Here is a 43,147-nt window from a genome sequence, read left to right on the forward strand (position 1 = left end):
CTTGTGTCCCGCTTGCGGGCCTCCACGCAGTCGGTAAAGGCAGCGCTGTACATGTATGCGTCGTCGGGCGTGTCTGTCCAGTTGTCGTACATCGTGTACCGTGTGACTTCCGCGCCGGCAAACTCAACCCGGTGACGCTCCACCGGCCATTCCTTGCGCACCATGCAGCCTTCACGGCATACGGCATAGAAATAGTCCATGTATGTTCCCGGCCGTGCGTCGGCCGTAATCTCGCACGTCCAGTGCATGCCGTCTGTGGTGCTCATGCCGTGTGCGGCCACTGTCCCGGCGTCTCCGTCGGTGATGTTCAGGGTTAGTTCCTCGCCGAACACCGTGCGGTATTCCAAGTGAAAGAGTAGTTTCATTATATCGGTTATAAGTTTATCTGTTTCTGTATCGTGGCTTGCCGCCACATTATTTATAACGTTGTTTTACGTTAAAACAATACATGGCGTTGTGATTTATTTATGTGATCGGCATGTACTCTTCACCGTGTGCGGGTGTGACAGCCTTGAATGCTCATATTTGTGACAGACTGTGTAACGGGTATGATGGTCTTGAAACCACGGTCTGACGTCTGTCGTCCCGTGGCTGCGAATAATATTTACAAAACACCTTTCAAAACTCGCCCGTTTCAAAATTAAAGTCCCGTGGCCGAAAATATCGCTGTATTTTGCCGTTTGGTGCAACCGGTTGACACTCAGTGTGATATGTTGGTATCGCATGTCTGCGGCATCAAACGGTCCGCCACCGTTTTGCAACGGGCATCCCGTTACCTTGCGTTTAGCGTCCCGTTGCGGCGCAACGAGCGTCTAAACGTCTTGCGGTTAACCGCCAAACGCATTCCAAAGAGCGCCCCGTCGCGAAAAAACGGGTGTTTTTCATTCCGCGCCGGCCGTTCTATCGTGATGTGTATAGCTCCGTATCGGATTGTTTTTCTATTTCAACGGAAAACAAAGTGTTAAATCCGTGACATTTTATTTACTTTCTTACGTCATGCTGAGAGCCGGTTTCGTGCCGTCGGGTGATGCCGCAATCCAATTATAAAGGCGTCATGGCACAATATAGCGGCCGAAAATGCGTTTTAAGTCATGAAAATATGATAGTGAGTGAAAGCATATACATACTGAAAGAAGCGCTCGTGTGGCTCAGCCGCATAGGCCGGTGCAGGGGATTTGGCGTGCAGTCGCCCACAGACTACTCGTTCATACGCTATGTGGTGAACGAGCATTATCCGTATTATGCCTATGCCGACCTTGCCGCACGTCATCCCGCCGACGGCAGGCTGCAAAGGAAGCTGGGACGCCTCTGCATGAGGATAGCCAACTTTCTGCAACCCTCCGTGATTGTGAACGGATGTGTGTCCGACAGCCTGCCCGATTATCTGCGTGCCGGTTGCCGCCGTGCCGCCGTGCGTAGTGATGCCGCTGATGCGGATACGGCAGATCTTATTGTCGTTCCGGCCACGGCCGGCGGGGAGCGGCTTTTTGCCGATGCGGTAGGGAAGACGACCGGGCGGTCTGTCCTCGTGGTCACGGGGATAAAAGACAGCCGTGCCGCGCGCCGTTTCTGGCGTGCCGTGGCGGCCGACAGGCGTGTAGGTGTCACTTTCGACCTGTATTATGCCGGAGTCGCTTTTTTCGATACGAAGAGATATAAGCATAACTATATAGTGAACTTCTGACAGTCCCCGCTGTCAGGTTTTTGGTGGCGGGGCGAGGAATTTTGGATATCAAGACGATGAAAATAACAAAGGTATATACGAAAACCGGCGACGAGGGAGCGACAAGTCTTGTCGGCGGAATAAGGATAAGCAAGGCCGACATACGCCTTGCCGCATACGGCACGGTAGACGAGCTTAACTCGCAGTTGGGGCTGCTCGCCGCCCATATTTCGCACGAGGCGGAAGCCCGCCCGGATACACGGCCCGGAGCACACGGGCCGGAGTGCGGCCCGGCCCACGATATTGAAGTGATAGAGCGCATACAGTGTTGTCTGTTTAACGTTGGCACGCATCTTGCCACAGACCGGAGCCGCACGCCTCTATATGACTCGGCGAAGCTGCCTGCGGGCGAGGTGGAGCGCATGGAGAGGGAGATAGACACCCTGATTGCCTGTGTGCCCGAGGTGTCAGGCTTCATACTGCCCGGCGGTACTGTCGCCGCGGCCACGGCACATGTATGCCGCACGGTGTGCCGGCGTGCCGAACGCGAGATTGTGGCGCTGGCCGCGCTGGCCGAAGTGGCTCCCGAGATATGCCGGTATGTCAACCGCCTGTCAGACTATTTGTTTGTTTTAGCTAAAAAAATAAACTTTATGGCAGGTAAAAGTGAAAAAATGTGGACAACTCCTTGTGATTAAGAAGAAAATTACTACTTTTGCGACGAATTCAAAACTGATAAAATTTAACCGCTATGTATTGGACACTTGAATTAGCATCAAAGCTCGAAGACGCGCCATGGCCCGCCACGAAAGATGAGCTTATCGACTACGCTACCCGTTCGGGAGCACCGCTCGAAGTATTGGAAAATCTGCAAGAAATAGAAGACGAAGGTGATGTATATGAAAGTATAGAGGACATCTGGCCCGACTATCCCACGAAAGAGGATTTTCTATTCAACGAGGACGAGTATTGAAATGTAAAGATATGTGAGCACGGCAACAGTGTTTTCACGTATAGAAGAGGCAGCCCCGTATATCCGAAAGGAGTCCGGGGCTGCTTCTTTATGCGTCTCCGGCTCTGTGGCCGGATATAGTCATGGCACGTGGGTGTTTTGGTGTTGATGCCGGTTATTAGGCCGTTATGGTTGGACAAATGTTAAATTATATATATTTTATTGGTTATTAACAATTCGGCAACTCGTTGATAATCAGTGTTTTAAAAATCGGGGGGGGTGGTTTTTAACGTTAAATAACTTTTTATCCCTTTGTTTTTCTGTTTCTGATAATTAATTTTGCACAACTTTTTAAATAGCTCCGCCTTGTGGGGCATCGGAAATCCTGTCTTGGGATGTGGATTTGTTAGACATATAAGACCGTTTCCCGGCTCGGTGTTTTCATCGTGAGGGAGGGATAACAGCGAGTTGAGGATATTTTTATATCACGATTTGGGTACTTTGTATACTTAGAAGGCAAAACAAAATTAAACGACATATATTAAAATAATTCTTTTGATATGAATGCCAGACTTAAAATAATGTTATTATCGTTGGGCATGATGTTTGTCGTATCGAAGTCGGCTGGACAAGACGTTGCTTTGAAGACAAATTTACTTTATGACATTGCGGCATATACCGCCAATGCCGGTGTGGAAGTGGGGCTTGCTCCACGCTGGACAGTGGATGTCTCCGGTAATTACAACGCATGGACACTTTCGCATGATCGTAAATGGAAGCACTGGTTGGTGCAGCCTGAGGCACGGTATTGGCTGTGCGACCGCTTCGCCGGGCATTTCTTCGGTGTCCATGCTCTTGGCGGCGAATACAATGCGGGACATATTAAAAACAGCATATCCTTTCTCGGTACGGACTTCTCGCGGCTTTCAGACAAGCGGTTTCAAGGCTGGTTTGCAGGTGCCGGCATAGCATACGGCTACGCATGGATACTCAGCCGGCACTGGAACCTTGAGGCAGAGGTCGGTATCGGCTACATATATACCAAGTACGACAGTTATCCCTGTGCCACGTGCGGCAAGAAGATAGACGAGGGTAAGTCGCATAATTATGTCGGGCCGACCAAGGCTGCGGTTAATTTGGTATACGCATTCTAATCGAAACAAACGTTTTTTATCTGATATGAAAAGTATTATAGCCAGGATATATTGCGTGTGCCTGCTGCTTGCGGCCTGTCTGGCGGATGCCGGCGCGCAGGCCATACTCGACGAGCGGGTGCGGATCTCGGATCTCTCGGTGTCTCGTTCGGACGGGAAATTGTTTGTGGCGATGAGCATCGACGTGACGGCGCTTGACGTGAAGAGCAACAACGAGATTATAATCACGCCGGTGGTGCGGGGCAAATCGGACGAAGTGAGGCTCAAGCCGGTGATGATTGCCGGCCGAAACCGTTATTACCACCATCTTCGCAATACCGGTGCGGATGCCGACAGCATGGATGTTTATCGTCATGGCAGTGTGTCGGTGGTCGAATACCGCACTGTGGCACCCTACCGGTCATGGATGGGAGGAGCCGATATGAACGCCGTATGCGAGACCCGCGGCTGCTGCTCCGAGTCGGAAAGCATGGGCGTGGACCGGCTTGCGCGGCTCGACGTCGAACCGAAAGTGTATGAGCCGAGGCTCATCTATGTCTCTCCGAAAGCGGAACCGAAGATACGTGACATGCAAGGCTCGGCATACATAGACTTCCCCGTGAACCGCACGGAGATATATCCGGGCTATCGCAATAATCCGGCCGAGTTGCAGAAGATATGGCATACGATAGACACAGTGAAGAGCGACCCCGACGTGGAGATCATTGCCCTTACCTTCAAGGGATATGCCTCGCCGGAAGGATCGTACTCTAACAATACCCGCCTGGCCAAAGGTCGCACGGCGGCGCTTAAAGAATATGTGCGCAAGCTGTATGACTTCCCCGCAGGCCTGATAGCCACGGACTATGAGCCGGAAGACTGGGAAGGACTGGAGAAATACGTGGCGGAGTCTTATATGGACAACAAGGAAGACATACTTGCCATCATCCGCGGCGGTCTCGAACCTGATGCCAAAGACCGTAAAATCAAGACGGCATATCCGAGGGAGTATGCTTTCCTGCTTAAGAACGTATATCCGGGACTACGCCACTCGGACTATGTGGTGAGATACAAGATCAGGCAATATACCGACATAGCGGAAATAAGGCGCATGTTGAAGACACAGCCGCAGAAACTGAGCCTGCAAGAGATGTATATGGCAGCCGGGGAGATGGAGCAGGGCAGCGACGAATATGCCGAGACGTTCGAGATTGCGGTGAGAATGTATCCCGATGACGCTACGGCCAACCTGAATGCCGCTTGTACCGCCCTGGCGCGCAGGGACATGAAAGCGGCCGAACGCTATCTGGCGAAAGCCGGCGATACGGCCAATGCCGTATATACGCGTGGTGTGTATGCCGCGATGAACGGCGACTACGACGCTGCCGGACGGTTGTTCGCTGAGGCTGAGCGCGGTGGATTGAAAGAAGCCGGAGCAGAAATCAGACGGCTCGAAGAGTTCAGATGAGCATGATTATAATTCGAATAACAATCAAACAGACCAAGACAATAAAAGGTAGAAACTAAAAAACAGAACAAAAAAAATGAGAGTCAAGAGCAGATTTTTATCGGGTATCCTTGCCATCGGCATGTTGACGGGATGCAGTAACGACGAGATTTTGGTAAACGACGGTAGCGACAATCCTGTTGTAAACAACGGAGAGAAGGTTTACATGGCGGTGAACGTGAAGCTGCCGACTGCGGGAGGAACACGCAGTGAGACCGAAGGCGGCGGACAGTCGACAGGCGGAAACGAGGTGGGAAAGGACTACGAGAACAATGTCTCGACGATGCTTATCGTCCTTGCTGACAAGGACAACAAGATTGTCACCTACTCAACGGTGGACAACCTCAATACCGATGACGCCGGTGTGGTGGATAAAGGAGATGGCTCGCTTGAAATAAAGAATGCCACGGTGACAGCCACGGCATCGTTCAAAAAGACGGCAATAGCCACATATTACACGGGAGACCACATGGATGCAGGTACCGGACAGTTGAAGTCGGAATATGCCGATGTCCATGTGTTCACGTTCTGTAATTATACGGAAGATTTGAGAAAAGCGGTGGAAAAGTCAAGCGGTGCCACCACAGACGCGGAGGCCACGGCATGGACAGACGCTGTTTGTACTGTCAACGAGACTAAGTCAGGTGTGGCAGGTGTCAACCCCTGGGCAAAGAATGCAGTATTGATGTCCAACAAATCTTTGGAGACAAAGGCCATACCTTCCAAACTCGACGATTGGAATGCTTATGCTTTCGTGACATCGCCTTTCAACCTGTCGGGCAGCAATGCCAATATTAACAACGGCGGGGCAATTAGCGTGGAGCGCTCGGTGGCGCGTTTCGATTTCAAGGACGGCAGTCCGGCGGCGACACCCGCCAATACTTACTATGTAGGTAAGGAAACGGATGCTACACTGATGATGGAGCTGACGAAGATGGCTCTTGTGAACATGAGCAAGAAGTTCTATTATCTCCGTAGGGTATCTGACGATGGACTGCCCGGTGGCGCCGGCTTCGGTATTTGCGGCAACGAGCATTCTGAAAACTATGTTGTCGACGTGTTCGCTCAGGACAAGTATGACCACAAGGTCGGTGATAATACTGCCGGCAATAAGTTCTCAAACTATTTTAATTTCTGCCTTGGATATGGTGAAAGCCATGCCGACTGGACTATAAATGAGTATGCCCGCAATCAGTGGTTCACATCGGAGATAAGCGAAGTGCTTGGAAATGAAGATGATAATGACGACACTTGGAACAAGCCGGACAGCAAGGGTGATTACAAGATATGGCGCTATGTGACGGAGAATACTGTCCCTGTGGCTCCCAACGGCCAGATACGTCAGAACAACGGCATAACAACGGGTGTGGTTTTCAAGGGTAAGTTTATGGCGATAGACGGTAAAACGCCTGCCCTTCTGAAGGGTGCCATAGAAAAGGCGGCCGGATATAATAGCGAGACGGAACTTAAAAACGGTGATACCCCGGTGCTATACGTGTTTGATAACACCATATATGTAGGTTGGAAAGGTGCTGCGGATGAGAAAGACCCGCAGGATGTCATAGCCAGTGCGTCTGCCGCCGCGGAAGGAACGGCTCTGTTCCGTGCCGTATTCGGAGAGGGTGCCAAGAAAGACGAGACAACCGGTGAGGTGACTCCCGTAGCGGGATCGCTTGCCGACATATATGATAAAAACGGAGGATTTAACGATGACTTCTGTGCCGCGGCGACCAAGGTTGGCTTCACTATGTATGAGGCAAGCTATGATGAGGAAGATGGCGGCGGATACTACTGCTACTATTACTACTGGAACCGCCACAACAACAATGACGACCCGACAGTGATGGGCCCGATGGAATTTGCCGTTGTACGTAACAACGTCTATAAGCTGGCGGTGACGGAGATCGGCAAGTTGGGTCATCCGCGTGTGTCGAAAAACGATCCCGATCCGGTAGACCCCGATACTCCGGATGAGAAAGGCGACCTGTATATCCGTGTTTCGGTTGAGGTCTTGCCGTGGGTTGTCCGTGTGAACGATATTGTCTTTAACTAATCGGACGATGAGAGAAAACAGACGGAATATGATTTCAAGGCTCATCGGCGCGGTTCTCGCCGCGCTGATGACAGCCTCTTTTTCTTCGTGCGAACGCATTTATGAAGACTTGGAGGCCTGTCCGCATGGCGTGTCACTGCGTTTTGTATATGACTACAACATGGAGTTTGCCAATGCTTTTCCGTCAAAGGTGGATTGCCTTACGCTTCTTGTGTATGACAGTGAGGGCAACTATGTGACGACGATAACGGAAAAAAGCGATGCTTTGGCCGACGAATCATACCGTATGAGACTCGATCTTGCCGCCGGTACCTATCGTTTTGTGGCATACGGCGGCATCGCCTGCGAGCGGAGCTCGTTCTCGATGATACCCGAGCCGGTTGCCGGCTTGCGCCATTCGGACCTACGTGTTGTCATGGATGCCGATTGCCTTACGGTGCAGGAACGTAAGAACCTGCACGGGATGTATTGGGGAGAGCTTACTCTCTCTACCGCAGACCTGTATAGAGAGGGTGTTGTCAAGATGATGAAGAACACCAATAATCTAAGGATAATGCTTCAACAGGTGGACGGTATCAAGGTTGACAATAATGATTACGACTTCTTCATCGAAGACGATAACACTCTTTTCGGACCGGACAACGATTTGATTGCCGCAGGAACGGTTACATACACGCCGTGGACGAAAGGGCAGGCGGTGGTCGGCAGACTGCCGGACGGCAGCGACGTGGAGGCTGCCTATGCCGAGTTGTCCGTTTCCAGACTGATGACGAAAAACAGTCCCAGGCTGATTGTGCGCCGTCATGCCGACGGTTCGGAAGTGATCAACATTCCGTTGAACAATTATCTGCTCGCTTTCAAGAGCGATTTGTATCCTAATATGGGCAAACAGGAATTTCTCGACCGCAAGAGTGAGTGGCCGATGGTATTCTTTCTCGGCCACGACATGGAGTGGATGAGCGCCTATATAAAGATTGAAGACTGGGTTGTGAGGATAAACGATATATCTGGAATATAGATACGAAATGTTTAAGTCCATACATATACATACTATTGTATTATGGCTTTCCACTTTCCTGTTTGCCGGATGCGGCGAGAGCACGGATGACTATGCTTTCGTCGACAAGCCTGTTTGGGTCAATCTGGCTATAAGCGTTTCGATGACCGATGTGTCTTTGCCTGTGGTAAAGACCGTTGCCGATGCCTCTTCGACCGTTGCGGGGAACGTTGCCGATAGCCCGATGCCCGGCACGAGGGCTGCCGAAGACGCTCTTCCGGCCGGCAACAACGAGAAGATCAATACGCTGCGCATCGTCATCGTGCGCCCTGACGGCATTGTGGAATACAACCGTTTTATCAGTCTTTCGTCAGCTGTCGACAGTTATGGTGATGAGAAGTTCGAGGTATTGGGTAACGAGAAGAAGAGAATTTACCTTTTTGCAAACGAGGGCACGGAGATAAAGACGGCCGAAGGCACGATGCGCAAGGTGGTCGATTACGACCTCGCTGCCATAAAGGAGGGTGAGCGGTTTCCGGCCGCCGACATATCAGGCCTGCGCATCAGGCTCGAAGACAATACCGAACAGCTTGCAGGGCCGTTGCCCATGAGCGAGTGTCATGACATCACGGTGGGCGGGACAGACAGCCGTCATGAACTGTTTGTCACCCGTGCCGCGGTCAAGTTCTCTTTCAATATCACCAATAACAGCGGCCGGAACATCGTTCTCAAAGGTCTGACGATAGCCCGGATGGCTAAGGAAGAGTATTATCTTCCGAAGAACACCATCTATAATGATGTCGTGATAGACGGTGTAGACTGCAAGGAAATCACTTCTTACGATGTACCGTCCGATGTCGGTTATTATGAGTATGGCAGCGACAAGGGGCTGAGCGAGACCCTGTCGGCGGGTAGCAAGGTGTCATTGTCACCAATATATCTTCTCGAAGGTAAGTATACGGCGGTCGATGACGAGCGCAACTATTCCATGAAGATATTTTTCGACGGCATGGAACTTGGCGACTGGTTCCCGAAACTGTCGCGCCTTCCCCGCAATACACACGTGATTGTCAACATAACGATAGGCAAGACGGCCGTCGATTGGGATGTAGACGTATTGCCTTATATACCGGTAGACCTTGATCCGGAGTTCGGTTTGTAAAATATCAAGTTCATGTTATTCAGCAAGATGAAACGAAATCTCCTTTATCTTATTATCTCAGCGTTGTTTTTCGTATCGTGTACCGATGATTTGTTTGAAGGCGGCAGCACTATTCCCGAGGGACAAAGCCTTGTCACGGCGACAGTGGAGTTCAGTCCGTTGGTGCCTGCCCTGAGCGGCAAGACCCGCTCGGAAGGAGATGCCGTAAAGAGCATAAACAGCCTGTGTGTGCTGTTCTACGATGCCGACGGCAATCTGGCATATCACCGTCCGCTGACAGCGGGCGGCACATCGGGTGTTCCGGATACGTATGTAGTGACCGACTCAGCCCGTGTCTCCGATACGGAGAGCGTCACTCCGCACGCCGATCTGACAATGTCTGTGCCTTACGGGCGCTATTATATATATGTGGTGGCCAATATGGGCGACCTCTCCGGCTATGCCGACAGGATAAAGACAGTATCCGGCCTGAAGAGCCTTCCGCTGCGGTGGAATTCCGACGACATATCCGCCAATGGACAGATGCTCGGTCATTTCTGTGATGATAAGACGATAGAAGATACCGCTCCGCTGCTCACTATCGACAAGAAAAACACCACTTTCCATTCATGGATACGCCGCGCGGCCTCCAAGGTGACTGTGGCTTACGACGGCTCGAAACTCGAAGAGGGTGTGTTCATCTATCTGAAGTCGGTACAGATAAAGGATATTCCGCTCAACTGTCCGCTCGGTGACAGTAATGAGCCGGGCGAGAACGATCGGCTCATTACCAATGGTGAGACCATCACGTATGGAACAGGCACTAACTACGATGAGTTCTGGCCGGCAAGAATAACCAAGGGACGTGCATACTATCCTTATGATAAGGATACATACGGGCTTAGTGCCGACGCACATACGGAGAAAGCCGAGGCACTGTATTTCTATGAGAACATGCAGGGCGAGGGCGAGAGCAAGAAACAAGACTGGAAAGATCCGGGACACATCACCTATCCTGAGGGCAACGATCCCTCAAAGCCGGGATTTAAGGATAACAAGAAGTACGGCACGTATATAGAAGTGAAGGCGTTTTACCGCTCAATTAATTCCGACCGTGTGGGCAGCGGCGACATCGTCTATCGCTTCATGCTCGGAAAAGACACCGAAAAAGATTATAATGCCGAGCGCAACCACCACTATCGCCTTACGCTTAAGTTCAACAGATACGCTAACGACGTAGACTGGCATATCGACTACGAAGAGGAAATGCCGGGAGTGGAGATACCCGATCCGTATTTCATCTCGTATCTCTATAACCACTCGATGATGTTGCCCTTTAAGATAAACACCGGCTCATATAAGGTTGATAAAATCGTGGCGCATATCGACTCGAATGCCTGGGCTCCGTATAATCCTGATAAAGATTTCGAATATTGTAAAGAAGCAGATCCCGATGTATATCCGAATTTTCCGGCCGATAGATGGAAAGGCTTTCTTTCCTTGAAGAAGACTGTGGGGCTAAATATAGACGATAACGGTGTATTTGAAAATAAAAAATTGGGCGACAGGGAATATCCTTATGTGGATAACGGTAATCTGGTCGGAAGCCTGGATTCGGGACAATACCGGGTCGTGACTGATCCGGAGGCGAAAACCGTTACATACCATATACCGTTGTTCACGCGTGAGAAACTGTTGGTGACAACTACGTCATTGACCGGTAATAATCCGTATGAGGCATACAGGCGCAAGGCTGTGCTAAATTTAGATGTCAAACTTAAAGATGCGGAGAATAATTTGCGTATCGTCAAGGCAAAGACGCATATAATGCAGGTGCGTCGTATTACAAATCCCAAAGGGGTGTGGCGCAGGCATGACAATATAAAACCGTTTCGTGTGGTTCTTAAGCACAGACTTAGTGAAACAGCAAAAGACTATTCTACATTTACTTCCGAGGGGCCGTGGAAAGCTTATGTTGTCACAGGTGACCGCCAAACCATTCATTTGGATGGAGATACCGTGAAAGGCTCTACGGGAACACCTGTAGACTTTAAAATTCGTTTTAAAGGCTGTGGAGAAAAGGAAACACGCTGTGCCATTATTCGTGTTGAGTACAATAATTATAGTTGCTACCATCTCATATTCGTATGTCAGGGCAGTGCGCCGATAGAGTTGATTAAAGGTGGGGCAAAGTGGCATCTTTGCAATATGCGTACCGGAACGGAAGAAGCAGGGCAACCTACCGAAGAAGGCTCCATGTTTAAGTTCGGAAACTGGGATACCCCTATTGACGCCAAAAGTAACGTTAATGATCTTGGTAATTGGAATACGAGAAATGTGCAACCGAAAGATTTCGCTAACCATGCAAATACAGATTTTATAATAGCGGGAAAGTCTGGGACAATGAAATGGAGTGAGATAAGAGCCGCGAACCATAGTGGAGAATTTGTCAATCCGGTTGTAAACGGAAAGGAGATACAGGTTGCTACATATGAAGATTATGCCGCACTGTTGGGTGATTCCAGTATAGCTCAAGGTTACGGAGTGCTTTACGGTGACGATGCAGACTCAACCCTGTCTGATGTGGACGAGGTATATGGATATTGTTATGACAATGAAGGCAAAGGGTATGGAATGCGCGGTTGCTTTGTCTACAACAAGTCTTTGACAGATTCTCATGGTGGCAGGAATGTATTTTTCCCTATGGGCAGGTCCGGGTACGGACATCGTAAGCATTCGGAAATAGAACTTTGGAAAAACAAAGAAAAGTTCACAGCTGTGCTTAGATATTCTGCAGGTCAGACACAAGTAATAGGAAATCCGACGGGTCGTCCTCTTTTTTATGATTTTTACAAGCGACCCGGTGCTACCTATTGGTTAGGCAAGAGGTTCGGATCAGAAACGAGAGGTACCATTGGTTGGGATATTAATTATTATACGTTGGATTTTAATATTTTGGGTATCAATAATCTGTTTGATAATCCCTTTAAACCAGGTAGTAGTACTGATAAAGAGAATTTAGAAGACGTGAGCCATGCTTGTTTTGTTCGCTGCATTGAAAAAAAACAGTCTTCTCGTTGAAAATGATTGTCAATGAAGCCAAATAATTCCGTGACGGTAAAGGCCGTGATGCTCATCCCTGTGACGCTTGCTTATGGTTTAACATGCGTTGCCGGCATGCACGGTCCGTGCGGTACAGGCTTTTTGAGTGCTGAAGTCTCCGATTCTGTTGCCGCCGTAGCCGACCTTCCGTTGCCTGCCGTTCCCGACACACTCCGTGTTCCGACGGAACGTGCCGCATACGTGGCGGCACATTTCTGGGATGCTCTCGACTTTTCCGACACGTTGCGTTGCCGCGACGAGCGGTTCATGGAGCGTAATCTCGTAAACTTCTTTTCTCTATTCCCACATGCCGATACTGCCGCCGTGGAGCGTTCGGTGGATTTGCTCATGCGCCGTGCCGGTGCCGACACCGCGGCGTATACGTCGCTTTGCCGGCTTGCCGCCAAGTATCTGTATGAAAAAGCTTCGCCCATGCGTGACGAGCGGTATTATTCCATGTTTCTGAAGAATGCCGCAAAATCGCCCGTTATCGGTGCCGCCGGCCGTGACCGTGCCTCATTTCTTCTCGATGCGATAAGCAAGAACCGTCCGGGAACCGTGGCGGCTGATTTCGCTTTTATTACCCGCGACGGCCTGCCGGCCACTCTCATGCAGATGCCCGCCCGCATCACAATCCTCATTTTATACGACCCCGACTGCGACCATTGCGCCACTGTCGTATCACGTCTTTCGGCCGAAGCCTCGCTGCGCCGTCTTGCCAAGGAGGGACAGCTCGCCGTGCTTGCCGTATATGCCGATGGCGACACCGCTACGTGGCAACGCACGAAGCATGCCATGCCCAATTGGTGGACCGTGGGGCTTGACACCGGCGACATATCACGACGTGACCTTTATTTCATGCCCGAGATGCCGTCGCTCTATCTGCTCGGGGCCGACAAGACCGTGCTTCTGAAAGACGCCTCGGCCGACGAGATAGTCAAAGCGGTAGACGATATGTTTTCAGGTGTGCGTTGATTGTGAAAATAATGTTACGGATTTTACACTGTGTTTTCTCTTGAAATAGAAAATCCTGCGCGATACCGGTGATTGTTCCGAGTCTTTTTTCGTGTCTCCGGTCTGAGGTGTGACGATTTTCATACTTATACAATAAATAAATGTATTTCACGTTATATATACGTGTTTAAACGATATATCGTAATATTATGTGTCTTTGCCCTTGCCTCGCAGTGGGCAAGAGGGCAGTATGACCCTTCCTTTTCCCACTATTGGGCGATGGAACCGTCGTTCAATCCGGCAGCTGTGGGTAAGGAGTCGAAGATTAACGTTACTGCCGCATACGCCATGGCTCTCACTGGATTTGAGAATAATCCCCGCACAATGTATGCCGGAGGCGATCTGCCTTTCTTTTTTCTCAAATCGTATCATGGAGTGGGAGTGCAGTTCATGAGCGACGATATCGGTCTTTTCTCTCACAAGAAATTTGCCTTGCAGTATGCTTTCCGGCATAAGCTGTTCGGCGGAATGCTCGGTGCCGGTATCCATTTGGGGCTGCTGAGCGAGAATTTCGATGGGTCGAAGGTGGACACGGACATGCCTGACGATCCGGCATTCCCCTCATCAGAGGTCACCGGGACGGGGCTTGACCTCGGTGCCGGCCTCTACTATACTCATCGGAACTGGTATGCCGGCCTGTCTGTCATGCACATCAACGGCCCTGAGATAGAACTCGGCGAGCGGCAAAACTTCAAGATAGACGCTGCATATTATTTGACAGGCGGATACAATATTAAGCTGAGAAATCCGTTTCTAACAATACATCCGTCACTCTTGGCGCGTACAGACGGCAATGCCTATCGGGTGGATGTGTCCGGTAGGGTGAAGTATACCAACGACAAGAAGGTGATGTATGCCGGCCTGTCTTACAGCCCAGCCAACTCTGTGACGGTGATGATAGGCGGCGACTTCCACGGAGTGAGTCTCGGTTACAGTTACGAGATATACACCTCGGCCATCAGCATAGGCAACGGCGGGCATGAGCTGTTCATGAGCTACCGTACCGACGTGAATCTGGGCAAGAAAGGACGCAACAAGCATAAAAGCGTAAGAATACTATAAACAAAAGTGTGAGAACAGCTAAATTATGAATATGAGAAAGAGCATCATACTCCTTTGTGCCATTGGCACGCTCGCGCTCGCGAGCTGTTTTGGCGGCAAGACGGCCACGGCTTCGGGCGGAGAGGTGACCGGCACCGGAGGCAGAGCCTTCACGGAGCCTACGCCATACGGCATGACCCTCGTCAAGCGCGGTCACCTCAGGATGGGAATAGAGAAGCAAGACAGCCTCTGGGGCAAGCAGACACCGGTGAAAGACATCTCGGTCGAAGGCTTCTGGATGGACGAGACGGAGATCACCAACTCACAATACCGCCAGTTTGTATACTACGTGCGCGATTCCATCATCCGCGAGCGGCTCGCCGATCCGGCCTACGGAGGCGATGAGACATACAAGATAGAGGAAGACAAGAACGGAGATCCCGTCAAGCCGTATCTCAACTGGAAGAAAGCGTTGCCACGCAAGCCCAACGAGGACGAGCAGCGGGCGATAGAGAGCGTATATGTCACAAACCCGGTGACGGGCGAGAAGATGCTCGACGCAAGCCAGATGAACTATCGCTATGAGGTATACGACTATACCGAGGCGGCCAAGCGCAAGTATCGTCTTGACCCGAGAGAGCGTAATCTCAACACCGATATAAGCGTAGATCCTGCCCGGCAGGTGTGGATATCGAAAGACACGGCATATATCGACGATGAGGGACGCATCATAAGCCAGACTATCAACAGGCCGCTCAGCGGGCCGTGGGATTTTCTCAATACATATATAGTGAACATATATCCCGACACGACGTGCTGGGTGAACGACTTCCCCAATGCCGACAACGAGACATACATGCGTCTCTATTTCAGCAATCCGGCATACAACGGCTATCCGGTGGTGGGAGTCACATGGGAGCAGGCCAACGCCTTCTGCGCATGGCGCACCGAATATCTGCTCAGAGGACTCGGCGCCGCGGCCCGCTATGTGCAGCGTTACCGCCTGCCCACAGAGGCCGAGTGGGAGTTTGCCGCGCGTGGCAAAGACCAGAACGAGTTTCCGTGGGAAGACGAGCAGGTGGTGAGCGGCAAGGGATGCTTCTTCGCCAACTTCAAGCCCGACAACGGAAACTATACGAAAGACGGCAATCTGATAACCAGCAAGGTGGGTATATACACGGCCAACAGTAACGGACTGTTTGACATGGCGGGTAATGTGGCCGAGTGGACAAGCACCGTGTATACCGAGGCGGGAGTGGAAGCGATGAACGACATCAATCCTCAGCTGAAATACAACGCCGCCAAGGAAGATCCGTACAGACTGAAAAAGAAGAGCGTGCGCGGCGGCTCGTGGAAAGATCCCGAGTCATATATCCGTTCGGCATGGCGCTCGTCTGAATATCAGAACCAGCCACGCTCGTACATCGGCTTCCGCTGTGTGCGCAGTCTGGCCAATACAACAAGTGAGAAATCTAAAAAATCGAAGAAGAGATGACAGAATACAGCAAATATAATGTAGTCTACCGGTTGCAGAAATGGCTCGACAGCGTGCCGGGACAGACATTCATGAACTATGCTTACAGTTGGGGCGCGTCTATCGTTATCCTCGGTACGATGTTCAAGCTGACCCACCTTCCGGGTGCCAACATTATGTTGTATCTCGGCATGGGCACCGAGGTGGTGGTGTTCTTCATATCGGCTTTCGACCGTCCGTTCGACAAAACGGCCGACGGCAAGGATCTGCCCACGCATGTGACGGATGAGGAAGATGACAGCATTGCCGGTGAGAACGGTACGGATACAAGCATTGCTGCGGGAACCCGGGCGGGCGGCACTATAATAATAGGTGGTGTCAGCGGTATGGCGGCCGGAGGAACAGATGCGGGAATGGCGGCAGATGGAATGCCGGTGGCCGGCGGCGACAGACAGACAGACGTTTCCGGCGGTGCGGAGGCATGGATACGGCAGCAACAGCAGGTATCGCCAGAGATGGAGGAGGCCACGAGCAACTATGTGGACGAGTTGAACAAGCTCACCGAGATGCTTGCCAAGGTGTCGGAGCAGAGCCAGCGGCTCACCCGCGACTCCGAGGAAATGGAAAACCTCAACCGCACGCTCACCGGTATATGCAAGGTATACGAAATGCAGCTTAAGGGAGCGAGCGCACAGATAGGCACTATCGACCAGATTAACGAGCAGTCGCGCCGTATGGCCGAACAGATAGCCGAATTGAACAAGATATACGCCCGCATGATAGAGGCGATGACCGTAAACATGAAGAGCGTCAACGTTTAAGACCAAAAGCTTATGGCAATAAAGAAAAGACCGGTGTCTCCGCGCCAGAAGATGATAAACCTTATGTATGTCGTCTTGATGGCAATGCTTGCGCTGAACGTGTCGACGGAAGTGCTCAACGGCTTCTCCATAGTGGAAGACAGCCTCAACCGCACCACCGCCAACTCGTCGAAGGAGAATCAGGTCGTATATGATGACTTCGAGGCGCAGATGAAGGCGAACCCCGCCAAGGTGAAGGCGTGGTTTGACAAGGCGCGTGAGGTGAAGCGCATGAGCGACTCGTTGTATAACTTTGCCGACGAACTGAAAGCCGCCATCGTGGCCGAGGCCGACGGAAAGAACTTTGACGTGAGGAACATCAGGAACAAAGAGAATCTCGAGGCGGCCAATCAGGTGATGCTGTCGCCTGGGCGTGGACGTGGAGCCGAACTTTACAAAGCTGTCAATTCGTTCAGGAACAGAATCGTGAAGATGATTACCGACCCTGCCAGACGTGCGGCAATAAACGACAATCTGGCTACGGTAATACCGAAAAACGCCACTGCAATGGGGAAGAACTGGCAGGAATACATGTTCGAGGATATGCCCGTGGCAGCGGCGGTGACGCTGCTTTCCAAGTTGCAGAGCGACATACGGTATGCCGAGGGTGAGGTACTTCACACGCTCGTGGCTAATATCGACGTGAAGGATATACGCGTTAACTCTCTTAATGCCTTTGTCATACCCAATTCGCAGACTATCGTGCGGGGAGACAAGTTCTCGGCGCAGATTGTAATGGCGGCGGTGGATACCACGCAGGTACCTGATATATACATAGGAAACAGGAAAGTAGACCTGAGCGGCGGATTGTATGAGACGGTATGCAGCCGCACCGGTGACTTCACGCTTGCCGGATATATGGAGGTTGTCAACGGCGGCGGTGAGCGGATAAGGCGTGATTTCAGCCAGAAATATACCGTAGTGGATCCGAGCGCCACGGTGTCGGCCGACCTTATGAACGTGCTCTATGCCGGATACAGCAACCCGATAAGCATCAGCGTTCCAGGCGTACCGCTCAGCAAGGTCACGGCCTCGATAAGCGGAGGGACACTCACACCGGTAGGACCGGGCAGGTACATAGCACGCCCTTCGGCGGTGGGCAAGGATGTGACGATAACGGTAATGTCTACCAATACGGGACGCGCCCAGCAGATGGGACAGTATACTTTCCGTGTGCGTAAGTTGCCCGACCCGACAGCATATATAGCCATGGCCGATGAACACGGCAACCCGACACGGTATAAGGGCGGCGCGCTAAGTAAGGCGTCGTTGCTCGGTGCTGCGGGAATAGGAGCCGCAATAGACGACGGAATACTTGACATCGGTTTCAAGGTTCTCGGTTTTGAGACGGTATTCTTCGACAATATGGGTAATGCTGTGCCGATGGTGAGCGAAGGAGACCGGTTCTCCGCACGGCAAAAGGATACATTCCGCAAACTGACCCGCAACCGGCGCTTTTACATATCGCGCGTAACAGCAGTGGGACCGGATGGAATACAGCGTAAGTTGCAGGCTTCGATGGAAGTGATAGTGAAGTGATATTGAAAACAAAAAGAATTTATATATATATGAAAAGACTATTGTTCATATTTGCCATAACGCTTGCGGTTGTGTCAGCTGCGGCACAGCCCAAGGCTCGCCGTAATGCCGAGAAGCAGGCTGCCGCAGCCCGTCAGGGTGCACCGCAGTTGTCGCAGCGTGCGCAACTGATGTTTCCAACGGCGATAGACATGCCTGAGGATGTGGTGTGGCGCCGTGACATATATCGGGAGATAGATCTCAACAAGGATGCCAATGCGGGTCTTTACTATCCCGTGGAGCCGATAGACAAGCAGTTGAACCTGTTCACATTCGTGTTCAAACTTGCCCTTAACGGATATATTCCTGTATACGAGTACAGGCTCGACGGCAGCGAGGTGTTCAGTGATGCGGCCAAGGTGAAGATAAAGACAGTGCTCGACAACTATCATATATTCTATGAGGAGAAAGACGGTAAGTTGCGGGTGGATAACAGTGATATACCTTCGGCCGAAGTAAAACTGTATTACCTGAAAGAAAGCGCATATTATGATCAGGCCAACTCGACTTTCCATCGCAAGGTGTTGGCTTTCTGTCCGGTGATGATGCGTGAAGACGATTTCGGCGGAGAGGCATCCAAATATCCGTTGTTCTGGGTTAAGTACAGTGACGTGGAACCTTTTCTCACAAGGCAGACCGTGATGACGAGCAATCTGAACAACGCCGCCACCATGACGATGGCCGACTTCTTCACGCTTACCAAGTATGAGGGCAAGATATACAAGACCAACAACATGCTCGGCCGCACGCTCGCGCAGTATTGCACCACAGACTCGGCGATGGCGAAAGAGCAGCGTAAGATAGAGGGGGAACTGACCTCGTTTGAGAAAAATATCTTCGGGGATCAGGCAAAGAAAGATTCTCTCGACAGCATAGCCAACCTCGACCCCAAAGCGGCCGCCAAAGCACGGAAGGTATCGCGCCGCAGCGGTTCGAAATCGGAAACGGAGAAAACGACGAAAGTACGCCGTCGCAGCTCATCGCCACGGTCGTCGGGCGGCTCTTCGGCAGCCCGTGTTACCGTCCGCCGCCAGAGACATTGAAAAGTCTGTATGGTGCGGTAATGAACATCAGACCGTCAATAAGTGCGTAAAAATATATCATCCAATACATATAAACTATTGTAGCATAACATTTAAACCGTTATTATATGAAAAAGATTTTTACTATTATGGCTCTTGCCGCAGCCTTGGTTTCAGCGGCTCCCGCTAAGGCACAGATTAAGTTGGGACTCAAAGGTGGTCTTAATGTGACAAGCATGAGTTTTGACAAAGAAGTTTTTAATGGCTCAAATCAAACGGGATTTTTCGTAGGTCCTACCGTGAAAGTTACTCTTCCGCTCGTAGGTCTCGGTCTTGACGCCGCCGCACTCTATGATCAGCGTGATATTGAATCGAAAGATGAAGACGGAGCAGAGACAATATCCCAGAAGAACATCAACATTCCTATCAACCTGCGTTACGGCATAGGCCTGGGAAGTATGGCAAGTATTTATTTCGCTGCCGGTCCTCAGTTCGGTTTCAATGTGGGCCAGAAGAACTTCTTTGATGGCGATTTTGAGATGAAGAAGTCAAACCTGAGCGTCAATCTTGGCGCAGGCGTTTCACTCGTCAACCATGTTGAGATTGGATTTACATATAACATCGCATGCGGTAAAACGGGTGAGTTCAATATTGGGGAATCTGTCGGTAATCAGGTCTTTCATCGTACTAAGAGCGCTCGCATGAACGCATGGCAGATTTCAGCTGCTTACTATTTCTGAAATCAATAGCTTTTAAATACCATAATGAAAGGCGCAACCCGTGAGGGCTGCGCCTTTTGCTTGATGTCGTGGTACGTAGTATCGTTTATTATTTTAATATGGTGACGGCTTTTCGGGCATTCTCGTCATTAGGATCTATGTCCAGGACTTTTTGGAAATAGGCTTTCGACATCTTTATATCCGACTTTTTCTTTCTTAGATAGTAGTTTGCCATATAGTTGTACGCAGTAACCAGACGTGCGTTGTCTGTTGTGTTCCGCTCTGCTTTAGCCAGCATCACGCTTATTAACTGTTCCGCAATCGGCCCGGCCAGTCCGGCATCAAAATCTCCTTGTTCAATCTTTGAGTTTATTACCAGTCTGTTAATCAAGGCAAAATCAATGTTGTTTGGGAACTTATCGGCCATCTCTTTATATATGGCATCGGCTTCTTTATATGCTTGCAGTTTCTCTTCACCGTTAAGCTCTTTCGATTGCTCTAAATACATTCCGGCATATTCGCTGAGATCATAGGCGGTTATAGTTCCGAGTTCGCCTTTCTTTTGCATATATGACTCGTATTCTCTCTTCGCGCTTGCCCAGTCTCCCATATCCTTCCGGCATTGTGCGATAAGCAGATATACCGGCAGTTTCTTTTCGTCGCTTATCGAATCGTTGCCGGTCAGTTGCCTTGAAACGGATATGGCCTTATCGTACTTTTGGGTATTCCGGTAGGCTCTCGCCAAATTCCAATAATCATCGAGTGATATTTTCGTGCTGTCCGATTTTAATAATGCTTCTCCGAATAATACTACGTCACTCCATCTTTGCAAGTTGAAATTTGCCATCATTGCCAGTCTGTTGAAACTTCCGTTCACTGGATGATATTTCTTAATACCGAACTTGGCAACCTCGATGGCTTTGACATAGTCTTTGCTGTTGGCATATAGCATGATACCGAATGATTCCAATTTCGCCTTTGGAATATAATCAAGATTGCACTTGCCGTAAAACTCAATACTCTTTCCGTATGCTTCCTTTTGTTCTTCGCTGTCGGCTTCCATATTGTCGCCGATTCTTTCATACATCTTTGCCAGTTCGAGGTTTACCGGATAATCAGGGTTATGCGTCAGCAACTCTTCTATTTTCCTTTGCGATTTGGCTGGATCTTTCATGCTTATGAGTTTGGCGTATGCCAGATAGCATTCGGGAGCGGCAGGATCAGTATGGATTCCCCGCTCATACCATCCGATGGCTTTGGCGGTGTCTTTTGCCGATTCCTCTATTTCACCGCCAAGCAGATATGCCGGTGAATATTTGCTGTTTATGGATAATGCGATATTCAGATACCTGTGTGCCATTGCCGTGTCGCGCTGGTTGTATAGATATGCGTCTGCAATTCCCACCGCAACCTCGGGGTTTTTCTTGAATTTATCACATAGCTCATCCATGATGGGTGCCGTATATTTGGGTGCATACTTCTTGATAACGGCTCTTGCGGCGCCGACTGTCGCCTTGGCGCTTGACTGCGCCAAGGCTGTTGAACAGCATGTTATCGCCATTGCGGTGCAGATTAATACATTATTTCTCATCTGTACATTTGTTTTGTTACGTGTGTGTTGAAGCTGTATCTTACGCCAATGTTGATGCTTTCAATGATCCTGCCTTTTTGAAAATCGATCGTTTTCATGTCGGTAGTGCCGAGCATGTAGATTACAGGCTTTGCCACAAGGGCTATTTTGTTGTTTAGCTGATAGTGAAGCTGCAGGCCGGCATGTGCGCCTATGCCGAGTTTCGTTTTCGGATTTTCGGCTATTTCAATGACGTGTCCTTTTCTTACCGGTTGTGTGCCGTCGAGTGACGATGAGTGACTGAGTGTGAATATTGCGGTAGGGCCTGCGATGATGTTGACTCCGAATTTATTGCTGCTGCTGAATCCGACGAACAGGCTTCCGAGGTCGATACCGTATCCGACGGACAGCAGTCCGAGCGAATACTCATGTCCCAACAGCCCGTTTGCCGATATGCGTGTCTTTTCCGGTTCTTCGGCCATCATGTTCAGGTCGTAATACTTGCCGAGTGTTCTACCTGATATGGTGAGATATTCGAATGATGCGTTCAACGATGAAATGGTGTTGAAGTTGTATTCTCCGAAAATCATGGCGTTCCATGGTATGGAAGAGGCACCGTCGAGGTTCGTTTTGGTATGTGTGATGTTGAAACCTCCCGCCACACCGACACTCAGACGGTTTTTCATGGTGACGGCTTTTTGCTCGTCACGACCGGTCTGCCTTCTGAATGCCTTGCCGCATGTAAGTACTGTGAGGCCGACATTGACGTTGAGACCGTCGTCGCTGAAGCTCTTGTTCCACTTCACATTGCTGTAAGGGATGTTGTAAACGTAATGTGTATATCGTGGCTCGACAAACAATTGCAGGCCGTTGCCGAGTTTTTTCCACAGATGTATGCCTGCGGTATATGCCTCGCTGTTGCAATTCAGTCTCTCTGCCTGGTATTTGACCATACGGCCGTACATGCCACCGGCTACGAGATATGCGCCCATGTCGCTGTCCCAATCGAAGTCTTTGAGGAAACCGAGCGGGTTGAACATAGCCTCGGCACGTACACCGGCATAGACATTGCTCAGGTTTTGGGTATATATATTGTCATCGGTGCCAAGTTTGACAGGCTCTTGGTTCCAACGTGTGGAAGAAAGTTCTCCGGTCAGCCGCAGGCCTACGACCGGTGAAAACCATTTGCCCACGCCCACGGCAATGTTGCTGCCCAAGGTCTGCCCGATGCCGAGAGTTGGGGAGCTTATCATGGATATGCCCGTGGAGAACTCGGCAATCCAAGGCACACGCCACGATGCGGGTTCCAAGTTTTCGGACAATATGATGTCATCGGGAACTTTACTCATGTATCTCAGGCGGGCTTGTGCCGACAGGTTGTTGTGCAGGTAGTAAACGTAGCTTATATTGGCTCCGTAGAACATGTCGGTCTTGCGCCAGTTCCTGTTTGTGTTCAAGTCCATCTTGTCTGTCGAAAAGCCGAAGTAAGGTTCGAAGTTGATATATCCCTGCGGGCCGGTGAAAAATTTAACCTGCATGCCGAGATGAACCTCGGCCGACATGCCGCTGCGTATATCCTTGCCGAGTCGTGAATGATGCACGCCCACCCCCACGAGTGTGGAGAAGTCGGCAAGGCGTGTAGGGTCATATCCTGTGAAATAAGAAGAAAGCGAGAATAGGTGGTCGACCGTCGCTCCTAACCGATTGAAGGATATATCGCGGTCTTGCTGGTATCCGAATGAGTTTTGAAGGATGACTCGCACCGAGTGATACTCGGTGAACTCTTTGCCGGCACCGAGCTGGATGGTTGTCAGTGTGTTGAAGCGATAACCTTTTTCGGGAGCGACCATCTGCGTGGTTCCAAGTCCGAAAAGGATATAAAGATGATCGTTGAGTCTTTTCGTGAATTGGTCTCCATGGCCGTGATACCGCTTGTCGAGCACGTATCTCAGTGCGTTGAAGTTGTTGGCGGTGTTCAGGCGGCTTTTGCCGACGGTATCGTTGTCGCTCTCTTCAATGTCATCGAGTGCGATGGTGTCGTTGCCAAGTTCCGTCATAGCCGGTTGCATAGTGCTTGCTTGCGCTCCGATGGCTATGCCGATGAGTGACAGCAGTAATGTTGCGGCCTTACTTTTCATTGGTGTTTGTTTCTTTTTCTTCATTTGTTTCCGGTTCGGTCTCCGTGCCGTTGTCATTTTCGTCTTTTGTGGTTTCGGGCTTTTCGCCTTTGCCGGTCGTCTGCCGTCCTGACTGTTCGTCGGTTTCACGTTGTTCCATGAGCAGCTTGAACAGTTTGCGATATGCCGGTATGTTCTTTTTCTTGTATTTGTAAATTTTTCGTGTTTCGTCGGGTACGTTACCTTCATTGAAATAGTAACGCTTGTATTTCGGCTCGATATCGAACGAGTGTTGGAAGTAAGCGAGATAGTGGGGTATGCTGTCCAATTTGATGCCGTCGTCCTCAACTTGTTGTTTCGGATTTCTGAGCGCTTCCGCTTCCTCTGGGTGTTCCTTGACATACAGATTATACTCGGCATATTTTTTCGGGTCGGTAATCATCAGGATTGACAGCTCGTCTTCCGACATTAGCCTGAAACCGTTACCAAGGTCATCACCTGTCGTATCATCATGTCTTATTTTCGGCTCTTTGCCTGCTTCCTTGCTCCAGATGATTCCTTTAAGATACCATTTCTTCGGATTGTTGTCGTCCATTTTGTCTATTATAGGCTCTACATCCTTGCGGGTCTTGCCGAGGCTCTCATGCAGTTCGGAGAAAAGTATGGCGCGGTTGTCTTTGTTTGTATTCAGCACCATATTGAATGCCTGTTCGAATTTTGCCGCATCATTTCCGTCGAGTTGGCCGCCGATGCCGAGAAATATGTTACGCACGAAAAAGAGTACTTGTGACAACTGTGCGCTTTTCACTGTCTTTGAACCTACAAAATCGATAAGCGTCTCGGCTGTGTCGAGTTTCAGTTCCTGAAAATACTGTATGGCCTGGTTTATGAGTATTTCGTGACGGTTGATGACAGAAGAAGTATAGGCGTCGATATGTCTTTCTTTGTCGACGGCCTGCACTTTCCAATCGATAAACGGGCGTAGCACTTCAAGGTCGGGCATTCCGCGGCGTATGTTGAGCAATGCCATCTTGTTGGCTATATATGGCGACATCTTCAAAACCTCGTATCCGTCTTGTCTCACCATGTGGCGATAAGCGATCATCGTGAGCGTGTCGACCTCTGCGCTGTCGGTTATTTCGTTGAAAAGATTATAGAAATCACCGTCTGACAAGTCGTCTTTCGCTCCGCTGATGAAATCTTTTTTATGAGTGTAATATGTCTCGACGGCTTCTTCGGGAGTAAGAACACGTTTGTCTATATACTGGTAGCTGCATTTCATGTTACGCATTGAGGCCAGTATCGGTTCTATATCGCTTTCATAGAAAGGTAGGTTTTTGATTTGCGGATAAGCCATGTTGGGGTCGGGCTGTCCTGATATGAGATTGTTGAGCATTGATGCTTTAGTGGTGTCTCGGGCCGCAAGCTGCGTAACAACGTTTTCCCAAGTGAAAATTTTTGTCTCAGTGCTTACGGATGCATCTTGTCCGCGTACTGCTCTTCTCAATATTCCGGCAGCGAAATTGGTACGTTCGCGGGCTAAGGCGGCGTTTCGTTCTCTGCTGCCTTCGGGTGACGATGAACCTGTTACCTTAACGCTGAATAACAGATTGCCGTATGATTTCAACTCGCGTCCCATCTTTCCGAACTCTTCCATATTGGCCGAATCAGGTGTCAGTTCACTCTTTCCCGTGACAAATTTTATATTAAGTGTTCTCGTCACGTCGTGGGCGCGTTGCTCGGCATTCTCTTTAAAATCTTCGGTGAGCGGAATATCTTCGGCTGCCATGGTGAAATCGAGAAATTTCAATGGCCTGAACGAAAGGCATGAGCCTGTTCCCTCGCCGCCGTTGTTATAGAAGACATGGTGGTAGTCTTCGAGGATAGCGTAATATACGCCTTTGTATGTCTTGTCTTTGTCGGGCTTGCGGAATACAACCTGTGTGTCTATCCGGAGGTATTGCCCGTTGAGCACGGGACTTGGATTATAGTACTGTGCGAGCGAGTCGTTTTCATCGTAATCGAAAGCCATGCGTTTGTCTTGCAGTTCGTGGTATTTGGCTCCCTCATATACAAGCGGCGTGAGATAGCTCACGGTATCTTCCGTCTGGCAGTCGATCGCCATGGGCTGTATGATAAGGCGCGAATTATCGCCCGCCCAGCCTTCGGGCAATTCGAGATTGACGTTGAGTGACACCTCAAAACCATTGTCTTGTCCGGGGACTTTCTTTATTCTCGGGCCTGTAAACTTGTTCTTGCCTCTTACCTCAACGTCGCGTAGAGATTTTTCGTCTTTCATCTCTATTTGATATTCGGTTTTTCCTTTCTCCACGTTGACGATATCCAGTAGGTGTATGACATTGTCTGTATAGTGGACGAGAATGGCCTGGCCTTCAAATGCCTCGAACTTAAACTGTCCGTTGGGCCTTGATTTGCTCCATGTGATGCCCAATTTGGTTATGGCGTTGTTCCATTCGTTTCCAGTGGCATCGGGTTGTTCCTCAGCCGTGGCGGCTGTCTTCAATATGTTACGCGCGTTTTCGGCCTGTCTTTTGTTTTTGTAGATATGGAAAGAAACAGTCTCGTGTTTCTTGTCGTTGGATTTTATTATTGTTGTCCGGCATGTGCCTATTACCACGTTTTGTGCATTGGCCGTGATGCCGAATGGCATCAACAGGCCTATTAGCACAAATCTGATATTATATATTGCTTGTGTTAGTTGCATGGAGATATTATTTGAGTATATATGTAACGGACACGCCTATTCTTGTCGGCAGTATGTAATAGCCTTTTGCATTGGTGCGTTGTTCGCCGTTGACGGAATAGTCCGTATCGTACTTATCGCCTACATAATATTCTTTGTGATTGTATGTTATCAGGCCGAAGCCTGCATGGCAATCGATATTCACCCTCTTGGTGAGCGAGAAAACATATCCGAAGGTCATGCCTACACCCAATCCGATACCTTCGTAAACCTTTCCGGACCATGTTATGTCGTATGAGGCGGCCAGTCCGCCGATACCGATAAACTCGCGGTGCATGGGCCGGCCGGAGAAATAATAGCGATATTCGGGTTGTACTCCCAATATGTGCATCGTCTTCCCCCAGGGATTACGGTTGAACAGCGCGTTCAGTCCCACCGTGGAGCGCTCGCCAACAACAAGTTCGGCACCAAGCGAAGGCGTTTGTGCCAGATCCATGAGCAGGTCTGTGTTCACAGCCACAATCTGTGCTTTGATTTGCGAACACATCGTTGCCAATGCAATGATGAGGAGTAATCGTTTCATGATTTTTATTCTTGGATAATGTTTTGTCTTTATTGTTTTTAATCTGCTTGTGTGCCCGAGAGAGGCACACAAGCAGATTGATAGTGAGATATGGTTCTGTTTGTATTAATATTGAACATCATATTCCTTGTCGTCTGTAATCCACGGCGCGAGGGTGGCATTGAGACGGATATCCTCTGGAGAATATATTGTGAGTACGACATTGTATAGTGTTCCGGCCTTTGTGAATTTACCTTCCTCGGAGGTCAATACCGCATCGGGAAACACGTCAAGCATTTTCTCTTCACCACCGGTTGCTTGAGCCAGTGTTATCCTCACTCTGTACTGCTGTTTCAGGCCGTTTGCGCCATCCGTGTTCAGTGGAGGCAGCATAATGCCTTGACCCAGTTCCTGTTTGGTTTCCGAAACCCGAACCGGTACGAATTCGCCGTCATTATCGCCACGCACGGTGTACTTGGTATCGGTAGCTTCCGTGATGCTGAGAGTGCCGTTGGCCTCTTTGTCGGTGGACGCGACGACGAGGCGTACTTTCTCCGGAACGTCACAGACCTCGACATTCTTGATGATCAGGTCTTTGGCTTTTTCATCGACAACCCCGCCTTTCATTCCTGCGATGCAATGAAACTGCACCTGGATGAGTTTATGTTCAAAAGCCATTTTGGCGGATGTGTTGATGTTTGCCGTTTCGCGGAAATACTTGGCACTGTATGCGTTTGGTGCGGTGTTGTCCGTATAACCGTGAATGACGTCTTCCTTGCCGGTGATGGGAATATCGGCATACACATTGTTGGCATCGCCTGTTATCTCTGTTGTTCTCGGATAATAGCCGTAGAACTGATATGTGAGCCAGTTTGATAGGGGATAATACTTTATTTCCTTTTCTGTCCCGTTATCGGCGTAAAACTCAATGTCCGTATATGCCGTGCCGTCTTCTGTCTTTGTCTTCTTTACGGCGTCGGCTTTTACATTGTCCAACAGTCTGTAATATTTGGCATGTTGATGCAAAGGGTCCCAGGTGATGGTTTTATCGAATTTGGTATTCTCGACAAAGCCGTTAGCCAAACAGAATATTCCCAAGTCGTTGGCTTCGAATGTATTTGTGCCGTCATCGGAGTCCAGAGCGGCACGAGTGCCGCCTGAACCTGATGAGAGTTGTATTCTAACGTCGCTGTTGCTTGGTATTACAGGTATTACCATGTCGTTCTCATTGTCGGAAGTATCGTCACTGCCGCAGCCTGTGAATGATACCAAAGCAACGCAAACTATTAAAAATATTCTATTTATCATATATATATAAACTTGGAGTTAAGGATTAATCCTGACCGATATTTATTTCACCGCCGTCTTCCCATGGAGCGAGTGTTGTTGTGACAACGATACGCTCGAAGCCGTATATCGTGATGATTACGTTATAAGACTTGCCAGCCTCAAAAGCAGCAATGCCTGTCGTCTCACCTTTCTTGACCAGGTCGGGAGTAATGTCGAGGGTATAAACTTTTGTCTTGAATCTGTAATCGTCTTCAGTGGCTTCCGAACCGTCTGCTATCGGGTTTTTCAATATTTTTTGTTTTACGGTGATTTCCAATGTATATTTATCTAGACCGGGACTTACGAGAAGGGCTTCTCCGATATTTTTAGCTGCTGATGCTCCGTCTATCCACATATTTGGAAAACCTGTTGCGGCTTCTGTCGGTAGAGACACATTGGCGTCTTCCACTTTTTTGTAATATTTTCCGTTCTCTTCTTCGTAACCGTCTTTAAGCACGCCACTTTCCTTTGCTTCCGATTCTTCCACCTCTACTTTTTTAGTGGCTGTGCGGTTTCTCAATGTTAGATAAGGAAGAAACTCTCCTTCCTCTGTCGTTATGCCTTTGACCGTTTCTGACTCTGTCTCGTTTTTAGACCATGTGATGTATTCGTCGTTCTCAGGAGCGTTTGCGGGCAGATGGGCAATGGTCAGTACGCCGTTTGTTCTTGATGAAAGTTTTATGCTCTCGACTTTTACAGCCGTTTCATCGGTATTGTTTTCATCTTTTGGACAAGAGTTCTCATTGCCGCCTTTGATCTGGAAAGTGAAGCGAGAGAGCAAGTGATTGAACAGAAGGTTGGGCTGGATGCCGTGACGGGCTGCCTTTGCAGAGTAGACATCCTCAGCTTTCACGGTGTTACTCTCACTTTCGATTATATTCCGGTCGGCGTCTGAAAGAAGTGTGGTCGCTCTCATGACGTCTTGCGTTCCGTCGATGGTGAAGTCTACCGTATAGGCCGTTTCTTCTGTGTTAAGAGCGGCCGGGCTGTTTTGTACGGCGTCATCCAGACGGTAGCCATAGAAATCGAAAGAACCTGATGGAGGATAATACTTGTATTCACTTTGCGGAAGAGTGGCTTCGCCTGTTGACTCTCCGTCGGGAGTTGTCATGATTGCATCTTTGTACAATGCTTCTGTAGGATTGTCTGTGCCGTCGGAAGTGGCTAATTTCAGAGTCCCTTTTCTGAACATAAATACATTTACGGATTGTCCGGACCATGCGTTAGGAGAAATGACGGTCTCTCCGTCCATAACGCCTCCCACGGTTCCTGTACCACGGGTCTGAACTTCCGATGCGACAGAAGCCACTCCGATTTTGATTGCCTCACGACTTTCATTGCCTGTAGCATCACCACTTGCGAAATCATCGCTTGACGAACATGCAGATAACATGCCTACGGCTGCGGCTGCATAGAAAAATAACTTTTTCATAAGGGTTAATTTAATTAATATTAAAGAATAACATTTCGTATTCCGTTATTTGTCTGAAAATCATATATAAGTTCGTATCTTCACTTTCATGCAGGGATTACTCTCCGCCTATTGAGATGTCTCCGCCGAATAGCCAACTGTCTATATTAGAGTTGACTTCTATCTTTTGCGGTCCGTATATCGCAATATTTATATTGTAAAGGTTGTTTGGCTTGAAATCTATTTTTTGGTCATCTGTCGGCAGGCTGTATTAGTAAACACGTTCTTCTTTATCGTCAAATCCGGGAAGGGAGCATGTGAAGTATATGCGTAGTGTGCATTTTCCCACTGCCGGTATGAGCAGGCCTGTTCCGGCTTCTTCCCGCTTTCGCTCTTTCCACGGCATGTTTGTGTATGAATCTTCCCACGGCAGTTTTAATCCCAAGAAATAAGGATCATTATAGTTGCCGGTGTCTTCGGTGTGGACATCTTCTTTATCTTCTGTTTTTGTGTCATTGGTAATGTCACCCGCACTGTCTGTCTTTTTCGTATCTTTTCTTATCCATAATTCTTTTCGGTCGCTTTCCTTTTTATCGTTCCAGGTCAAGGCCATGTCTTCCGCATATCTGCCGGCAACTATAAACTCGCCTTTATAAGGCAATTCAACCGATATGCGGGTGACGTTCACGTATTTGCAGTCGGCACTGCCCGGATAGAGGAAAAACTTTAATCGTGCCAGTTTGTGTTCAAGCGGTACTATCGGATAAATACCATGTCTGGCAGAGTATGTACTGAAACCGCGTGTATTCAGGATTCTACTGTATTCTGCGTCATCGAGATCGTTTTTTATATCAATGAAGTGCTTGTTGAGATATTCATCGTTCAATACGGGTGATGTACCGCACATTATGTCTTGGCTTCCGTCTATCTCAATATGATGCACAATCTTGTCGGCGGTGCGCTCGGTCATGGTCTCACTGTCGTCAATGTGGTATACAAAGAAATTGTATGCTCGATCGATATATTCCTTTTTGTTGCTGTAATTAAGTATCTTAGGATGCTCGGTGTAGTATCTGTCATATTGGAATACAAGCTCTTTGTTTCTGTTTGTATTCAATTTTGCCGGCATGCCTAATCGGTCATATCCGTCTACGAGACAGTGCCTGTGTTCTATATCCCGTTGACCGCCTGACGTTTTGAAGAATGATTGTGTCAGGTCGGTAGTCTCATCCACTCCGTTATGGAATGCGAATACATGAAAGGTGAATTTCTGCTCATCCTCTATCGGCCTTGTCTCGTTTCCATTCTCGTTTTTTTCATTTTCAAATACTCCTATTCCGCGTGTGTTGTCGTTTTTGACAGGGTTGGTCTCGAAGAATTTTTGTTCTTCAAGAAATACTTATACTTCTGTGGCATTATTGTTTTCATTATTGCTGATGTTTATCTCTTGATCGTAGTCGAGTCCCGGGTAAGACTCCGAGCCGCATGATATTAATATCGGAAGTATCATTGCCATGGTCGTAAGCAGGACCTGTATGTTTGTCTTTGCTGTCATTTATCTTTTATATTACACATTCATTAAATATATATGTATTTTGTTTGTTGGGGGTATGTCGGTGCGGATGTCATGCTTTGTGCGTGAGCGGCGTGACTTTAATCACAGTTCTATGTCAATGTCGTTGCCTTTTTTGTAAATCCACCCTTTTATACCTTCCGCCGACGGGCTTTCCAGCATTTTTTCGCCGTCTATGACTATTTCCGATTCAATGTCAATGGTGTGCTTTTTGCCTATGCGCCGTGCGTGATTTCCGTCTTCGGTGATTTCGATAAGATTTGCTTTTGTCAGTTCTTTATGTATATTCAGAATGCCTTGAATGCTTTTCTTGTGTTCCTTTCCGTTCTTGTTTATTGTACAGTATACTATGGCTTGCAGCATTCCTGGACCTATGACTGCCTCTTCATCATTGTTTTTCACAATGCTTGGCACGTTTATCTTTGCCGTGTATTGGGCATACTCGTTAGTCTTGCTGTCTTCCTCCATGCCGACAATATGGAACGGGAACATTATTTTGCTGGTTTTAGTTATGTCGATATATCCGTTTGATATGTTGATAGACTGCGGAATACCCGATACTTCTCCGAGTATACCCTCGATTTTGAAAGTGCAGTTGTCTGCCGATACTTTCCTTACCTTTATGTTTATCGTGATTGTTTGTGTGGCCTGTTGCGGACGGAATGTAATCGATTGGATATGTCCTTCAACGACGGGAGTAATGTTTACGCTGTCTATAAACAGCGGGCATGAGCTTGGCAACATGTATGACGAATATGAATTGAAGTCTGTCCACCCTTGAAATCCTTTGTCTTTCAATGGCTTGGATATCTTATCCATCTCATATGTTATCTCCCGGCTTGTTCTGTCGTATGTGTTGTATTCAAGGGCAAATCCCTCATTTGTCATGTTATTGTCGTCCGTTGAGATGAATTTGTCTATGTTTTTCATCTCCATTTTGTTTGTCGCTGTAAACGTGTAGAACTTATATTCTCCCGCTTTCACATCGAAGTCGCTGTATTTGTATACGGCCTTTTCCGTGTTCTCGCCGTTGTTCTCTTTATCGTTTTCGTCACTGTTTCCCATATTGCCTGTATCCGTATCGTCTTCTTTTTCCGTTTTGATTGCCGGAGACTCTTCGTGGGTATCTTGTAGAGGTAGCCGATTGAACACATACCGCCCTTTGCCTTCATTCGGTTCACCTTTCTTTGTATATATGGCCGCTGTCATCTTCCAATAGTTTATCACCCTGTTTGCTATTACGAACATTGAGTCCGGGCGTTCTATGTCAATGTCCGATAAATCCCAGTTGTATTCAAATCTCACTTGTGCCCTGTGTGGATGTTGTTCGGTCGGGCATATATCGACATCAGTGCATGCCGATATTAAGGTAGAGAACATAATAAGGAGAGCTGCGGTTTTTATATTTTTCATGGCCTGTCCTCCTTTCTTTCTTCTGTGGCAGATATTATTGGTTCTGTCGACGCAGATTGATTTTTATCGTTTGACGATGTCTCTGAACCGGATTTGTCTTTTTTCGTTTCTTTGTTTTTCTTGCTTTCCCGTTCTTTCGTTTTTATTCCTATTTCCGTCTTATTTTCTTTTTCAGACATTATACTGTCGTTTTTCCAGCCTGTCTGTTTCTCTTGATTTTCTTTCTTCCCGGCTTTTCCTTCATTTCCTGTTTGTTTTTTCATCTTGCGGTTTATCGCTTTTTGTGATTTAAGAAGTGCCGCTTGTGCTTTTTGTTCCCTTACTTTGATTTTGTTGAGCGAGTCAGTGTTGGCTCGTTCTATTGTCAACAACGAATCGTATACAGCCCAGAATTCCTTTCGTATCAGACCCTGAATGCTGTCGGTGTTGCGTACGTCGATATCATGCGCCACTTTAGTGAAATGTATGTTGTCATGTTTCTCCTGATATTTTGTGTCCACCTCGTATCTCCACCTGTACTTGCTTGTGCTCGGAGTTTTGCCTAGCCGGTATGTCAGGGCACATCGCAATTCGTTTATCATAGGCATTATTTGTCCGTCGGCGTGTCCTGTCGTCGGGTAGCAATTGCTTTCCCGGTCGAGTCGGTATTTGTCATAAGAAGTATATGTGACACCGATGGCTACACCAAGGTCTAAATCAAGACTGTGCCCGTTTCGGAATACATATAATGGTTTTACTATTCCGAACTGGTATCCGGCGCTTATGGCTGTTCCCTGTTTGCCGTCATTACCGAGCATCATAGAGTATTTGGTAAATGCGAGGTAGGCTCCGCGATAGAACATCGCGTTCGGGTGCTTGGATGTTTTATGGCGTGCCGAGAACGGTTTGTCCCATATATGCTTGTGTCGGTTGTATTTCCAGTTCCTGCTGTCTTTGTCGATCGTCTTTACTCTGAAATAGTTTCGGTAGTCTATTCTCGCCTCCGCTATATTATATACCGTTCCGGGATTGTAGGTGTGGCTTGTCTGCCAATTATATCTGATGTTTATGCCGAGAGTGTTTCTGTTGTAGTTCACGTTTTTAAGGTCAAATTCAATCCCAATGTTGGGTATGAGCATCAGCCAGTCTGCCGCATTGGTACGTATTCCGATGCGATCATTAAGCGTCAAGGTTTCTATACCCGATTTGCTGTCAATAAGCATCGGCTTTTCCGTTGGTATTACGGCCTCTATCGGCGGCTTCTTTGTTTGCCTTGCAGATTTCTTGTTTGTTTCTTTTGTCGTCTGGGCCTTTACCGGTATGGTTATAATAATTAGGAAGACTAATATAAGTCTTATTCTATTTGCCATTAAAAAATGATTTATGTATCAGGTACAAAATTAAGAATAATCCTTATGGGGGGGTAAAAAGAGTGTATCAGATTAATAACGTATGTGTAACAAATAAATCACGTTTTATCGGTGCTTTTATTGCGGTCTTCCTTTAGTTTGACGCAGTATGGATTAAAGAAGTTTTTGTCAAGAATAATGCTTATTCTATAAAGCATGGAGCAGTCGATGCTTTTTCTCCTGAAGATGCTGTATACGTTTGTTCTTTCACAGCATAGCATTCTCGCAAACCAAGAAACGCTGCGTTCTTGGTTTCTCAGTTCTTGTTCTATTAACTGCCCGATGTGTATTTCTTTCATATTGCCCGGTTTTTGCGTACATATCCAAATTGCATAAAAAGAAAAGTGTGAGCCTTTTTCCTCTATTATCCCCAAGAAAGGCTCTGGACTGCCTGCACAACGGACAATAGAACACAGCTCACACCTTGGGGATATATAAAACCTGATGGCATGGCATGCCGTCAAATATATAATCACACCAAGGATGAACGTTAGCGCTGTTCCGTATTGTGCATGAATTGTCCAGATTCATCTTAGAGGAACAAAGCATAAACGCTTCCTTAATATGTCTGCTGTTTACGGATAAACAGCAATGCAAAATTAAGAAAAGTTTATGAACTAACATTCTTTTGTGAGCTGTTTTTGCAAAATTACGAATATTTTTCAGGAAATAAGCAGGTAATGTCCGGAAACTGTAAAGATTTTACTTGGTTGTATAATTGTTTTCAACAACCGTCCGTATATAATCCCATGAATAATTATTTGTAAACTTTTTTACCCGTAAAATATGGTAGGGTAAAGTGTGGATGATATAATACAAAAAAAGGGTGTCCAAACCTAATGGATACCCTCTTTGACTAATGTGCGCCTGATAGGACTCGAACCTACACGTCGCAAAACACCAGATCCTAAGTCTGGCGCGTCTACCAATTTCGCCACAGGCGCATTTGCGAACTGTTGAAGACCGGCTCTCCGGTGTTGATTTCACATTTGCGGATGCAAAGATACGCAGAATTTGGGTATCGGCCAAATAAAAAAGGGATTTTTATTGCGATAGCAATACGCGGGCGTACTCTATTATCGTGTCATGTCCGCGTGCGAAGTCTCCGTCTGTAAGCGATACTTTGTGGTCGGGAGATATGCCGAATTCCGTCGATTGCTTGTTTCTGTCATACATCGGGCATGCCGAGAAGCGTACTCCCCATCCGTTTGGGAGCATGCTGCTGAATGGCAATCCGGCTCCGCCTCCCGTCCTGTCGCCTACGATAGTCGATTGTGGGGCGCATTTCATGTATTTCACGAACTCGTTGGCCGCACTGTATACTTTCCTGTTCGTAAGCACGCATACACGTTTCTGCCATCTTATATTTGAAGAGGGGCTGATGCGTTGCTCTTTCATCTCCGAGAAATCATTATGTCCCATGCCGGTCTTGTGCCTTATGTATCCCACTGTTGCCGGTTCGTTGAAGAACCGTGCCGCAAACCGCTCCGCTGTGGTCAGCGTCCCTCCGCTGTTTCCTCTTATGTCTATTATCAGTCCGCGGCAGGTCATCAGGTGCATGAACATCTCGTCGAGATTGCCTTCTCCTATGCCGTTTGTGAAGCTCTCGTATCTCACATAGCCTATGTTGTCGTCGAGCACTCGGTATTTCAATCCCGCCGCAATCTTGTAGTCTGTGCCGAGGTAGCGTCTCAACAGCGTGTCGCTGACGTTTGCCGGAAAGTTCTCGTGCCAGCTCCAGTATCGTGCGAAGTCATAGGATGTCGACAGGTTGACATGCCCGTCGCGCAGTTCGCCCAGCATGTCGGCCAGCACCTCGAAGAGTTGGTCGCTTGTCATGCCGTTGTTTATCCTCACTTTATATTTGTTGTATGTCTCGTTCCAGTCGAGGCCATACTCCTTGTTTTTGTAGTCGAAGAAACAATAATGCTCGTCTATAATCCTCCATAGTGCCTCGAAGTTGCCTTGCGGGGAGTTGTCATATTCCTCTTCGTCCACGCATGCTGTCATGGTCGCGGCGATGATAATTGCCGTCAGCATGGCGCGGCATACGTTCAGTGCGTTTTTTAACATGCTCATGGCCTGTAATGAATTAGTTTGAATTGCTTCACAAATCCTATCATGAACCTGTGCGAATAGACGTGCGATTTCAGATTGTTCACCTGTGCCTGGCGGTAATCGCCGAGGTAGCCTGCTCTCAGCGTCGTGCGCCTGCCAATGTTGACGTCTATGGAAATCATCTGTCTGAAATTGGGCATGCTGACAAGTGTTGTCGGAACGATGTTGTGATCGTAGTCACCTCGTGAAAATATTTCGTAGTACGATTGCCCGTAGTTGGGACTGAACATAATTCCGGCCAGCGGCACGTCGAGTTCGTAGCGTACGGCCAGCGGAATGTTTCCTGCCTTGAACCTGTATGTTGCTATTCCAGACGGCATAATGCCGATGCCCATTCTTGCCTGGGCCGGATTGTTTCCGTTTGATGTGTTGTAGATAAAGCCCAGTTCTGCGTTTGCCAGCGCTCCCGCCTGCAGTGTGAGCCTGTCGCCGAGCAGATCCCATCTTCGGTATTTGCCCCAGAAGAAACTATATGAGCCTTCCATTTCGTCTGCCGTGTCGCTGCGATTGTGTGTGAGTGACAGTCCGGCCTGATGCTGTATGACAGTGCTCCACCGCCTTTCCGGTTTGCGACGTTCGGTGACGGACAGGAAAGACATGCCCGTGCCGCTGAAATGTTCTTGCGAAAGATAAGTGTCGAGCAACTTGGTGGTTCCGGCTCCGATCATGTATGCAGACGTGGTTGTCCTGCCGTCTGCCACAGAGTCTGTCTGTGCCGATATTCCCGTGCAGCACAACAACAACAACAGTGCGGCGGGTATGGTTTTAATTGTTTTCATCAGGGAAAAGGCTCAACTGTCCGGTAATCTCGTCTATCACTTGCTGCTCCGACTTGCCTGCGTCGGGATCCATGTTTTCCGGTTGCGTTACCGCGCTGCCGGTGGCTTTGCCGTCGTCCGTTTTGCCGTTTCCGTCGTTTCCTTCATCCTGTTCGTTGTCACTCATGTCCTGTTCCGGCTCGGGAAATCTTATCGGTTCCAGCTCCTCTATGCTTTCTATGTGCCATGTGGTTATGCGCTTGCCTTTGGCCTTGAAGCCTTTTACGGCGATAAACTGTTCGGCATCTATCTCCAGCGGTTCCCGGAACTCGTCCGCTCCGTTGAACGTGACTTTTATCCTCGGGTAAACCTGGTCGGTGAGCAGCACCGGACGACTGTTGGCGTTGTCTCCCAGATAGCTTTGCTTGCGCCGTGTGGCCTCCATTTGGAAACGCTTTATATATGGGTATCCGTCATTGTCCGCATCGAACAGCACGGCCGTCCACACTTTGGCGGCATCGAATTTCTCTATTATCTTAATATTGTCCTCGTAGTGGTTGTTCACGTCGAAGTTGGTGAGATAGAACTCGCCGTTGGTCAGTATCACCAGTATCATGTCGTCGTCATTGAACTCTCCCAGCAGCGTGCCGTGGTCATCATAGTTCAGTCGCTTCACGTCGGCGTCGAACCAAACCTTGCGCCCGCCGAGCGTTGAGTGCCCGTGGCTCTTCAGTCCAATTCTGTTTACCTGTTTTTTTGTCAGAATGTTGCCTTTTGACGTGCGGCCTTTGATTATCACTTCCGAGAAGTCCTTTTCGAGGAATATGCTTGTCTTGCGTTTCGACTGCACCTCCATCGGGTCGAGCGTCACTTTGATAATCTCGGCCTCGCCGTTGGGATTGGCCGTGAAGTACATCACTTTCGAGCCCGGTGTGCCTGAGGTGAGGTCGTTCTCGCGGTCGCGCGATATTCCCGTCACGTTGAAGCGCTTGATGTAGCAAGGGCCTTTTCGGCCGTCTCGGTATACCACGTTGTATATAGTCCGCTTGTCGTTCTTTTTGAAAACGCCGAGATGCAGTATGTTTTTGCCCACGAATATCTTGTCGGCCACGCGCACCACCTTGTATTTTCCGTCTTTGTAGAAGATGATGATGTCGTCTATGTCGGAGCAGTTGCACACGAACTCGTCTTTTTTCAGGCTTGTACCGATAAATCCGTCCTGCCGGTTGATATACAGTTTCTCGTTGGCTTCTACCACCTTCGATGCCTCGATGGTGTCGAAGTTCCTTATCTCGGTGAGTCTCGGGTGGTCTTTTCCGTATTTGTCTTTGAGGAAAGTGAACCAGTTGGCCGTCACCTCCACCATGTTGGCCAGGTCGCGGTCGATATTGTCTATCTCGGCTTTTATGCGAGCCATGAGTTCCTCGGCTTTCTCCTTGTTGAACTTCAGTATGCGCTGCATCTTTATTTCAAGCAGTTTGAGAATGTCGTCTTTCGTCACCTCGCGCACCAGTTGGGGATAATACGGCGTGAGACGTTCGTCTATATGCTCGCACACGGTGTCCACGTCGGGCGCCTGTTCAAACTTGCGGTCTTTGTATATGCGTTCCTCGATGAATATCTTTTCGAGCGAGCTGAAATGATATTGTTCGAGCAGTTCGCCCTTGCGTATTTCCAGTTCCCGGCGGATGAGGTCTTTCGTACGGTCGACAGAGGCTCGCAGCACGTCGCTCACATTGAGGAATTTTGGCTTGTCGTCCTCTATCACACAGCAGTTGGGCGATATGTTCACCTCGCAGTCGGAGAAGGCGTAGAGTGCGTCGAGTGTCTTGTCGCTCGACACTCCCGGTGCCAGATGCACGATAATCTCCACCTGTGCCGCCGTGTTGTCTTCCACCTTGCGTGCCTTTATCTTGCCTTTCTCTATCGCCCTGAGAATGGAGTCTATGAGCGTGGCCGTGGTCTTTCCGTATGGTATCTCGCGTATCACGAGTGTCTTGCTGTCGCGCTTTTCTATCTTAGCCCTTACTTTGAGGCTTCCTCCGCGCTGTCCGTCGTTGTATTTTGATATATCTATGCTTCCGCCTGTGGGGAAGTCGGGATACAGCCGGAAGTCCTGGCCGTGCAGATAGCTCACGGCCGCATCGCAGATGTCACAGAAATTGTGCGGCAATATCTTTGAAGACAGACCCACGGCGATGCCTTCGGCACCCTGCGCCAAGAGCAGCGGGTACTTGACAGGCAGCGTGATAGGCTCTTTGTTTCGCCCGTCATATGATAACTGCCATTCAGTGGTCTTCGGGTTGAACACCGTGTCGAGAGCGAATTTGGACAATCGTGCCTCGATGTATCGCGGAGCGGCGGCCCGGTCGCCGGTAAGTATGTTTCCCCAGTTGCCCTGCGTGTCCACGAGCAGGTCTTTCTGTCCTATCTGCACGAGGGCGTCGCCGATGGAGGCGTCGCCGTGCGGGTGAAACTGCATAGTGTGTCCCACGATGTTGGCCACTTTGTTGTATCGTCCGTCGTCCATGCGTTTCATCGAGTGCAGTATTCTCCGCTGCACGGGTTTCAGCCCGTCCTCGATGTGCGGCACGGCTCTTTCGAGTATTACGTATGACGCATAGTCGAGAAACCAGCTCTGATACATGCCGCTCAGGTGGTGCACCGCCGATGCGTCGAACCTGTTTACCGGTGTGTAGTCGGAGTGTTCCCCGTTAATGTTCTCTTCGATAATCTCGTTGTCTGTAATCTCGTCGCTCATAAATATTGTTTTATCTCAAATTTGCCTCAAAGTTAATGATTTTTTTTCAGTCGGCCAAGTTTTGTGCCAAAAGCCTTTGTCGCAGGCAGTCCGTCGTCCGATTGCCATCAGGTGCCAGTAGGGTGTTTTAATTTGGCTGATGAAATCGCTGTGTTCTTTCAGTATAGGATAGTAGTTGTAAAAAAATATCCGCAAGCCGACAGCCCGTCGCTTGTGCATATTTATGCGGTTTGTGGGTGCGGTCGTAGGGAAAATCCTTTGCTTTTTGATAGAAATACGGTTGCCGGCGGCTGTTTTTGTGTCGGGATGGCCGTTGTCGTGCAACGGGCGGTCCGTTGCAATGCGTTTAGACACCCGTTGCCTTCCGTTTAGTATCCCGTTGCAAGGTAACGGGTATCCGAATGCAAGGCAATAAATGCCCTATAATCATTAATAATATGCAAAAAGCAACAGGCTCGCGACAATTAGTGTCGCGAGCCTGTTGGCAAAGCCACGGTCAAGGTGGCGTAATGGTATTAATATGTGACAGGCGGCAGCGGGGAGTGTGGCATCTCTCTTGCAGGTCAAAAATCACGGTGTCAAAATTTGCATATTTATGCGCTCGGGAGGTTCGGATATACGATCGTGTATGTCATGTTTGTAAAATTTTATCATAATCATGGGCGATAGGATGATTGTTCTTACCGGCAAATTTAGCAAAAAACGCATCGTCATGCAAGCATCATCACGATACACTTCGCTATATATCGGCGTGTAATTGGTATTGGCGGCAGGAGTGTGAATATGCGTCCTGTTGGCGTAAGACGCACATACTGATGAGTGTTTTTATCCTTTTGCCTCTCATTTTTATATGGAAAATACCCTTTACTCTCGTGAAAAAAAGGTATCTTTGCATGCAGATTTCGAAATTTACAAAATATATTATGGCACAAGAAGACGTTTTTAAGAAGATTGTATCCCATTGCAAGGAATACGGTTTCGTGTTTCCCAGCAGCGACATCTATGATGGATTGGGAGCCGTTTACGACTACGGTCAGAACGGTGTGGAACTGAAAAACAATATCAAGGAATACTGGTGGAAAAGCATGGTGCTGCTGCACGAGAACATCGTGGGCATAGACTCGGCCATATTCATGCATCCCACGATATGGAAAGCCAGCGGGCATGTGGACGCGTTTAACGACCCGCTCATCGACAACCGTGACTCGAAGAAGCGTTATCGTGCCGATGTGCTGATAGAGGACCAGATGGCCAAATACGACGAGAAGATTGAGAAAGAGGTGGCGAAAGCCCGCAAGCGTTTCGGAGACTCGTTCGACGAGGAACAGTATCTGGCAACGAGTCCGCGCGTGCTCGAGATCAAGCAGAAACGTGATGCGCTGCATGAGCGTTATGCCGAGGCAATGCAGGGTCCCGACTTGGAGGCTCTCAAACAGATAATCATCGACGAAGAGATTGTAGACCCTATATCGGGCACCAAGAACTGGACCGATGTGCGCCAGTTCAACCTTATGTTCTCCACGGAGATGGGAGCGTCTGCCGACAGCTCGAGCAAGATATACCTGCGCCCTGAGACTGCACAGGGAATATTCGTCAACTATCTCAACGTGCAGAAGACCGGCCGCATGAAGATACCTTTCGGTATAGCCCAGATAGGCAAGGCGTTCCGTAACGAGATTGTGGCGCGCCAGTTTATCTTCCGCATGCGCGAGTTTGAGCAGATGGAGATGCAGTTCTTCGTGAAGCCGAGCACCGAGCTTGACTGGTTCCCGAAATGGAAGCAGACCCGTATGGCATGGCATCAGGCTCTCGGCTTCGGAGCTGATAACTATCGTTTCCACGACCACGACAAACTGGCCCACTATGCCAACGCCGCCACGGATATCGAGTTCCGCATGCCGTTTGGTTTCAAGGAGGTTGAGGGCATACACAGCCGCACCAACTTCGACTTGTCGCAGCACGAGAAGTTCTCAGGCCGGTCAATAAAATACTTCGACCCGCAGAGCAACGAGAGCTACACTCCGTATGTGATAGAGACGTCTATCGGCGTGGACCGTATGTTCCTTTCCATCATGTGCCACTCGTTCGAGGAAGAGAAACTTGAAAACGGCGAGACACGTACCGTTCTCAAACTGCCAGCGGCCCTCGCTCCGGTGAAACTGGCCGTGATGCCGCTTGTCAAGAAAGACGGCCTGCCCGAGAAAGCCCGTGAGATAATAGACAGCCTGCGTTTCCACTTCAACTGTCAGTACGACGAGAAAGATACCATAGGCAAGCGTTATCGCCGTCAGGACGCAATAGGTACGCCATATTGCGTGACAGTGGATTACGACACGCTGAAAGACAACACCGTGACACTGCGTTTCCGTGACACGATGGAGCAGGAGAGAGTGAGCATCTCTGAGCTGAACAGCATCATCGAAGACAAGGTGAGCATTGCGAGCCTTTTGAAAAAACTGCAATAAATGAAGAAAACCAAGATATTAACGCTCGCCATGATACTGTTCTCGATAATGTTGGGAACGGCATCGTGCAGCGAGGAAGACGATACGGTAGAGGAATTTCCCGACTGGCAGGCTAAAAACAACACTTTCTTCAACCATCTGAGCGATTCGGTGAGCTCACTGCTCGCCGCTGACCCTGCACGGACGGATTGGAAAAGGATAAAAAGCTGGTCGAAGCCGTCGGATGTGGCAGGCGTCAACGCCGACTATATCATCGTTCACGTGGAAGAGGCCGCTGCGCCCGAAGTGACCGGGTCGCCCATATATACCGATACGGTTACGGTGAGCTATATGGGCAGACTGCTTCCTTCCGTATCTTATCCTTCGGGCTTTGTGTTTGACAGGACGTTCGAGGGGGAATATGACAAGGAGCTTAGCGCAAGTGTGAAATTCGCTATCGGCGACCAGAACGGAACCGGTCTTGTAGACGGTTTCGCCACGGCATTGCAGAACATGCGCCGAGGTGACCGTTGGACGGTGTACATCCCTTATCAGCTTGGCTATAAAAGTACGGCCAGTGGCGGCATTCCCGCATTCAGCACTCTCATATTCGAGATCGTGCTGCAAGACTATTGGGGAGCGAAAGAAGTTTCTTGAACAGGAGATTTTTAGGAGTTAAGGGAGTTCTTTTTTAGAGAAGTTAAGGGAGTTAAAGAAGTTGTCGCAGGCTGTCGCCTGCTTGA

32 protein-coding genes, 1 tRNA gene and 1 pseudogene are annotated in these 43,147 nt (G+C 48.9%); 18 read left to right on the forward strand and 16 right to left on the reverse strand.

The genetic code is table 11. From position 1 onward, the window contains the following. Positions 1 to 365 (reverse strand): annotated as a pseudogene (locus MoGM_RS03240) (4-alpha-glucanotransferase); the annotation flags it as partial. Between the two features lie 734 nt (positions 366 to 1,099). Here MoGM_RS03240 and MoGM_RS03245 point away from each other — a divergent pair. From MoGM_RS03245 to MoGM_RS03320, 16 genes are all read left to right on the forward strand, one after another. Then, the gene (locus tag MoGM_RS03245) at positions 1,100 to 1,684 is read left to right on the forward strand and encodes a hypothetical protein (RefSeq protein WP_104368747.1); all 585 of its coding nucleotides are present in this window, start codon (positions 1,100 to 1,102) and stop codon (positions 1,682 to 1,684) included. Positions 1,685 to 1,740: 56 nt separating this feature from the next. Next, positions 1,741 to 2,361, forward strand: coding sequence for a cob(I)yrinic acid a,c-diamide adenosyltransferase (locus MoGM_RS03250; RefSeq protein WP_104368748.1), 621 nt, complete (start codon positions 1,741 to 1,743; stop codon positions 2,359 to 2,361). 53 nt (positions 2,362 to 2,414) lie between these two features. Further along, positions 2,415 to 2,636: a DUF2795 domain-containing protein gene (locus MoGM_RS03255; protein WP_004342485.1), complete on the forward strand. Its 222-nt coding sequence runs from the start codon at positions 2,415 to 2,417 to the stop codon at positions 2,634 to 2,636. 560 nt (positions 2,637 to 3,196) lie between these two features. Continuing rightward, a complete protein-coding gene (locus tag MoGM_RS03260; RefSeq protein WP_371410494.1) occupies positions 3,197 to 3,769 on the forward strand; it encodes a DUF3575 domain-containing protein in 573 nt (190 codons plus the stop codon). A gap of 25 nt (positions 3,770 to 3,794) precedes the next feature. Beyond that, a complete protein-coding gene (locus MoGM_RS03265) occupies positions 3,795 to 5,216 on the forward strand; it encodes a DUF3868 domain-containing protein (RefSeq protein WP_104368750.1) in 1,422 nt (473 codons plus the stop codon). A 76-nt stretch (positions 5,217 to 5,292) separates the two neighbouring features. Continuing rightward, a complete protein-coding gene (locus MoGM_RS03270; RefSeq protein WP_199181761.1) occupies positions 5,293 to 7,308 on the forward strand; it encodes an Mfa1 family fimbria major subunit in 2,016 nt (671 codons plus the stop codon). Between the two features lie 7 nt (positions 7,309 to 7,315). Further along, complete coding sequence (locus tag MoGM_RS03275; protein WP_104368751.1) at positions 7,316 to 8,326, forward strand: FimB/Mfa2 family fimbrial subunit; 1,011 nt, start codon at positions 7,316 to 7,318, stop codon at positions 8,324 to 8,326. Positions 8,327 to 8,333: 7 nt separating this feature from the next. Continuing rightward, positions 8,334 to 9,467: a hypothetical protein gene (locus MoGM_RS03280; RefSeq protein WP_104368752.1), complete on the forward strand. Its 1,134-nt coding sequence runs from the start codon at positions 8,334 to 8,336 to the stop codon at positions 9,465 to 9,467. A gap of 27 nt (positions 9,468 to 9,494) precedes the next feature. Then, on the forward strand, positions 9,495 to 12,527 hold the full coding sequence (locus MoGM_RS03285) for a DUF4906 domain-containing protein (protein ID WP_104368776.1): 3,033 nt from the start codon (positions 9,495 to 9,497) through the stop codon (positions 12,525 to 12,527). A gap of 12 nt (positions 12,528 to 12,539) precedes the next feature. Continuing rightward, on the forward strand, positions 12,540 to 13,523 hold the full coding sequence (locus tag MoGM_RS03290; RefSeq protein ID WP_104368753.1) for a DUF5106 domain-containing protein: 984 nt from the start codon (positions 12,540 to 12,542) through the stop codon (positions 13,521 to 13,523). Positions 13,524 to 13,685: 162 nt separating this feature from the next. Then, a complete protein-coding gene (locus tag MoGM_RS03295) occupies positions 13,686 to 14,624 on the forward strand; it encodes a type IX secretion system membrane protein PorP/SprF (RefSeq protein WP_104368754.1) in 939 nt (312 codons plus the stop codon). 25 nt (positions 14,625 to 14,649) lie between these two features. Then, positions 14,650 to 16,098, forward strand: a complete 1,449-nt coding sequence (locus tag MoGM_RS03300) for an SUMF1/EgtB/PvdO family nonheme iron enzyme (protein ID WP_104368755.1) — start codon at positions 14,650 to 14,652, stop codon at positions 16,096 to 16,098. Continuing rightward, the gene (gldL, locus tag MoGM_RS03305; protein WP_104368756.1) at positions 16,095 to 16,898 is read left to right on the forward strand and encodes a gliding motility protein GldL; all 804 of its coding nucleotides are present in this window, start codon (positions 16,095 to 16,097) and stop codon (positions 16,896 to 16,898) included. The genes MoGM_RS03300 and gldL overlap by 4 nt, the downstream gene beginning before the upstream one ends. A gap of 12 nt (positions 16,899 to 16,910) precedes the next feature. After that, positions 16,911 to 18,476 carry a gliding motility protein GldM gene (gene gldM / locus MoGM_RS03310; protein WP_104368757.1) on the forward strand — a complete coding sequence of 522 codons (1,566 nt, stop codon included), beginning with the start codon at positions 16,911 to 16,913 and terminating at the stop codon, positions 18,474 to 18,476. Between the two features lie 29 nt (positions 18,477 to 18,505). Next, entirely contained in the window at positions 18,506 to 19,558 is a 1,053-nt protein-coding gene (gene gldN / locus MoGM_RS03315) for a gliding motility protein GldN (RefSeq protein WP_104368777.1), read from the forward strand. A 107-nt stretch (positions 19,559 to 19,665) separates the two neighbouring features. Then, positions 19,666 to 20,277: an outer membrane beta-barrel protein gene (locus MoGM_RS03320; protein ID WP_104368758.1), complete on the forward strand. Its 612-nt coding sequence runs from the start codon at positions 19,666 to 19,668 to the stop codon at positions 20,275 to 20,277. 88 nt (positions 20,278 to 20,365) lie between these two features. Here the strand turns inward: MoGM_RS03320 and MoGM_RS03325 are convergent, their stop codons facing one another. The 15 genes from MoGM_RS03325 to MoGM_RS03390 form a co-directional block, all read right to left on the reverse strand. Beyond that, positions 20,366 to 21,847 carry a lipopolysaccharide assembly protein LapB gene (locus MoGM_RS03325; protein ID WP_146078630.1) on the reverse strand — a complete coding sequence of 494 codons (1,482 nt, stop codon included), beginning with the start codon at positions 21,845 to 21,847 and terminating at the stop codon, positions 20,366 to 20,368. Further along, positions 21,844 to 23,964 (reverse strand): hypothetical protein, encoded by a 2,121-nt coding sequence (locus MoGM_RS03330; RefSeq protein ID WP_104368760.1) that lies wholly within the window; start codon positions 23,962 to 23,964, stop codon positions 21,844 to 21,846. Before MoGM_RS03330 ends, MoGM_RS03325 begins: the two co-directional genes overlap by 4 nt. Continuing rightward, on the reverse strand, positions 23,954 to 26,668 hold the full coding sequence (locus tag MoGM_RS03335) for a hypothetical protein (protein WP_146078631.1): 2,715 nt from the start codon (positions 26,666 to 26,668) through the stop codon (positions 23,954 to 23,956). Before MoGM_RS03335 ends, MoGM_RS03330 begins: the two co-directional genes overlap by 11 nt. Before the next feature lie 7 nt (positions 26,669 to 26,675). After that, on the reverse strand, positions 26,676 to 27,230 hold the full coding sequence (locus tag MoGM_RS03340) for a DUF3575 domain-containing protein (protein ID WP_104368762.1): 555 nt from the start codon (positions 27,228 to 27,230) through the stop codon (positions 26,676 to 26,678). Between the two features lie 105 nt (positions 27,231 to 27,335). Next, a complete protein-coding gene (locus tag MoGM_RS03345; RefSeq protein ID WP_104368763.1) occupies positions 27,336 to 28,517 on the reverse strand; it encodes a fimbrillin family protein in 1,182 nt (393 codons plus the stop codon). 25 nt (positions 28,518 to 28,542) lie between these two features. After that, on the reverse strand, positions 28,543 to 29,970 hold the full coding sequence (locus tag MoGM_RS03350) for a fimbrillin family protein (RefSeq protein ID WP_104368764.1): 1,428 nt from the start codon (positions 29,968 to 29,970) through the stop codon (positions 28,543 to 28,545). Between the two features lie 250 nt (positions 29,971 to 30,220). Next, positions 30,221 to 31,183 (reverse strand): hypothetical protein, encoded by a 963-nt coding sequence (locus tag MoGM_RS03355; RefSeq protein WP_104368765.1) that lies wholly within the window; start codon positions 31,181 to 31,183, stop codon positions 30,221 to 30,223. A 165-nt stretch (positions 31,184 to 31,348) separates the two neighbouring features. Next, entirely contained in the window at positions 31,349 to 31,504 is a 156-nt protein-coding gene (locus MoGM_RS12955) for a hypothetical protein (protein ID WP_158249547.1), read from the reverse strand. A 102-nt stretch (positions 31,505 to 31,606) separates the two neighbouring features. Then, the gene (locus MoGM_RS03360; RefSeq protein WP_104368766.1) at positions 31,607 to 32,935 is read right to left on the reverse strand and encodes a hypothetical protein; all 1,329 of its coding nucleotides are present in this window, start codon (positions 32,933 to 32,935) and stop codon (positions 31,607 to 31,609) included. Beyond that, positions 32,932 to 34,284, reverse strand: a complete 1,353-nt coding sequence (locus MoGM_RS03365) for a DUF3575 domain-containing protein (protein WP_104368767.1) — start codon at positions 34,282 to 34,284, stop codon at positions 32,932 to 32,934. Before MoGM_RS03365 ends, MoGM_RS03360 begins: the two co-directional genes overlap by 4 nt. A 98-nt stretch (positions 34,285 to 34,382) precedes the next feature. Next, complete coding sequence (locus tag MoGM_RS03370) at positions 34,383 to 34,622, reverse strand: hypothetical protein (protein ID WP_104368768.1); 240 nt, start codon at positions 34,620 to 34,622, stop codon at positions 34,383 to 34,385. A 563-nt stretch (positions 34,623 to 35,185) separates the two neighbouring features. Beyond that, a tRNA-Leu gene (locus tag MoGM_RS03375) sits at positions 35,186 to 35,267 on the reverse strand. Between the two features lie 100 nt (positions 35,268 to 35,367). Beyond that, entirely contained in the window at positions 35,368 to 36,402 is a 1,035-nt protein-coding gene (locus MoGM_RS03380) for a S41 family peptidase (RefSeq protein WP_104368769.1), read from the reverse strand. After that, complete coding sequence (locus MoGM_RS03385; RefSeq protein ID WP_104368770.1) at positions 36,399 to 37,220, reverse strand: DUF3316 domain-containing protein; 822 nt, start codon at positions 37,218 to 37,220, stop codon at positions 36,399 to 36,401. Before MoGM_RS03385 ends, MoGM_RS03380 begins: the two co-directional genes overlap by 4 nt. Further along, positions 37,207 to 39,960 (reverse strand): DNA gyrase/topoisomerase IV subunit A, encoded by a 2,754-nt coding sequence (locus MoGM_RS03390; RefSeq protein WP_104368771.1) that lies wholly within the window; start codon positions 39,958 to 39,960, stop codon positions 37,207 to 37,209. Before MoGM_RS03390 ends, MoGM_RS03385 begins: the two co-directional genes overlap by 14 nt. Positions 39,961 to 40,883: 923 nt before the next feature. Between MoGM_RS03390 and MoGM_RS03400 the strand changes: the two genes are divergently transcribed. Continuing rightward, positions 40,884 to 42,425 (forward strand): glycine--tRNA ligase, encoded by a 1,542-nt coding sequence (locus tag MoGM_RS03400; protein WP_104368773.1) that lies wholly within the window; start codon positions 40,884 to 40,886, stop codon positions 42,423 to 42,425. Continuing rightward, positions 42,426 to 43,061 carry an FKBP-type peptidyl-prolyl cis-trans isomerase gene (locus MoGM_RS03405; RefSeq protein WP_104368774.1) on the forward strand — a complete coding sequence of 212 codons (636 nt, stop codon included), beginning with the start codon at positions 42,426 to 42,428 and terminating at the stop codon, positions 43,059 to 43,061. The last annotated feature ends 86 nt before the right edge of the window (positions 43,062 to 43,147 follow it).

It is taken from the genome of Prevotella sp. MGM1, from assembly GCF_002933775.1.
Classification (GTDB): domain Bacteria; phylum Bacteroidota; class Bacteroidia; order Bacteroidales; family Bacteroidaceae; genus Prevotella.

Coding starts and splice junctions, on each gene's coding strand:
- MoGM_RS03290 (WP_104368753.1), top strand. CDS start 12,540: ATGAAGCCAAATAATTCCGTGACGGTAAAGGCCGTGATGCTCATCCCT.
- MoGM_RS03325 (WP_146078630.1), bottom strand. CDS start 21,847: ATGAGAAATAATGTATTAATCTGCACCGCAATGGCGATAACATGCTGT.
- MoGM_RS03260 (WP_371410494.1), top strand. CDS start 3,197: ATGTTATTATCGTTGGGCATGATGTTTGTCGTATCGAAGTCGGCTGGA.
- MoGM_RS03360 (WP_104368766.1), bottom strand. CDS start 32,935: ATGAAAAATATAAAAACCGCAGCTCTCCTTATTATGTTCTCTACCTTA.
- MoGM_RS03275 (WP_104368751.1), top strand. CDS start 7,316: ATGAGAGAAAACAGACGGAATATGATTTCAAGGCTCATCGGCGCGGTT.
- MoGM_RS03365 (WP_104368767.1), bottom strand. CDS start 34,284: ATGGCAAATAGAATAAGACTTATATTAGTCTTCCTAATTATTATAACC.
- MoGM_RS03335 (WP_146078631.1), bottom strand. CDS start 26,668: ATGCAACTAACACAAGCAATATATAATATCAGATTTGTGCTAATAGGC.
- MoGM_RS03280 (WP_104368752.1), top strand. CDS start 8,334: ATGTTTAAGTCCATACATATACATACTATTGTATTATGGCTTTCCACT.
- gldM (WP_104368757.1), top strand. CDS start 16,911: ATGGCAATAAAGAAAAGACCGGTGTCTCCGCGCCAGAAGATGATAAAC.
- MoGM_RS03350 (WP_104368764.1), bottom strand. CDS start 29,970: ATGAAAAAGTTATTTTTCTATGCAGCCGCAGCCGTAGGCATGTTATCT.
- MoGM_RS03250 (WP_104368748.1), top strand. CDS start 1,741: ATGAAAATAACAAAGGTATATACGAAAACCGGCGACGAGGGAGCGACA.
- MoGM_RS03270 (WP_199181761.1), top strand. CDS start 5,293: ATGAGAGTCAAGAGCAGATTTTTATCGGGTATCCTTGCCATCGGCATG.
- MoGM_RS03330 (WP_104368760.1), bottom strand. CDS start 23,964: ATGAAAAGTAAGGCCGCAACATTACTGCTGTCACTCATCGGCATAGCC.
- MoGM_RS03245 (WP_104368747.1), top strand. CDS start 1,100: ATGATAGTGAGTGAAAGCATATACATACTGAAAGAAGCGCTCGTGTGG.
- MoGM_RS03380 (WP_104368769.1), bottom strand. CDS start 36,402: ATGAGCATGTTAAAAAACGCACTGAACGTATGCCGCGCCATGCTGACG.
- gldN (WP_104368777.1), top strand. CDS start 18,506: ATGAAAAGACTATTGTTCATATTTGCCATAACGCTTGCGGTTGTGTCA.
- MoGM_RS03345 (WP_104368763.1), bottom strand. CDS start 28,517: ATGATAAATAGAATATTTTTAATAGTTTGCGTTGCTTTGGTATCATTC.
- MoGM_RS03405 (WP_104368774.1), top strand. CDS start 42,426: ATGAAGAAAACCAAGATATTAACGCTCGCCATGATACTGTTCTCGATA.
- MoGM_RS03300 (WP_104368755.1), top strand. CDS start 14,650: ATGAATATGAGAAAGAGCATCATACTCCTTTGTGCCATTGGCACGCTC.
- MoGM_RS03320 (WP_104368758.1), top strand. CDS start 19,666: ATGAAAAAGATTTTTACTATTATGGCTCTTGCCGCAGCCTTGGTTTCA.
- MoGM_RS03390 (WP_104368771.1), bottom strand. CDS start 39,960: ATGAGCGACGAGATTACAGACAACGAGATTATCGAAGAGAACATTAAC.
- MoGM_RS03340 (WP_104368762.1), bottom strand. CDS start 27,230: ATGAAACGATTACTCCTCATCATTGCATTGGCAACGATGTGTTCGCAA.
- MoGM_RS03400 (WP_104368773.1), top strand. CDS start 40,884: ATGGCACAAGAAGACGTTTTTAAGAAGATTGTATCCCATTGCAAGGAA.
- MoGM_RS03255 (WP_004342485.1), top strand. CDS start 2,415: ATGTATTGGACACTTGAATTAGCATCAAAGCTCGAAGACGCGCCATGG.
- MoGM_RS03285 (WP_104368776.1), top strand. CDS start 9,495: ATGAAACGAAATCTCCTTTATCTTATTATCTCAGCGTTGTTTTTCGTA.
- MoGM_RS03385 (WP_104368770.1), bottom strand. CDS start 37,220: ATGAAAACAATTAAAACCATACCCGCCGCACTGTTGTTGTTGTTGTGC.
- gldL (WP_104368756.1), top strand. CDS start 16,095: ATGACAGAATACAGCAAATATAATGTAGTCTACCGGTTGCAGAAATGG.
- MoGM_RS12955 (WP_158249547.1), bottom strand. CDS start 31,504: ATGACAGCAAAGACAAACATACAGGTCCTGCTTACGACCATGGCAATG.
- MoGM_RS03370 (WP_104368768.1), bottom strand. CDS start 34,622: ATGAAAGAAATACACATCGGGCAGTTAATAGAACAAGAACTGAGAAAC.
- MoGM_RS03265 (WP_104368750.1), top strand. CDS start 3,795: ATGAAAAGTATTATAGCCAGGATATATTGCGTGTGCCTGCTGCTTGCG.